Source organism: Micromonospora andamanensis (genome assembly GCF_016863495.1).
Lineage (GTDB): Bacteria > Actinomycetota > Actinomycetes > Mycobacteriales > Micromonosporaceae > Micromonospora > Micromonospora andamanensis.
The window spans coordinates 1-57,216 of the sequence record NZ_BOOZ01000033.1; the positions used below are offsets into that span (position 1 = coordinate 1).

Below are 57,216 nucleotides of genomic sequence, written 5' to 3' on the forward strand. Positions count from 1 at the left end.
GGGGACGCACCGGCGTGGCGGTCGACCACTATGCCCTTGCCTGCCTGCGGCTGGCCCTGTTCCTGCCGCTGACCCAGCTGGTGCGCCTCGTCCCGGCGAAGGCGGCACACCTGGCCGACATCATCGCCGACACCTTCCCGGTGCCGAGGGACTTCCTCGACGCGGCGGTAGCGGAGATCACCGGCCCGGACACCCGGCCCGGCGACCGCGTCCCATCCACCGCCGAGGTGCCAGCCGAAGACCGGGACGGGCTCGCCCGCGCCATTCTGGCCAGCGCCACACCCGCCCGCACCGACAGGTTGTTCCCCGGCGACATCGAACAGTTCCGCAGCGGCGGGTTCAACCTCGCCCACGGCGCCGCCGGCGTGCTCTACGCGCTGCACCGCAGCGGCGCCGGCCGATGGCCGGAACACGAGCAGTGGCTGGTCCGCCAGGCCACCGCACCCCCGGCGGGCACCCGGTGCGGCTTCTACGACGGCCTGCACGGCGTCGCGTACGCCCTGGAGGTGCTCGGTCGCCGGCAGGACGCGCTCGACGTGCTCGACATCTGCCTCCGCGAGTCGACCACCGGGCTGGACCACAGCCTGGCCGGCGGACTGGCGGGAATCGCCCTCAACCTGGCCGAGCTGGGTGGGCGTACCGGGGAACCAGCGCTGCGGGACGCGGCCTGGCAGGTCACCGGAGAGCTGGTGGACCGGCTCGCCGACGACCCCGACGGCGAGGTCAGCGGCGGCCGGCAAACGTACGCCGGGCTGCTGCGCGGCCGAACCGGAGCGGCGCTGCTGCTGGTGCGCCTGTACGAGCTGACCGGCGACCCGGGACTGCTCGACCACGCCGCCACCGCGCTGCGGCAGGATCTGCGCCGCTGCGTGGTACGCCCCGACGGCGCGCTGGAGGTCAACGAGGGCTGGCGGACCATGCCCTACCTCGGGCAGGGCAGCGTCGGTATCGGCCTCGTCCTCGACCAGTACCTGCGCCACCGGCACGACGAGCAGTTCGCCGAGGCGAGCGCCGGTGTGCGCCGCGCCGCCCGGTCACCGTTCTACGCGCAGTCCGGACTTTTCGCCGGGCGGGCCGGCATCATCGTCTACCTCGCCGCCCAGCCCGACGATCCGCAGCTACGCCACGAGCTGGACGGGCAGATCCGGCGGCTGGGCTGGCACGCGCTGCCGTACCGGGACGGCACGGCCTTCCCCGGCGAGCAGTTGCTGCGGATGTCCATGGACCTCGCCACCGGCACCGCGGGCGTCCTGCTGGCGCTGGCCACCGCCCAGCCCGACGGCCCGACCGCCCTGCCCTTCCTCGCGCCCCTCACCGGCGCACCAGACTCCCCCGCCACGGCGGGGGCGACCCTGACCCCGACGCCCGATAGGAGGTGAACGACATGGCGCTTCTCGACCTTCAGGGACTGGAGGCGGCTCCGGCCGACCGGACCGGCGGTGGTAGCCGGGCGAGCCTGCTGCTCTGCGGCGACAGCTCGCTGTCCGTCACGACCTGCAACTGACGGATCGCACCACGCGAGGCCCTGGACGGTGATCTGACCGTCCAGGGCCACGCCGTATGAGCGGGAGGACCGATGCGAACGCTTGCCGGCGAGGACCGCCTGCTGTTGCGGGTGGTTCGCGACGGTGGCGGCTGGACCGCGATGCTCGTGGTGGTGGCGCTGGCCGGGGCCGCCGCCGAGCTGGCGCTGCCGGCGGTGCTGGGGCTGGCGGTGGACGCCGCAGTCGGTGGGGACGCCTCCCCCCGGTGGCCGGTGGTCGCCTGCATCCTGGTCGTCACCCTGCTGGTCACCGACGTGCTCGGTGACCTCGCCAGCGGCTACGGTGCCGCCCGAGCCACCGCCCGGCTCCGCCGGCGGCTGCTGCGACACCTCTTCGCGCTGGACGTGCGGACCGTCCGCCGCTATCCGGTAGGTGACCTGGTCGGCCGGCTCGCCGGGCAGGCCGCCGACGCCGGGCAGGCCGGCACCGCCGTGGCGCTGGGTGGGATCGCGGTCCTGCCCCCGCTGGGCAGCGTGGGGGCTCTGCTCCTGCTGGAACCCGTCCTCGGGCTCACCCTCCTCACCGGTCTGGCCGTGCTGACCGTGCTCATGGCCACCTTCGTCACCGACGCCTCGGCCGCCGTCACCGGGTACCAGCGGGTGCTCGGGACGATCGCCGGGCGGCTCCAGGAGGCGCTCGGCGGGTCCCGCACCATCGCCGCGGCCGGCACCACCGACGCCGAGTGCGCCCGGGTGCTGGCGCCGCTGCCGCAGCTACGCGGCCACGGCCGGCTCGGCTGGCGGCTGCTGGCCCGGGCCAACGCCCGCGTCGCCGCCGTGGCGCCGCTGCTTCAGGTCGCTGTCGTCGCCGTCGGCGGATACGCGTTGACAGTCGGCTGGCTCACCCCCGGGCAACTCGTCGCCGCCGTCCAGTACGCCGCGCTCGGCGCCGGGCTGGGGGCGGTGCTGGCCACCCTCAACCGGCTGGTCCGCAGCCGGGCCGCGGCCCGCAGGATCGCCGAGCCGCTGTCGGCGAAGGCGCGGCCCGACGGCGTCGAACCGCTGCGGCCCGGCGTGGGCCACCTGCGGCTGCGCGGGGTCGGTGTCCGCGCCGACGACGACCGGCCGATCCTGGCCGCGATCGACCTGGACATCCCCGCCGGCAGCACGGTGGCCGTCGTCGGACGCTCCGGGGCCGGCAAGTCCGCCCTCGCCGCGGTGGCCGGCCGGTTGTACGACCCGGACACCGGTGAGGTGCTACTGGACGGGGTGCCACTGACCCGCCTCGACCCGGCCGCGATGCGTCGGGCGGTCGGGCACGCCTTCGACCGTCCGGTGCTTGTCGGCGAGACGGTGCACGACGCGATCGGCCTCGGCCTGCCCGAACGGTCGGCCCGGCCGCCGTCGACAGGCGCGCCGGCCACCGCGGCCGTGCTGGCCGCGGCCCGGGCCGCACAGGTCGACGGGGTCGTCAGCCGACTGCCCGACGGGTTCCGCACCCCGACCGTGGCGGCTCCGTTGTCCGGCGGAGAGGCGCAACGGATCGGGCTGGCCCGGGCGTTGCATGCCGAACGGCTGCTCATCCTCGACGACGCGATGTCCAGCCTGGACACCGCCACCGAACACCGGATCGCCCAGACGCTGACCAGCCCACAGGCGGGACGTACCCGCCTGGTGGTCACCCACCGGGTGGCCACGGCCGCCGCCGCCGACCTGGTCGCCTGGCTCGACGACGGTCGGCTGCGTGCGCTGGCACCGCACCGACGGCTCTGGGCGGACCCGGACTACCGGGCGGTGTTCGGCGGCGACGGGGTGCTCCGGTGAGTCGCCCCGACGTCGGCCGGACGACGTGGCGGGCGCTACGGGCCCGTCGCCGGGACGTCGGCCGGCTGTGCGCCTGGTCGCTCGTCGAGTCCCTGCCGGCGCTGCTCGCCGGGCTGGTCGTCGCCCGCGCTGTCGACCAGGGCTTCCTCGCCGGACGGTTCGCGGTTGGCCTGACCTGGCTGGCCGGACTCGCGGTGGCCGTCCTGGTCGGCGCGCTGGCCACCGGTCGGGTGTACCGGAGTCTGGGCGACCTGGTGGAACCGTTCCGCGACGAACTGGCCGGCCTGGTCGTCCACGGCGCGCTGCACGACGCCACCGGGGCCGGCGGTCGCCCGGACAGCGCCCCGGTGGCCCGCCTGACCCACCATGTGGAGATCGTCCGGGACACCTTCGGCGGCCTGGTCATGGTGGTGCGCGGCTTCCTGTTCACCGCCGGGGCGGCCCTGCTCGGCCTGCTGGCGCTGGACCCGACGGTAGCGGCGTTGGTTGCGGCTCCGCTGCTGGTGGGACTGGCCGTCTTCGCCGCCGCGCTCCCGGCGATGCTGACGCACCAGCGGGCCCAGGTGCGCGCCGGCGAGGCGCTCGGCCGGGCCACGGCGACCGCGCTCGCCGGTCACCGCGACGTGCTCGCCTGCGGCGCCGAGCAGCGTACGGTGGCCGGCGTCGACAGGCGGGTCAACGACCACGCCGCCGCCGAGCGGACGCTGGCCCGGATGTCCGCGCTGCGCAGCCTCAGCCTCGGGCTGGGCGGCTGGCTGCCGGTGGTGGTCCTGCTGCTCGCCGCGCCGTGGCTGGTGCGGCGCGGGCTGAGCACCGGCGCGGTGCTCGGCGCACTTGTCTACGTCACCACCAGCCTGCAACCCGCACTGCACGCTCTGGTGCAGGGGCTGGGTGGCGGAGGGCTCCGGTACGCCGTCACCCTGGAACGGATCCTGCGTACCTGCCGCCCCCCTTCGCACAGCGGCTCCGCGGCCAGGCCCACCCCGGAACCGGCCGGTGACTGCCCGGCGGTTCGGGTGGCCAACCTGACCTTCCGGTACGGCCCCCGCGCCCGACCGATCTTGGCCGACTTCTCGATGGAACTGCCCGAGGGGGAACACCTCGCGGTGGTGGGGCCCAGCGGCACCGGCAAGTCCACCCTGGCCGCGCTGGTCGCCGGCCTGGTCCAGCCGGAACACGGAACTGTCCACCTCGCCGGTCGGCCGGTGGCCGCTGTCGCCCCCGCCGACCGGGCCGCACTGCGGGTGCTCGTGCCGCAGGAGGCGTACGTCTTCAGTGGCTCCCTGGCCGACAATCTCCGCTACCTGTCTCCGGACGCCGACGGCCCGGCCATCGAGACCGCCCTGGCCGTGCTCGGCGCCGCCCCCCTCGCCCGGCGACTGGGTGGCCTGGCCGCCCCTGTCGACCCGGCCACGCTCTCCGCCGGGGAGCGGCAACTGATCGCCGCGGTACGCGCCTATCTGGCCCCCGCCCCCCTGGTCATCCTGGACGAGGCCACCTGTCACCTGGATCCGACCCTGGAGGCGACAGTCGAGTGGGCCTTCGCCCGGCGACCCGGCACCCTTGTCGTCATCGCCCACCGGATCAGCTCCGCCGTCCGGGCCCGCCGGGTGCTGGTGTTCGACGAGGACGGTCCGATGGTGGGCGGCCATCAGGAGCTGCTCTCCCGCTCGCCCGCCTACCGTGACCTGGTGGGACACTGGGACGGTGTCCCGGCGGCGTCGCCCGGCCACGTCGACGCCGACCGTACCGCCGCCGGAGTTCGGTCGGGCCACGGCTGACCCGGGCGCGGGAACGTGCGCCGCCGGTCAGATCCAGCCCGCGTCGCGGGCCACCTGCACCGCCTCCACTCTGGTTCGGGCACCCGCCTTGCGGATGATCCGGCCGAGATGGTTGCGGACGGTGCCGGGTGCCAGACCGAGCGTCCCGGCCACCTCCGCGACCGGCGCGCCGCCCGCCGTCAGGCCGAGAATCTGCGCCTCACGTGGGGTGAGGGGGCTGTCCCGGTGCAGCGCCGCCAGCACCAGTTCCGGATCGACCACCGGCTGCCCGCGAGACAGCCGGCGGATCCCGTCGACCACCCGCTGCGGCGGCACGTCGCTACCGAGGATGCCGACGGTCCGGGAGGGGGTGAGCATCGTGTGCAGGCTGCCGGCCCGGCGCGGCTCGGCGAGCACCAGCAGCGGACAGGTGCCCGCCACCGGCAGCCCCTCGACGAGGTCCAGGTCGACCACTGCCACGTCCGGACGGCGCGTGCGGATCGTCCAGGTGACCACGTCGCCGCGATCGACCTCCGCCACCACGCTGATGTCGTCCTCCGCGGCGAGCACGAGGGAAAGGGCGCCACGGACCAGGGCACCATCGATAGCGAGCAGGGTACGGATCACCGTGGGCTCCCCGAGCATCGTCGGCTGCATCACAGACCGTCAGCATTCAAACACGGCCCGGCCGGTTTCGCCCGTCGAGGCCGCCGGTGCCCGGGCCGCTTGTCGGCGGCCCCGGCCACCGTCACATCCAGCCGTCGCGGCGGGCGAGCAGCACCGCCTCCATCCGGTTGCGGGCACCGGTCTTACGCATGATCGCCGACAGGTGGTTACGCACCGTGCCGTGCGCCAGGAACAGCCGACGGGCGATCTCCTTGAGCGGCAGCCCTTCTGCGGCCATCCGCAGCACCTCGGCCTCCCGGGGCGTCAGCGGACCCGTGGCGGGACGCAACGCCGTAGCGGCGGCGGCCACGTCGATGACCCGCTCCCCCGCCGCGAGCGCCCGTACGGACCGGACCAGCTCGTGCAGCGGCTCGTCCTTGCCGATCAACCCCTTCGCTCCGGCCGTCAGGGCCTCCTCCACCAGGCCCCGACCCCACCTGTCGCACAACGCCAGGACCGCTGTCGCGGGTGCCGTCTCGGTGATCTCGGTGATCACCTTCACCGGCTCGGGAGCGCCCGACGCCAGATCCACAAGCACCACGTCCGGCAGGTGCCGACGCACCATCCCGGGCAACTCGCCGAGCCCCGTCACCTCGGCGACGACCTCGACGTCCTCCTCACCGGCCAGTGCCGCGCACAACGCGCTGCGCAGCAGACCCATACTCTCGCCAATCACAACGCGGATCACCACGTAGCTCCGATCTCAGGTACGCACCGCGGCCACCTGCCGGTCCCCTGAACGGGACTGCGCAGGTCGACCACGCGCGAACGGACTGGGCCCGGCCCGTGACACGTCGACTGCGACGGTCCCGGGCACCCGTACGACCACGCCTGGCGACCAGCCGGGGTACTCCGGTGGCGCGGGCGGGTCAGGGACGGGCTCAGCCGGGTCGGGTGGCCACTCCAGGGAGGCGGCTCGCATGTCCACGAGGCGCAGGGATGTCAGGCCGGGCACTGGCGGTCGCGGGCATCCCACACCCGTCGAGGGTCAGCCCGCGCAGCGGTCCGGGACCGCTGTCGGCACCCCTGACACCGTCCCCACCGGGTTTCGGATTCGCGGGCCGGTGCGGGCCGCCGGTCTGCTTCGGCGTCGACCCGGACCCCGCACCTGCCGGGCCGGTCGAGGGCCGGTGCCAGCCGGACACCGCCACCCCGGTCAGGGGCGCGGCAGGCGACACGCCCACAAGCGATACGGTGGGCGCTGATTTCCCGGGCGACGGCGCGGCGGCCGGCGGATCCGGTGCCAGGGATCGGCCTGGCCCTGTCCCGTCCGCGACGTCCGGGGTCGGGGCGGTCGTCGGCATCCGAAGGATCGGTCGCACCACTGTGGACGACCCCGTACCGGGGCAGCCCGACAAGACGGGCAGCGCGGGGGTCACCAGGTCCACCACTCGGACGACAGGCGTCACCACCACATCCACACCTGACGACACAGCCGTGACGACAGTGCTCAACACCGGCCGCGCGACTGTCGTCGTCTGCCCGACGACTGTGGTCAGCACCGGCTGGGTGAGGGTCCCTGTCTGCGCGATGACGGCGTCCGCACCGGCCAGCGGCGCCGGGCCCGTCGCGGCCCGGGTCACCGCCGGCAGAGGTGGCAGGGGCGGCGGGGCCTGGGCCACCGCCGGCAGGGCCGGTAGGGCCTGGGTCAACGCCGGCAGGGGTGGCAGGTCAGCTTGCCGGTCGGGGGCCGGCGCCCGGTCGCCGACGACCGGTACGGTCGGTCGGGTCGGCACCGTCGGGACACGCCGGCCAGAACCGAGGCCCTCCTCGCCACTGTCGATCGGTGCACGGTCGGCCGGCGGTTCGTCAGCCGACGGCGATCTCGCGGTACGAGCGGTCACCGGGGTCGCCGGCCGGTCCCGGTCCGGTCGGCCGCTGCGCGCCACGGTCTGCTCCGCACCGCGCTCGTCGTCCGGCCGGCCGATACCCGGGGAGCCGCGTCGCGGGGCCCGGCCCTGATCGGACCGCCGAGCCTGGTCGGGCTGCCGGGCCTGCGGGCCGTCGACGAGCCCGGCGATCAGATCGTCGACGGGCGCGGTGGGCCGGACGCGTTCCGAGGCCCGCTGGCCCACCGACGGCCCCTCGCCGACGTCCGTCAGAGCCGTCGGCAGGTCGGCGATGTCCGCGCTGGCCGGGTCGCTCGACAGAGCACCGATGAGGAACCCGACGCCCACGGTGGCGGCTCCCAGGAGCGCGCAGCGGGCGAGGGCGGCACCCCACCGTGCCGCCGATGCGTCGGGCCCCCGCCGGGCGGCGGATGGACGGCGGAACATCGGACGGCGCACGGAGCCCCTCTCTCGCCAAGCACGTCGACACATCGTATTCAGTCGCTTACCCCGTCGCAGAGCGTGCAGAACCCGGTGACGGATTGCCGACTGTCCTGCTGACGGCAGCCCTGACGACCGCTAGCGGTGTGGCCGTACCGTGGCCGCCCACCCGCGACGGCCCACCAAAGCGACGAGCCTTCCATCACTGGAAGGCTCGTCGCGCTTGTCGGCGGGGGTCGGGCCGCGTCAGGTTATGTCGTCGTAGCGGCGGTCGATCGGAGCCGGCGCGTCGACAGGTGCGGGAGCATCGATCGGCGCGCTCGCGTCAACCCGCTGCCCCGCTTCGACCGGCTCGCGGTCGAACTCCAACGGAGACACCTCGTCGTCGGCGATCCCGGCGTAGACCTCCTTGCCGCGCCCGCGCCGCTTGTCGTTGAGGAAGGCGACACCCACCGCGGCGAAGTAGAGCGCGCACAGGCACAACGCCAGCGCGGTCATGCCGAACGGATCCGGCGTGGGGGTGACCACCGCCGCGAAGGCGAAGAAGGCGAAGACAGCGACCCGCCACCAGCCGAGCAGCCGCTTCGCGCTGGCGATGCCGACGAAGTTGAGCATCAGCACGATCAACGGAAACTCGAACGCCACACCGAACATCAAAATCAGGTTGGTGATGAACGATATGTAGCGGGTGATGTCGAGGGTGGTGTTGATGTCGTCGCCGGAGACCTGCAGGAGGAACTCCAGGCCCTTCGAGGCCACGAAGTAGGCCAGCACCGCGCCGGCCGCGAACAACGGCGCCGCCAGGGCGGTGAAGATGTACGCGTACCGACGCTCGTGCCGGTGCAGGCCCGGTGCGATGAAGGCCCAGAGCTGGTAGAGCCAGACCGGCGCGGCGAGGATCAGACCGACCCAGAGACCGATCTTCAGGTTGAGCAGGAAGAGGTCCGCCGGACCGAGCTGGACGAAGTTGCATCGGCCGTCGGCGAGCTGGCTGCCGGGCAGCTGACAGTACGGCTGGGACAGCAGCTCGCGTACCGGCCCGGCCAGCCAGATGCCGACGCCGAAGCCGACCAGAATGGCCAGCGACGCCTTGAACAGGCGGTTACGCAACTCGCGGACGTGCTCGATGAGGGTCATCGAGCCGTCGGCGGCCCGCTCGAAGTTGCTCGGTCCGCGCTTGCGGAGTCCGAAGGCCACGGTTACCGGACCCGGGGATCAGTTCTCGCGGACGCGCTGCACCGGGTCGGCGACCGGCTGCTGCACCGTGCCCTGGTAGGGCTGCTGCTGCGGCGGCGCCGACTGCTGCGGCGGGTACGGCTGGTAGCCGGCCTGCGCGTCGGCCTTGCCGGCGAGGTCGCGGTCGTCGTCGGCCAGGCTCTTCGTCTCGGCCTTGATGATGCGCAGCGAGCGACCGAGGGACCGGGCGGCGTCGGGGAGCCGCTTCGCGCCGAAGAGCAGAATCAGCACGACCACGAGTACGGCGATGTGCCACGGCTTGAGGGCACCCATGTGAAGCTCCAGTCGCTTGTGCCAACGGGGGTGTTCCGCAGCCCATCGTACGTGCGACGACGGCCGTTGCCACCCGCCGGGGCGGTGGGGGTTCGTCCCGGCGGGTGAAGTCTCGGCCAACCGCGCGTGTCCCGTCAACCGGGTGGCTGGATCATTCTGCGCGAAGTCGGCCCGCCGCGTGCAGCAGCACACACCGTACGGGCAGGAACGAAGCACCGCGCAGAGTTGCTCAGCCGGTAGGTGACGCGGCTCAGTCGCCTCGACGGGACCTGATCAGGGTGAGCCGCTGCTGGGTCGCCTCCAGCCGGCTCTGCAACCCCTCTGCCCGCTGCTGGAGGCTCTCCGCCGCCTCGCGCAGCGCCGTCGCCTCGTCGGCACGCCGCTGCAATGCCAGCGCCGCCCGGCGCAGCCGGGGCAGTCGCGCCAGCACGGGTCGTACCGCCAGCGCGAGCAGAACCAGGGGCACCAGCACCAGCGCGAGCACGATCCACTTCAGCACGGGGGCCAGCCTACTGCCTGTCGCCGGCCGTCGCCGGGTCCGCGCCGGCCGGCACCGGCTGCGCGTACGCCTCCAGGGCCGCCACCGCCGACTCGTGGACCTGCCCGGCCAGCTCGGCCGGCGCGACGACCTCGACATCCGGGCCGAGGCCGAGCACGAACCGGCGGGCCCAGCCGAGGTCGGTGACGCGCAACGACACCACCCACCGTTCACCGTCGGACTCGACCCGTTCACACGGGTAGTACTCGGTGATCCACCGTTCCCCCCGACCGATCCGCAGCGTGATCAGCGGCAGGTCGGGCGACGGCCGGAACGCCCCCTCGCGCAGGTCGTGCGGTTGCGCCTGCGGCGGTACGACGGCGGGCTCGGCCAGCTCGGTGACGGCGTCGATGCGGTCGGCCCGGAACAGCCGTACCGCCTCGGCGCGGCGGCACCACGCCTCCACGTACGTCCGGCCGCCGACCATCAACACCCGCAGCGGGTCGATGACCCGCTCGGTGGTCTCGTCGCGGGCGGCCGTGTAGTAGGTGATGCGCAGCGCGCGACCACCCTCCACCGCGGCCCGCAGCTGCTCCACCCGCCCGGTGTCGCCGGGCAGGCGCACCTCCACCGGAGCGGCGACCAGGTCACCGCCCGCGTCCTCGATCTTCGCCAGGGCCCGCTCGACCGCCTCCCGGTTGGCCACCCCGGGTGTCTCGGCGAGCATCCGCAACGCCACCACGAGCGCCAGCGCCTCGTCGGGGGTGAGCCGTAGCGGCCGGTCGATGCCCGCGTCGTAGGTGATGGTCACCCGGTCGCCGTCGAACGCCATGTCGATCAGGTCACCCGGACCGTACCCGGGCAGCCCGCAGACCCAGAGCAGCTCCAGGTCCTCGCGCAGCTGCCGTTCGGTGACACCCAGGTCACCGGCCGCCTCGGCGATCTCGATGCCGGGCCGGGCGAGCAGGTACGGCACCAGATTCAGCAGCCGGGCCAGCCGGTCGGCGGAGGCCCGGGAACCCGCGCGGGCGGCCGGACGGGTCGTGCCGCTGATGGCATTACCTTCGTTCATCAGAGGTCCCCTTCCGGGAACGCTTTGGCCGCTTGTCCCTTGAGGACTGATATGAGACGGCGTCCCGGGAGGGTGGCCTTGGAGGCCCGACGCCCACAAGGGTGTCGTCCCGCGAGGACTGGTCCATCAGCACGGCGCCGCGCCTTCGGTCTGTACGCACAGTCACGATGTGAAGGGGTGGTGCGATGCTGGGGGTCGGTATCGATTGGGCGGAGGAGTTCCATCTGGTCGCGGTGGGCCGTCCGGGTGAGGGTGTGGTCGAGGTGGCCCGGGTGGAACACACTCCGGCTGCGGTGGCGGCGCTGGTGGCGCGGATCGCCGGGTTGGAGCCGGACCCGGCCGAGGTGCGGGTGGTCATCGAGACCCGCCACGGGCTGCTGGTCGAGGCCTTGGTCGACGCCGGGTACACGGTGTTGCCGGTCAACCCGGACCTGGTGGCCCGCCGGCGTGGGCCGGCGCGTAAGAAGGACGACGCCGAGGATGCGCGGATCGCCTGCCTGCTCGCGTTGGACCAGTACACCGATCTGCGGGCCTTGATCCCGCACGGGGAACTGGCCGGAGAACTGCGCGCTATCGCCCGCGACGACATCCGGGCCTGCCGTGACGAACGCAGGTTGCTCAACCGGCTGCGCGCCGACCTGGCCGCGGTGTTTCCGGCCGCGCTGGCCATCGCCGGTGACGATCTGGGGAGCCCGGTGGTGCTCAAGCTGCTGCAACGCTGGCCCACCGCCGACGAGTTGGCCGCCGCCAGCCACGACGAGGTCGAGGCCCTCGCCCGGGCGGCCAAGCATGGTTGGCCGCACCGGCTCGCCGATCGGGTCACCCAGGCCCTGACCGGTGATCACTTCCAGCCCCGCGACTACCTCATCCGCGCCAAGGCCGACACCATCCGGCTGGCCTGCGCCCAGTTGTTGCTGCTGCGCGAGCAACGCCGCAGCTGGGAACGACGCATGGGCGAACTGCTGCTGGGCGACCGGCGTCGAGGACGCGCCAAACAGCCCGGTGATGACCGGGGGCCGGCGGTTCCTGGCGGCGAGATCTACCTCAGCTTTCCAGGGCTCGGAGATCGACTCGCCACCAGGATCGCCGGTGAAATCGGCGACGCGATCGGACAGTTCGCCACACCGAACGCGCTGCAATGCTACGCCGGCAAGGCCCCGGTCACCCGCCGCTCCGGCAAGAGCGAGCTCGTCGTCGCGTCCCGGCTGGCCTGCAACCGCTACCTCGCCGACGCCGTACAGCAGTGGGCCTTCACCAGCCTGCGCACCTCCGGCTGGGCCCGGGAGTTCTACGACACCCAACGTAGTCGAGGAAGAAAGCACCACGCCGCACTGCGAGCCCTCGGTAACCGCTGGCTCGAGGTCCTGTGGCACTGCCTGACCAAGAACACCCCCTACGACGAGAACGTCCACGTCGCCAACCGCAACCGCGCCCTCGGCCGGGTCAACCAGCCCTCGAAACTCGCTGCTTGACCCGGGGGTTGACAAAGGGTGTCTCATGGGACCACCGCCAGGGTGTCGTGTCGGGCGGCGATCTCCTTGAGCCGCTGGATGACCGCCTCGCGGACCTCGGGCGGGTCGACCACCCGCACGTCGGGTCCGTAGCCGACCAGGTGACCGGCCAACGAGCAGGCGTCGCCGTACGGCAGGACCAGCCGGTCCGCTTCCGACCCGGCGGTGACCTCCACCGCCCAGCGACGCAACCCGGCAGCCCGCCCCGGGGCGACGAGCACTGTCGCCCGGCCGGGCCGCTCGACCGGGCCGGACCAGCGGGCCACGTGGCTGATCAGGTCGACACCTGTCGGTGGCTGGTAGGCGCCCGGCTCACCGGTGACCCGTACCGGACCCACCACCCGCGACAGCCGGAAGCAGCGGGTGGCGTCGCGGTCCAGGTCGTGACCGACCACGTACCACCGGCCGCGCCAGCAGACCACGCCCCACGGTTGCAGCCGGCGCCGGGCCGGCGCGTCACGGTCCGGCACCCGGTAGTCGAAGCGGACCTCCCGCCGGTCGCGGGCGGCCGCGGTCAGTGGCGCGAACGCCGGATCGACAGTGACCATCGGCTCCAGCCCCAGGGTGGCCTGCGGGTCCACGTCCACGCCGGCTGCCCGCAACTTCGCCAGCCCCGACGAGGCGGCGGCGGCCAGGCCGGCGTGCTGCCACAGGCGGGCGGCGATACCCACCGCGGCTGCCTCGTCCGGCTGGAGGGGGATGTCGGGCAGCGCGTACTCCCGGCGGGCGATCCGGTACCCGGGCTCCGCGTCGAAGGCGCTCGCCGTCCCGGTCTCCAGTGGTACGCCGAGTTCCCGCAACTCAGCCTTGTCCCGCTCGAACTTGCGTTGGAAAGCCTCGTGCTCACGGGCGTCGTCCGGATCGTGCTCATATCCGGGTACGGTCGCGGCGATCTGCGCGGCGGTCAGGAACCGCCGCGTGGACAGCAGGCAGATCACCAGGTTGACCAGGCGTTCGGTGCGGCTGCGCGACACCCCGTAGACGCTAGCAGCCTCCACCCCACCCACAGGCACCCCACGCCCGCCCCCTGCTCCCCCACCCAACCCTTCTCGTCGATCATGCAGTTGTGGCTGTTCAATTGCCCTGGTTCGCAGCTTTTGACTACTGCCCAAACTGCATGATCGGCGGAAGCTACCCCGGTGGGTGGGGGTGCGGCGGGGGGTGGGGGTTAGCGTGCGGGGGTGGTGCGGTGGCGGGCGGGTGTGGTGGCGGGGGTGCGTCGGCGGTGGGCCGGGGCGGTGGAGCTGGACGTCGAGGTCGATGGCGGCGGCTCGATGCGGGCGTTGGCCTATCCGGCGCTCGTGGGTGAGCCGGAGGCGGGCGACCGGGTGCTGCTCAACGCCGGTGCGCTGCTGATGGGGCTGGGCACCGGTGGCTACGCCCTGGTGGTGGCGCTGCCGGACCGGCTGCCGCCGGATCCGCCGCAGGCCCTCGACTCGCGTGACGCGGGACATCTGGTCAAGGCCCGCTACACCCCGTTGCAGCCGATCCTGCTCGGCGTCGACGAGGAGGCGTCACCGCACCGGGAGGTGCTGGCCGCCGCCGACGACCTCGCCGGCCTGCCGGTGGTCACCGCCGACCTGCACTCCGCGCTGCCGGCGATCCTCGCCGGGGTCCGCGCCGACGCGCCCGCTGCACGGGTGGCGTACCTGCTCACCGACGGTGGAGCGTTGCCCGCCTGGTTCTCCCGTACCCTCGCCGGGCTGCGGGACGACCTGGTCGGCACGATAAGCGTCGGGCAGGCGTTCGGCGGTGACCTGGAGGCGTCGACGCTGCACAGCGGGCTGCTCGCCGCCCGGCACGTGCTCGACGCCGACATCGCGGTGGTGGCGCAGGGCCCGGGCAACCTCGGCACCGGCACCCGCTGGGGCTTCTCCGGAGTGGCCGTCGGCGAGGCGGTCAACGCCGTAGCCACCCTCGGCGGACGCCCGGTCGGCTCGCTGCGGATCTCCGCCGCCGACCCGCGACCCCGGCACCGTGGCGTGTCGCACCACAGCCTCACCGCGTACGGCCGGGTGGCGCTGGCCCGCGCGGAACTGGTGGTGCCGACGGAGCTGGACCCGACGCTGGCCGCCGAGGTCGACGCCGCGCTGCGACCGCTCGCCGAGCGGCACACGCTGGTGCGGGTGGAGACCACCGGGCTGGACGCGGCGCTCCGGGGCAGCCCGGTGCCGCTGTCGACGATGGGGCGCGGACTGGACGCCGACCACGCCTACTTCCTGGCCGCCGCCGCAGCCGGCCGGCACGCCGCCCGCCTGGCGGCGCAGCCGCCCCCGGCGCCGGCCGAGCGTTGACCGGGCCTCGCGGCGGCCGAGCGTTGACCGGGCCTCCGCTGCAACGCAGGCGGTGACAAGTGGCCTTCCGGGCAGCTCAGGCGAAGATGATCAGAGCGACCCAGGCGCCCACGATCAGCGCCAGGGCCAGCGCCAGCACCCAGGTGGGCACGGTGTACTCGCCGCGACGGTTGCGTTCGATCTCGGCGCGGACCTTGTCGCGGCGGCGTTCGATCCAGCCTTGCCGCTGGGCGCCCGGGGTGGGAGGTTCAGGAGGATTCATGACCGGACCAGCCTACCCGGGGCCGGCCTGTGGAACCGGCCCCGGTCGACCCGTCACATGCTGGCGATCAGCCGTTCCACCCGCTCGTCGTACGCCCGGAACGGGTCTTTGCAGAGCACCGTCCGCTGCGCCTGGTCGTTGAGCTTCAGGTGCACCCAGTCGACGGTGAAGTCCCGTCGCTTCTCCTGGGCGTGCCGGATGAACTCGCCGCGCAGCCGGGCCCGGGTGGTCTGCGGGGGCGTTTCCTTCGCCTCGAAGATCTCCGGATCGGTGGCCACCCGGTCCACGTCGCCGCGCCGCTCCAGCAGCGCGTAGAGCCCGCGACCCCGGCGCAGGTCGTGGTACGCCAGGTCCATCTGCGCCACCCGGGGATGGGACAGCGGCAGGTCGTGCTTGCGCTGGTAACGCTCGATCAGCCGCAGCTTGGTCACCCAGTCGATCTCCCGGGAGACCGGCTCCAGGTCGCCGGTCTCCACCGCCCGCAACACCCGGCCCCACAGCTCGACCACCCGCTTGGCGGTCTGGTCACCGCCCCGGCGCTCGACGAACTCGGTCGCCTTGGCGAGGTACTCCTGCTGGATCTCCAGGGCGCTCACCTCCTTGCCCGAGGCCAGCCGCACCTTCCGCCGCCCGGTGATGTCGTGCGACACCTCCCGGATCGCCCGGATCGGGTTCTCCAGGGTGAGGTCGCGCATCACCACGCCACCCTCGATCATCCGCAGCACGATGTCGGCGGTGCCGACCTTCAGCAGCGTGGTGACCTCGTTCATGTTGGAGTCACCGACGATGACGTGCAGCCGGCGGTACCGTTCCGCGTCGGCGTGCGGCTCGTCCCGGGTGTTGATGATCGGGCGGCTGCGGGTGGTCGCCGAGGAGACGCCCTCCCAGATGTGCTCGGCGCGCTGGGACAGGCAGTAGACCGCCCCGCGCGGCGTCTGCAACACCTTGCCGGCGCCGCAGATCAGCTGCCGGGTGACCAGGAACGGGATCAGTACGTCGGCCAGCCGACCGAACTCACCGTGCCGGGAGACCAGGTAGTTCTCGTGGCAGCCGTAGGAGTTGCCGGCCGAGTCCGTGTTGTTCTTGAACAGGTAGATCTCACCGGCGATGCCCTCGTCGTGCAGCCGCTTCTCCGCGTCGATGAGCAGCCCTTCCAGGATCCGCTCGCCGGCACGGTCGTGGGCGACCAGGTCGACCACCGAGTCGCACTCCGGGGTGGCGTACTCGGGGTGCGAGCCGACATCCAGGTAGAGCCGTGCGCCGTTACGCAGGAAGACGTTGCTCGACCGGCCCCAGGACACCACCCGGCGGAAAAGGTAGCGGGCCACCTCGTCAGGGGACAGCCGCCGCTGTCCGCGGTAGGTACAGGTGACGCCGTACTCGGTCTCCAGACCGAAGATTCGCCGTTCCATGATGAGACATTAGCCGTACGGAGGCCCTGTTCGTCACTGTCGGGGCACGTGCCGGTCTCACTCGTCGGTGGGATCCGTCGTGGCCGCCAACGTCGCGACGTACCGCTGACACGCGTCGTACTCGGGGAGCAGCCCCGCCGCCCGGGCCTGCGCCAGGGTGGGCGCGGCGGCGTCGCGGGCGGACAGTTGCGGCACGCCGGCCGGCCAGTCGATGCCCAGTTCCTCGTCCAGCGGATGCACGGCGTGCTCCGCCGACGGGTTGTAGGTGGTCGAGCAGAGGTAGGTCAGGGTGGCGTCGTCGGTCAACGCGCAGAACCCGTGGCCGAGCCCCTCGGCCAGGTAGACCGCGCGCCTGTCGACGTCGTCCAGGCGCACCCCGTCCCACCTACCGAAGGTGGGCGAGCCGACCCGCAGGTCGACGACCACGTCGAGCACCGCCCCCCGGACGCAGGTGATGTACTTGGCCTGCCCCGGCGGTACGTCGGCGAAGTGGATCCCGCGCACCACGTTCCGGGCCGAGACGGACAGGTTGCCCTGCGCGAGCCTCAGCGGATGCCCGACCGCCTCGCCCAGGCGGTCGAAGCGGTACCACTCCAGGAACAGTCCACGCGGATCGCCGTGCTGCTGCGGGGTGATCTCCCAGGCGCCCTCGACGCTCAACGGCCGCAACTTCACCGGGCCGCCCCCGCCCCGCCGGACTCGCCTGTCGGCTCCTGCCGCCCACCGGCGAGCAGGTCGAGCAGGTAGTCGCCGTAGCCACTCCTGGTCAACGGCTCGGCCAGGGCGCGCAACTGTGCGTCGTCGATCAGGCCGGCCCGCCAGGCGGCCTCCTCCACGCAGCCGATCTTCATGCCCTGCCGTTCCTCGATCACCCGGACGAACTCGGCGGCCTGCATCAGCGAGGTGAAGGTGCCGGTGTCCAGCCAGGCGGTCCCCCGGTCCAGCACGGTGACCGACAACTCACCCCACTGCCGGTACGCCTCGTTCACCGCGGTGATCTCCAGCTCCCCCCGGGCGCTGGGGGTGAGCCCCCGGGCGATCTCCACCACCCGGTTGTCGTAGAAGTACAGGCCGGGCACCGCGTACCGCGACGTCGGCCGCTGCGGCTTCTCCTCGATCGCCAGCACCCGACCGTCGGCGTCGAAGTGCACCACGCCGTACGCCTGTGGGTTGGCCACCGGATAGGCGAAGATCCGCCCGCCCACCGGGTCACCTGCCGCAGCCAGCTGTCGACCGAGGCCCACCCCGTGGAAGATGTTGTCGCCGAGGATCAGCGCCACCGACTCGTCACCGATGAAGTCCGCGCCGAGCACGAACGCCTGCGCGATGCCCTCCGGGCGGGGCTGGGCGACGTACTCCAACCGGAGCCCGAACTGACCGCCGTCGCCGAGCAACCGCTGGAACTGCCCCTGCTCCTCCGGCGTGGTGATCACCAGGATCTCGTGTATCCCGGCCATCACCAGGGTGGAGAGGGGGTAGTAGATCATCGGCTTGTCGAAGACCGGCATCAGCTGCTTCGACACCGCCCGGGTGATCGGCCACAGCCGGGAACCGGTGCCACCGGCGAGCAGGATTCCACGCATCCGGAGGAGACTACCGGCAACAGCGCCTCGCCTACCCTGCGGAAGTGGCCGTTTCGCGTAGACTTCCGGACCCGTGAGGATTCTGGTCACCGGCGGCGCCGGCTTCATCGGTTCGGAGTACGTCCGGACGCTGCTCGGCGTCCCCGGCGGCAGCGCGGCGGGCGTACCGGCCCTGAACCCGGCCCAGGTCACAGTGCTCGACGCGCTCACCTACTCCGGCAACCTGGCCAATCTCGCACCGGTGGCCGACGACCCCCGGCTGCGGTTCGTGCAGGGTGACATCCGTCACCCCGACGTGGTCGACAAGGCCGTTGCGGGGCATGACGTGGTGGTGCACTTCGCCGCCGAGTCCCACGTCGACAGGTCGATCGCCGGTGCCGCGCCCTTCGTCACCACGAACGTCCTCGGCACCCAGAATCTGCTCGACGCCGCGCTCCGGCACCGCGTCGACAGGTTCGTGCACGTCTCCACCGACGAGGTCTACGGCTCCATCGCCGAAGGCTCCTGGACCGAGACCTGGCCGCTGGCGCCCAACTCGCCCTACTCGGCGTCGAAGGCCGGCTCCGACCTGCTCGCCCTGGCCTACCGCCGCACCCACGGCCTCGACGTGGTGGTGACCCGCTGCTCCAACAACTACGGGCCCTACCAGTACCCGGAGAAGGTCGTCCCGCTGTTCGTCACGAACCTCCTCGACGGACACACAGTCCCGCTATACGGCGACGGCGGCAACGTGCGTGACTGGCTGCACGTGCACGACCACTGCCGGGGCATCGCCCTCGTCCAGGACAAGGGCCGTCCCGGTGAGGTCTACCACATCGGTGGTGGCACCGAACTGACGAACAAGGAACTGACCGCCCGGCTCCTGGACGCCTGCGAAGCCGGCTGGGACCGGGTGACACCTGTCGCCGACCGCAAGGGACACGACCGCCGCTACTCGCTCGACATCAGCAAGATCAGCAAGGAGCTCGGGTACGCCCCCAGCATCACCCTCGACACCGGTCTCGCCGACACCGTCCGCTGGTACCGGGACAACCGCGCCTGGTGGGAACCGCTCAAGGCGGCCACCGCATGAGATTCCTGGTGACCGGAGCCGGCGGAATGCTCGGACGTGACCTCGTCGACGTGCTCGGCACCCGACCGGAACACCGGGTCACCCCCGCCACCCGCGCCGAGCTGGACATCACCGACGCCACCGCCGTACACGCCGCCGTCGACGGCCACGACGTGGTGGTCAACACCGCTGCCTGGACCGACGTCGACGGTGCCGAGGCACACGAGTCGGCCGCCACCGCCGTCAACGGCGACGCCGTCGTCCATCTCGCCACCGCGTGCGCCGCACACGGTGCCCGCCTGCTGCACCTGTCCACCGACTACGTCTTCGACGGCACCGCCACCGCCCCCTACCCCGAGGACGCGCCGACCGCCCCACTCAACGCGTACGGTCGCGGCAAGCTCGTCGGGGAACAGGCAGTGACCCGGCTGTTGCCCGACACCGGATACGTGGTGCGTACCGCCTGGCTCTACGGCCGCCACGGCCGCAACTTCGTCACCACGATGCTGGACCTGGCCGACCGCCGCGACACCCTCGACGTCGTCGACGACCAGCGGGGCCAGCCGACCTGGTCCCACGCCCTGGCCCGCCACCTGGTGATGCTCGCCGAGGCCGCCCACGCCGGACACGCCGCGCCCGGGATCTACCACGGCACCTGCTCCGGCGAGGCCACCTGGTACGACCTGGCCCGCGCGGTCTTCGCCCGACACGGGCTCGACCCGGAACGGATCCGGCCCACCACCAGTGCCCGGTTTGTGCGACCCGCCCGCAGGCCGACGTACAGTGTGCTAGGGCACGGCCGGTGGGCCCGGGCCGGGTTGCCGCCCCTGCCGGACTGGCACGCCACCCTGGCCGACGCGTTCGCCCCCGCCGCTCCACCCTCCCCGTGGAAGGTCGTATGAAGCTCACCCTGGTCACCGGCCTGACCGGTCTGGTCCTGCTGGCCACGATCGTCGAGCTGCTGCGCCGCCGGCAACTGCGCGAGAAGTACGGCATGCTCTGGCTCGGCCTGCTGTTCGTGGTGATCCCGCTGTCACTGTTCCCCCGGCTGCTCGACGGTGTCGCCGATCTGCTCGGCGTCGCCTCCGGCGTCAGCCTGGTGCTCTTCCTCGGCATCGTCTTCCTGCTGCTGGTCTGCATCCACCTCAGCTGGGAGGTGAGCGCGCTGGAGGAGGAGACCCGCACCCTCGCCGAGGAGTTCGCCCTGCTCCGCGCCGAAGTCGAAGCCGACCGGATGGAACGGGCGGAGTGGGCCCGGCACCCGGACCGGACGGAGATGGTGTCTCGCGATGGTTAACGGCAAACGACTGCTGATCATCATTCCGGCGCTCAACGAAGCCGCCTCCATCGGCGATGTGGTCGGCGAGATCCGCGGCGAACTGCCCGGGGTGGACGTGCTCGTCGTCGACGACGGCTCCACCGACCACACCGCCGCCGTCGCCGCCGCCGCCGGTGCCCGCGTCGCCCGACTGCCGTACAACCTCGGCGTCGGTGGGGCCATGCGGCTCGGCTACCGCTACGCCCACGACCACGACTACGACCTCGCGGTGCAGGTCGACGCCGACGGGCAGCACGACCCCCGGTACGTGCCGAAGCTTGTCGACCTGCTCGACGACTACGACCTGGTCATCGGCGCCCGCTTCGCCGGCGAGGGCGAATACACCGTACGCGGCCCCCGCCGCTGGGCGATGGGCATGCTGTCGGTGGTGCTGTCCGGCCTCGCCGGCGCCACGCTCACCGACACCACCTCAGGTTTCCGGGCCGCCAACCGACGGATGATCGACATGTTCGCCCGCTGGTACCCGGTCGAGTACCTCGGCGACACCGTCGAGACGCTCGTGCACGCCGCCCGCCGCGGCTACCGGATCCAGCAGGTCCCGGTCGCCATGCGCCGCCGGATGGCCGGCACACCCAGCCACTCCCCCGCCAAGGCGATGATCTACCTCGGCCGGGCCCTGGCCGTCCTCACCCTCGCCCTCATCCGCCGGTGACCGGCCGCCTGCTCCGCCTCGTACCGCCCGGCACCATCCCCGTCGGCATCGGCCTGGCCGTGGTCGGACTGGCCGCCTACGTCCACCTCGCCCTGGCCGGACACAACCTCGACGCCGCCGACTACTCCTCGCTGTCGGTGCTTTGGTCCGTCGTCTTCACCCTCGGCATCGGCGTGTTCTTCCCCGTCGAACAGGAGGTCGCCCGCCTCGTCGCGGCCCGGCGCACCCGCGGGCTGCCACCCGGGCCGGTACTGGCCCGCGGCGCCGCCGTCGCCGCCATCGTGCTCGGCCTGCTCCTCCTGCTCACCATCGGCACCGCCGACCTCCTCACCGACCGGCTCTTCGACGGCGACCCCACGATGGTGCCCGCCCTGGGCGGCGCGCTGGCCGCACTGGCCGTCGCACACACCACCCGTGGGGTGCTCTCCGGCCTGCGCCGCTTCGGCTGGTACGGCACCCAGCTCGGCCTCGACGGCGGGCTGCGCATCGGCCTGGTCGCCGCCCTCGCCGTCACCGGCGTCGACTCCCCCGTGGCCTACGCGCTGGTGCTCGTCGTGGCACCACTGGCGGCCGTGGCGCTGACCGCCGTACCCGTCGCCCGGACGATCGGCCGAGGACCGGCGGTCCCCTGGCCGCCCCTGATCCGCGGACTCACCCTGCTCACCATCTCCAGCCTGCTCGCCCAGGTGGTGGTGAACGTCGGCGTGATCAACGTACGGCTGCTCGACCCGACCGACGTCGCCACCGCCGGCGCGCTGCTCTCCGCGCTGGTGCTGGTCCGCATACCGCTGTTCGTCTTCGGCTCGATGCAGGCCGCGCTGCTGCCCGGCCTCTCCACCGCCGCCGCCACCGGCGACGAGCCAGCCTTCCGCGCCCTGCTACGCCGATCCCTGGCCGTCGTCACCGCCCTCGGGGCCCTCGGCGGCATCCTCGCCGCACTACTCGGCCCGTGGCTCGTGCGGGCCCTCTTCGACACCCCCGACGTACTCGGCCACGGCGACTTCGCCTGGCTCTCGGTGGCCACGCTGGCGTACCTGTGGGCGATGGTGCTCGGTCAGGCGCTGCTGGCCCGCGACCGGCACCACGCCCAGGCCCTGGCCTGGACCGTCGGCGTCGCCGCGCTCGCCGTCGCGACCCTGCCCCCACTGCCGGTCGCACTGCGCGTCGAACTCGGCTACACCGTCGGGTCGGTGGTGGCCGCAGCCGTCATGCTCGCCCTGCTGCGCCGCCGCCGGACGCCCCCGCCCGCCCCACCGGCCGCCGCCCCGATACCCGCCACCACAAGCGGAGGAGCCCCATGAGACCGCCAAGCGTCACCGCCGTGATGCTCGCCTACGGTGCCGAGCCCTGGCTTGTCGACGCCGCCCGGGCCGTACTGGCCAGCACCGGTGTCGACGTCGAACTGGTGGTGGTCGACAACGGCTGCACCGGCGACGGCATCGACGTGGTGAAGGGGCTGCCCGGCGTACGGGTCATCCGGCCGGAAGCGAACACCGGCTACTCCGGCGGCTGCAACCTCGGCGCCGCCGAGGCCACCGGCGACTGGCTGGCCTTCGTCAACTCCGACGCCATCGTGGCGCCCGACGCCCTCGACAAGGTCGTCGCGGTGGCCGCCGAGCCGGGCGTCGGCGCCGCCATGGCCTCCATCCGACTCGCCCACGACCCCGAGCTGATCAACACCTCGGGCAACCCGCTGCACTTCACCGGGCTGTCCTGGGCCGGCGGCAACGGCGAGCCGGCCAGCGCCCACGCCCGACGCACCGTGGTGCCGTCGCTGAGCGGCTGCTGCTTCGTCATCAGCCGCCGCCGCTGGGCGGAACTCGACGGCTTCCCCGACGAGTACTTCGCCTACCACGAGGACACCGAACTCAGCCTGCGGCTGTGGCAGCGTGGCCTCCGCCTGGAGTACGTGCCCGACGCCGTGGTCCTGCACCACTACGAGTTCTCCCGCAACGACCTCAAGCTCTACCTGGTCGAACGCAACCGCCTGATCACCCTGCTCACCGCGTACCAGGGCCGGACGCTGGCGTTGCTGGCCCCGATGCTGCTACTCACCGAGGCCGCCATGCTCGCCGCCGCGCTGGCCGGCGGCTGGGGACCCCAGAAGACCCGTGGCTGGGCCTGGCTGTGGCGGCACCGCGACTGGCTACGCGCCCGGCGACGACGCCTCCAGGCCGAACGCACAGTCGGCGACGGCACCCTGGCCGACCTGATGACCGCCCGGGTCGCCCCGTCGAACGTGGCCGCACCACCCGGGATGGGCGCATTCAACGCGGTCGCCGCTGCCTGGTGGGCACTCGCGCGGCCACTGCTCGCCCGCGACTGAGCCGCCCGAACCCGCACACCGTACGTCGGCCGTCGACAGCCGCGAGCCCAACGACGCGGCGCCCGGCCGGTCGAAACCGTCCGGGCGCCGCCCCTACCGGACCGCGGCCCGGAAACGTGACTCAGGTGTCGGACTTGTCGCCCGGCTTGTCCTCCAGGTCAGCGGAACCGGCCGAGGTGGTCGGCTTGTGCCCCTCCTCCGTCGGCGTGGTCGGGGTCTGCGCCCGGTCACCCTCCGCCGCCGACTCGCCGGCCGCGTCGCCGTCCAGCAGCGCCGTCAACGCCGCACCGGTGATCCGCCGGAAGGTACGGCCCACCCGGTGGCGATCCAGGACGGCGACCTCCAACTGGTTGGCGGCGATCGTACGGGCGGCACCGCCCTCGCCACCGACGCTGCCCAGCGCCTGCACCGCCACCTTCACCGCCTCGCCGAGTGACATGTCCGGCCGGTGGTTCGCCTTGAGCACCCCGGAGATCGCCTCGGCCTGACCACCCATCGCCATCCGGCCCGGCTCGTCGGTGACCGAACCGTCGTAGGTGTTCCGGTAGAGCGAATCGTCATCGGGGGTGGCGCCCACCTCGGCCACACAGATCTCCACCTCGAACGGCTTCGACTGCTCGGTGAAGATGGCGCCGAGGATCTGCGCGTACGAGTTGGCCAACGCCAGCCCGGTGACGTCCCGCCGGTCGTAGCTCAGACCGTTGAGGTCCGCCATCCGCACCCCGGCCCGGCGCAGGTTCTCGAACTCGTTGTACCTGCCGACGGCGGCGAACCCGATCCGGTCGTAGATCTCACTGACCTTGTGCAGCGCACTGGAAAGATTCTCGGCAACGAACAGCACCCCACCGGCGTAGCTCAGGACCACCGCGCTGCGCCCCCGGGCGATGCCCTTGCGGGCCAACTCGGAACGGTCGCGCATGATCTGTTCGGGCGAGGCGTAGAACTGCATGGCCACGGCGGCGGCTCTCCTTCGGGCGCGGTACTCGGGAAACGGGGATCAGCTGCGGGCGGGCGGCTCAGCCACCCGGATTCTCCATCCGGCCGGCGACCACACTCTCCGCGATCGTCGAGGTCTCCGCGTCGGTCAACCGGTGCGTGCCCTCCGCCGTCGCGGTCATCACCACCGGGTAGATCCGCCGCGTCAGGTCAGGACCGCCGGTCGCGGTGTCGTCGTCGGCGGCGTCGTAGAGCGCCTCCACCGCCAACCGCACCGCGTCGTCGACGGACAGCCCGGTCCGGTACCGCTTCTTCAGCGCCGACTTGGCGAACAGCGAACCCGAGCCGATCGCGTCGTAGCCGGTCTCCTCGTACGGGCCGCCGGTGACGTCGAAGCTGAAGATCCGGCCGGCCCGCGTCGGATCACTTGCCGCCAGGTCGAAGCCGGCGAAGAGCGGAACCACCGCCAGACCCTGCATCGCCGCACCCAGATTGCCGCGAATCATCGAGGCGAGCCGGTTCGCCTTGCCGTCGAGCGAGAGCATCGCGCCCTCGATCTTCTCGTAGTGCTCCAGCTCCACCTGGAACAGCCGCATCAGTTCGATGCCGACACCTGCGGTGCCGGCGATGCCCACAAGCGAGTACGCGTCGGCGGGGTGCACCTTCTCGATGTCCCGCTGGGCGATCAGATTGCCCATGGTGGCCCGCCGGTCACCGGCCATCACGACACCATCGGCGGCAGCGATGGCCACGATCGTGGTGGCGTGCGGGGCCAGATCGGCGGCCATGCCGGGGGGCAGCGCCCGTCGGCCCGGCAGCATCTCGGGGGCCGCCTTGCTCAGGAATGCCGTGAAGGAGGACGTCCCCGCGTTGGTGAACACATCTGGAAGACGCCCGGATGGATCAAAACCCGCTGCCACGTGGTTCCTCTCAGGTACGTGATGGCCCTGGCCAGCCTCGTCGGACTGTCACGGAACTGGCCAAGACCACCGTTGCAGTTGAAGCAGAGTATCCCGCGCACCCGTCCGGTGCGATGATCGTGGTCCACATGTTCCGGATCGGGGACACCGCAGACCGCGCAGACCCCACCCTGCTCGGCCAGCAGCTCGTCGAACTCCCGCTGCCCGATGCCGTACCGCCGCCGCAGGTGATACTCGCGGTTGCCGCCGTACAGCCGTTGGGCGGTCTCCTTACCCCGTGCGTTGTGGCAGGGCTTGCAGTAACTGTGCCGTCCGCTGGCCTTCCGAGTGGTGCTCGGGAAGTCGCCCAACGGCTTGATCTGCTCGCAGTCCGGGCACCACTTCAGACCCTGGCCCACAGGAGTTGCCGGCCTCCGTGCGGGGGCGATGCCACGCTTGCGGCGGCTGGCCTCCGAGCGGGCTGTCGCACACGCCTTGCAGTAGTAGGCGCGACCGTCGACCCGACGGCTGTTGCGGTGAAACTCTGTGAGGGGCAGCGTGCGTTGGCACTGTGGGCAAATCTTGTCCGACTCGGTAGGCAAATCGGACATATGCCTCATTGACCCCCTTTTTGGACATATCCCCTCACGAACTCCTCGGCGTTTTCTTCGAGGACGGAGTCGATCTCGTCGAGCAGGTCGTCGACGTCCTCGGTGATCTCGGCGTGCCGCTCGGCGACCTCCGGGTTCGCCTCGACTGTGACGTCCTCGACCTCTTCGCCCTGACGGGACTTGTCCGACTGCGACTGACCGCCGCTGTCACGAGTGGCCATCGTTGCCTCCTCCACGATCTCCCTGCGATGAACTTACCTCGCGGGAGCGACGAATCGTCCTCCGCGCGCCGGTACCGACCCGCGGAGGACGAACAGCTGACGGACGGGGACCTGTGGGTCAGCCGCCGGTCAGGGTCTCCAGCAGATCCTTGGCGCTGGCACAGCGGTCGAACAACTCTCCGACGTGCCGCCTGGTGCCACGTTCCGGCTCCATCATCGGCACCCGCACCAGCGACTCGCGGCCGACGTCGAAGATCACCGAATCCCAACTGGCGGCGACCACTTCGGAGGCGTACTGGGCCAGGCAGCGGCCCCGGAAGTAGGCCCGGGTGTCCTCCGGCGGCTCCGTCATCGCCGAGCGGCTCTCCTCGTCGCTGAGCAGCGTCTTCATCGACCCACGGGAGACCAACCGGTGGTAGAGGCCCTTCTCCGGGCGCACGTCGGAATACTGCAGGTCGACCAGCTGGAGCTTGTGCGATCCCCAGCCGAGCTTCTCCCGCTCCCGGTAGCCCTCCAGCAGCCGCAGCTTCGCCACCCAGTCCAGCTCGTCGGCGCAGAGCATCACGTCGCGCCCGAGCCGGTCGAGCACGTTCTCCCACCGGTCCAGCACGTCGGCGGTCTGCTCGTCGACGTCGTCGCCGTAGCGGTCGTCGACGAACGCCCGCACCCGCTCCAGGTAGGCCCACTGAACGTCCATGGCGGTCAGCCGGCGTCCGTCGCGCAGCCGCATCAGGTGTGACAGCGACGGGTCGTGGCTGACCGCGCGCAGTTCGCCGACGGGGTCGGCGATGCCGAGGTCCGGGCCGAGGGCCTTCTCCTCGATCATCGTGAGGATCAGCGCGGTGGTGCCCACCTTGAGGTATGTGGAGATCTCCGAGAGGTTCGCGTCGCCGATGATGACGTGCAGGCGGCGGTACTTGTCCGCGTCGGCGTGCGGTTCGTCACGGGTGTTGATGATCGGCCGTTTGAGGGTGGTCTCGAGACCGACCTCGACCTCGAAGAAGTCGGCGCGCTGGGAGATCTGGAAGCCGCTCTGGCCGCCGTCCTGGCCGATGCCGACGCGGCCGGCGCCGCAGACGATCTGCCGGGTCACGAAGAACGGCGTCAGGTACGCCACGATGTCGGCGAACGGCGTCTGCCGGCGCATGAGGTAGTTCTCGTGCGCGCCGTAGCTGGCTCCCTTGTTGTCGGTGTTGTTCTTGTAGAGGTGGATCGGTGCCGTGCCGGGGATCGTGGCGGCCCGCCGCGCCGCCTCCGCCATCACCCGCTCGCCCGCCTTGTCCCAGCGGACCACGTCGCGCGGGTTCGTCACCTCGGGGGTGGAGTACTCCGGGTGCGCGTGGTCGACGTAGAGCCGCGCCCCGTTGGTCAGGATCACGTTGGCCAGGCCGAGGTCCTCGTCGGCGAGCGCCTCGGCCGGGTCGTAGGCCGCGCCGGAGTAGGTGAAGCCGCGGGCGTCCCGCAGCGGTGACTCCTCCTCGTAGTCCCATCGCGCCCGGCCGCCGCGGTTCAGCTCCGGTCGGGCGCCGTAGGCGTTCACCACCTGCGAGGAGGTGACCATCGGGTTGGCGCCGGCCTGGCCGGGAACGGAGATGCCGTACTCGACCTCGGTGCCCATGATTCGTCTAACGCTCATCGACCTACCCGCTTCGTTTGCCCGACCGGTCCCCGTCATGTCGAGCGTAGTCGCCACTTCGCCAACCGGGGGCGTGGCGGTGGGGCGGGTCCGCCCCGGAGCCGAGGTGGCGTGCCCTGTGCGACGCGGTCCCGGCGTACGACGGGGCCCGCGACGCGTGGCGTCGCGGGCCCCGGTGGCGCGTACCGGTCAGAGGTACTGACCGGTGTTGCTCGCGGTCTCGATGGAGCGTCCGGCCTCGGCGCCCTTGCCGCCGGAGACGAGCGTACGGATGTAGACGATCCGCTCGCCCTTCTTGCCGGAGATGCGGGCCCAGTCGTCCGGGTTCGTGGTGTTGGGCAGGTCCTCGTTCTCGCGGAACTCGTCGACGCAGGCGTCGAGCAGGTGCTGCAGGCGCAGCCCCTTGCGACCGGAGGTGAGGAACTCCTTGATGGCCATCTTCTTGCCCCGGTCGACGATGTTCTGGATCATCGCGCCGGAGTTGAAGTCCTTGAAGTACAGGACTTCCTTGTCACCGTTGGCGTAGGTGACCTCGAGGAAGCGGTTCTCCTCCGTCTCCGAGTACATCCGTAGCACCACCGCGTCGATCATGGCGGCGACGGTGGCCTGCGGATCGCTGCCGTGTTCGGCCAGGTCGTCGGCGTGCAGCGGCAGGCCGGGGAGGATGTACTTGGAGAAGATGTCCTTGGCTGCCTCGGCGTCCGGACGCTCGATCTTGATCTTCACGTCGAGTCGTCCCGGGCGCAGGATCGCCGGGTCGATCATGTCTTCCCGGTTGGAGGCGCCGATGACGATGACGTTCTCCAGCCCCTCGACGCCGTCGATCTCGCTGAGCAGCTGCGGCACGATGGTGTTCTCCACGTCTGAGGAGACACCGGAGCCGCGGGTGCGGAAGACCGAGTCCATCTCGTCGAAGAAGACGATGACCGGCGTGCCTTCGCCGGCCTTCTCCCGGGCCCGCTGGAAGATCAGCCGGATGTGCCGCTCGGTCTCGCCGACGTACTTGTTGAGCAGCTCGGGGCCTTTGATGTTGAGGAAGAAGCTGGTGTGCCGCTCCTTGCCCTGCCGCTCGGCGATCTTCTTGGCGAGGGAGTTGGCGACCGCCTTGGCGATGAGCGTCTTACCGCAGCCCGGCGGGCCGTAGAGCAGGATGCCCTTCGGCGGGCGCAGCTGGTGCTCCCGGAACAGGTCTGCGTGCAGGAACGGCAGCTCCACCGCGTCGCGGATCTGCTCGATCTGGGAGTGCAGGCCGCCGATGTCGCTGTAGTCGACGTCCGGCACCTCCTCCAGCACGAGTTCCTCGACCTCGCTCTTGGGAATCCGCTCGTACGCGTACGCCGAGCGAGGTTCGATCATGAGCGAGTCGCCGGCCCGGATCGCACTGCCGATCAGGGTCTCGGCCAGGTGCACGATGCGTTCCTCGTCGGAGTGCGACACCACGAGCGCCCGGTCACCCGGTGCGCCTTCGGGGCCCGCGAGGATCTCCTTGAGCATGACCACCTCGCCGACCCGCTCGTAGCCGAACGCGTCGACGATGTTGAGCGCGTCGTTGAGCAGGACCTCCTGGCCGCGCTGCAGCTCACCCACGTCGAGCGAGGGTGAGACGGCGACGCGCAGTTTGCGACCGCCGGTGAAGACGTCGACAGTGCCGTCGTCGTGCCGGGCCAGGAAGACGCCGTAGCCACTTGGGGGTTGAGCGAGCCGGTCGATCTCCTCCTTGAGCGTCACGATCTGCGCGCGAGCTTCCTTGAGAGTGCTCACGAGCCGTTCGTTGTTCTCGGTCAGCCGCGCCAACTGCGCCTGGGTGGCGGCCAGCCGCTCTTCGAGCTGCCGGACGTGTCGGGGGCTCTCGGTCAACTTGCGCCGCACCAGAGCGAGTTCCTCTTGAAGGAACGCGACCTGCGTGGAGAGATCGTGGGCCTCCTTCTCCCACCGTGCGGCGCGCGAGTCCGCGTCGTCGCTGCGTGCCACGTCCCACCTCCCCGGGGGGCTTGAACGTTCTGACCTAACACTAGCCGCTATGAGCCCGATTCGGTCCTCCGCAACGCGCCTGTCACCGAAGCTTGATCGCCAAGGGTGGGTCGACGGGCGGGTACGGGCATTCGGGTACCGTCGAGGGGTGGGACGGGAGAACATGGGGGGTGCACCGGTGGCCGAGGTCGCGACCGACCAGCTGCAGGTCTGGGTCGACCAGGATCTGTGCACGGGCGACGGGCTGTGCGTGCAGTACGCGCCGGAGGTCTTCGAGTTCGACATCGACGGGTTGGCGTACGTCAAGGGCCCGGACGGTGAGCTGGTGCAGGCGCCGGGCGGCCGGGTGGACGTGCCGGAGCACCTGCGCCTTGAGGTGATCGACTCGGCGAAGGAGTGCCCCGGCGAGTGCATTCACGTCGTGCGCGGCAGCGACGGCGTCGAGGTCGCCGGCCCGGAGGCCGACGACTGATCCGGGAGCCCGGCTGATCCCGGGATGACCCGCCAGGCGGCCACTACAGCAACGGGCGGCCGACCACCGAGGCGACCAGCCGGGCGAACTCCTCCAACCGGGCGATCTGCCCGGCACCGCCGTCGTCGAGGGTCTTGCCGAAGCGCAGCGCGTCATGGCGCGGCCCGCCAGCGCTCTCCTCACTCGGCGGCGACTCGTCGAGCGAGGTCAACAGCAGGTAGACGTCGATGCTGTCGACCCGGATCTCGCCGTTGTCGTGGCGGAACAGCCGACGCCGGCAGCCGACCTCGGTGACCGAGGAGACCGGCACCACCCGCAGCGAGGAGGTCATCGAGCCCGGCGGCCCCTCCCCCGGCGGCACGTCCTCGCCGTGCCAGAGCACCAGGCGGCTGCCATCGCAGACGACGACCTCCTGCCACACGCCGTTGACCTCGTTGACGAAGCGTTCCAGGGTGAAGCCGAGCACCGACGCCCCGCGCAGGACGCCGCCGAGCGCCTCCAAGGCGACGTCGGGGTCGCGCAGGTAGGCCCGCGCCGCCGATTCGAGATCGGTGTACGGCGACCAGTCCGGAAAGACGGCCGGCAGGTCGCCACCGCCGAAGCCGGGACGGCTCATGCCGGCCCTCCGCTGCGCTGCAGGCCGACATGAGACACAAAGACGCTGAGTTGATGACTCGCTCGCTGACGCTCACTCATGCCGGCCCTCCGCTGCGCTGCGGACCGACATGAGACACAAAGGCGCTGAGTTGATGACTCGCTCGCTGACGCTCACTCATCGGATCACCTCCGCCGTCACGGCCTGTCCGTCTCCTGCGTCACCTCGGGTCGTGTCTGCTCGGCCGGCGCCTCGTGCGGCACCACTGTCGCCTGCCGGGCCGCCTCCGCCTCCCGGAGCGCCTGGCGGCGTTGCGCGTACGCCTCGGTGCCCTTGCTGGGCTTGCGCCGCCGTGGCGGGGCGGTGACTCCGGGGGCGAGCTTACGCGCGGAGACGAGGAACGCGGTGTGGGCGATCATCCGGTGGTCGGGGCGGACCGCCAGCCCTTCGGCGTGCCAGTCGCGGACAAGTGATTCCCAGGCTCGTGGCTCGGTCCAGCCGCCGCGCTCGCGCAGCGCCTCCACCAGCTCGGACAGCTGGGGGGTGGTGGCCACGTAGCCGATGAACACGCCGCCGGGCAGCAGCGCGCGTTCGACCATGTCGAGGTTCTCCCAGGGGGTGAGCATGTCCAGGATGATCCGGTCGAAACCGGTCTCGCGGCACCCGGCGACGTCACCGACGTGCAGGTGCCAGGCCGGGTGCGGGCCCTGGAAGAACGAGTCGACGTTGCGGCGGGCGATCTGGGCGAAGTCGTCGCGCAGCTCGTAGGAGTGCAGTTCACCTGTGGTGCCCACCGCGCGCAGCAGCGAGCAGCTCAACGCTCCGGAGCCGGCGCCGGCCTCGAGGACCTTGGCGCCGGGGAAGACGTCGCCCATCGCGACGATCTGCGCGGCGTCCTTGGGGTAGATCACCTGGGCGCCCCGGGGCATGGAGAGCACGTAGTCCGACAGCAGCGGGCGCAGCGCCAGGAACGCGGTGCCGCCACCGGAGGTGGTCACGACGCTGCCGTCGGGCAGGCCGATGAGTGTGTCGTGCGCCAGGATGCCGCGGTGGGTGTGGAACTCCTTGCCCGGCTCCAGGGTCACCGTGTGCATCCGCCCCTTGGGGTCGGTCAGCTGCACCCGGTCACCGGGCTGGAACGGCCCCCGCCGCACGGCGGGCGGCTCCACCTTCTCCTCGGGGAGGTCGCTGGCCGGGTGGGCGGAGTGGGTGACGGTCACGTGTTCATCTTCCGGTGAGGTTCGAGCAGTTGAGCCAGATCCGCGATGTGCAGAACGCCTACGACATCTTCGCCTGCCGTCACGACGTACTGTGCGCCCGGGTGGGCCTGCACGGTCTCCAGCACCTGTTCGCCGTCCGTGGTCACCGGGATGGCCGGCAGGTCGGCGAGGGTACGGGCGACCGCGTCCACGGCCAGCCAGGGCCGGCGGGCCTCGGGCACCGCCGCGGCGGCGGCCGGGTCGACCAGGGCCACCGGCCGGCCGGCGGTGTCGGTCACCAGCAGCGCGGCAACCTGGTGCGGCTCGGTGACCGGGTGGGCCTGTTCGGCGCGGCGCTGCGCCTCGGCCAGCGGGGTGCCGGTGGGTACCTGGTGCACCGGGCGGGCCAGGCTGGCCAGGTCGATGAGGGGGAGCCGCCGGCTGATCCGGGACATCCGGATCGACTGTCCGGCGCCGTGCCAGAGGGTGAGCGCGACAAGTGCGGTCAGCGGCAACGCCAGCAGGCTCAGCACGTCGATCGCGTAGAGCGCCGCCACCAGCAACGCGGTGCCGACGGCGAGGACTCTACCGGCCCACCCGGCCACCTCGGTGGCCCGGTGCCGGTCCCGGGTCAGTGCCCAGACCACCGCGCGCAACGCCCGCCCACCGTCGAGCGGTAGACCGGGCAGGATGTTGAACACCGCGACGATGACGTTGCTCGCCGCGAGCTGGAAGGCGAGCTGGTCGGCCACGGTGCGGTCGGGCAGGGCCAGCGTCGCGGCGACGGCGGCCGCGCCGAGCACCGCGGAGACGGCCGGTCCGGCCAGCGACACCAGCAGGTCCACCCGTGGGGAGGGGGCGTCGCGGTCCATCTCGGTGTACCCGCCGAGCAGTTCCAGGGTGATTCCGCGCACCCCGATGCCGAAGCGTCGGGCGGTGAGGGCGTGGCCGAGTTCGTGGGCGAGCACCGAGCCGAGCAGCGCGAGGACGAAGCCGGCGCCGACGAGGTAGCCGCCGAGCGGGGACAGTTGCAGCCGTTGGCCGGCCAGTTCGCCGTACAGGACCGTGATCAGCAGGGCGAGCAGGAGAATCGAGGCGTTCAGGTACAGCGGCACCCCGAGGATCCGGCCCACCCGCATGCCGGGACGCTGGCTGGCCCGTGGTCGCCTGCGCTGTTCCATCGGGCTGATGCTACGCGGCCGGAGATCACCTACCGGAATGGCGGCGGCCGGCCTGTCACACCGGTGGCCTAACCTTCCGGGGCATGACGGCGGATCCGGTGATCACTCAGCAGGCCCCGACCCCGACCGAGCTGCCGCCGACGGTGCGGGCCTCGCTGTCACCGTCGCGGGCGGCGGATTTCAAGACCTGTCCACTGCTCTACCGGTTCCGCAGCATCGACCGGCTGCCCGAGCGGCCCACCGTGGAGCAGGCGCGCGGCACGCTCGTGCACGCCGTGCTGGAGCGGCTGTTCGACCTGCCGTCGGCCGCCCGCACACCGGAGGCCGCAGGTGATCTCGTCGCCGGTCAGTGGGACCGCCTGGTCACCGAGCAGCCGGAGTTGGGCGGGCTGTTCCCCGAGGATGATCCCGCCGCCGCAGCGGAGTTCGTCCGCTCGGCGTCGGCCCTGCTCGGCGGCTACTTCGCGGTGGAGGATCCGCGCCGGCTGGAGCCGGCCGAGCGGGAGAGCCTGATCTCCGCCGTGGTCGACGACGAGCTGCTGATCCGTGGCTACCTCGACCGCCTCGACGTGGCTCCGGACGGCGCGCTGCGGGTGGTGGACTACAAGACCGGCGGCGCACCGCGGGAGGCGTTCGAGGCGCGGGCGTTGTTTCAGCTGAAGTTCTACGCGCTCGTGTTGTGGCGTACCCGTGGTGTGGTGCCCCGGGTGCTGCGTCTGCTCTATCTCAAGGACGCCGAGGTGTGTGACTACGCCCCGGACGCGGAGGAGCTGCTGCGGTTCGAGCGGACGGTGGTGGCGTTGTGGCGGGCGATCGAGCAGGCCACCGCCGCCCGGGATTTCCGGCCCCGGCCGAGCCGGCTCTGCGACTGGTGCAGCCATCAGGCGCGCTGCCCCAGCTTCGGCGGGACACCGCCGCCGTTTCCGGAGCCGGCGGCGGCGGCTGATCCGTTGCGGGACGCCCGGACCTCCCCGGTGCCACCGGGCGCGGACGAGTAGCCACTCTCCTTCCCGGGGATGAGGGCCGAGTCACCACACAAGACGATCTTTCGGCGGCGTGGGCGGCTAGCGTCGTGGCGTGGGTAATGCGCTGAGGGAGTGGCTGCGTCGCAATCCGCTGGCCGGTGACGCGCTGCTGGCCGTCGGCCTGATCCTGGGGGAGGTCGTGTTCACCCTGCTCACGCCCCGAGAGTTCTGGCCACGGCCGCTGCCGGCGGCGCTGGGGTGGAGCGTGTTGTGCGCGGCGCCTGTCGTGCTGCGCCGGGTGGCGCCGTGGCCGGCGCTGCTGGCCGCGTTGGCGACGCTGCTACTGCCCGTCCTCATGTCGGTGGCGCCGACCACCCAGAGCCTCACCTTCGTGGTGCTCACCTACACGATGGCCGCCTACCGTCCGGTGCGTCCGGCGGTGGTCGCGGCGGTGGGGTTGTGGCTTCCGGTGGCCGTGGCGAACACGCTGGTGCCGCCGGAGGGCATCCCTCAGGTCAGTACGGCGTTCCTGATCGCGAACAACATCCTGGTGGGGATCGTGTCGTTCTCGGTCGGCCGGACGGTGCACGCCCGGCGCTCGTCCACGGAGGCGTTGCGGGAACGGGCCCGGGTGGCCGAGGCGAATCAGCGGGCGCTTGCGGAGCAGGCGGTCGCGGACGAGCGGCGCCGGATCGCCCGGGAGTTGCACGACGTGGTGGCCCACCATGTCAGCGTGATGGGGGTGTTGGCGACCGGGGTACGGCGGGTGCTGCGCCGAGACCCGGACGGCGCCGACGAGGCGATGGCCACCATCGAGGAGACCAGCCGGGCGACCCTGCGGGAACTACGTCGGCTGCTCGACGTGCTGCGTACCGAGGCCGAGCCGGCTGTGGAGTTGGCGCCGCAACCGGGCATCTCCGGCATCGAGGCGCTCACCGACCAGGTCCGGGAGGCCGGGTTGCCTGTGACGTTGACGGTGACCGGTACACCGGGGCAGTTGGAGGAGGGGGTGGCGTTGACCGTGTACCGGATCGTGCAGGAGGCGCTGACCAACGCCCTCAAGCACGCCGGTACGGCGACCGCGCAGGTGCGGGTCGGTTTCGCTGGCGACGCGGTGGAGGTCGAGGTCACCGACACCGGTCGCGGGCCGTCACCGGACACCGATCGGATCGGACACGGCCTGGTCGGGATGCGGGAACGGGTCGGCCTCTACGGTGGGATCCTGCGCATCGGCGCGCGGACCGGCGGTGGTTACCGGGTGTACGCCCGGATTCCGGTCGAGCCCCTACCGGAAGCGAGCCGTCGGTGAGGCGGGCCTCCGGACGCGAGCGGTCGGTGAGGCGGGCGTGGTGAGCGGTACAGCCGACAGGGAGGACCAGATGGTCGATTCGACGGGCCGGGACCGGCCGGTGCGGATTCTGCTCGCCGACGACCAGCCGTTGCTGCGTACCGGCTTCCGAATGGTCCTCGGCGCGGAGGCCGATCTGGACATCGTGGCGGAGGCGGGCGACGGGGTGGAGGCGGTGGAACTGTCCCGTCGGTTGTTGCCGGACGTGGTGTTGATGGACATTCGGATGCCGCGGATGGACGGGGTGAGCGCCACCCGGGCGATCGTGGACGCCCGGTTGCCGGTGCGGGTGCTCATTCTGACCACCTTCGATCTGGACGAGTACGTCGTGGGGGCGCTGCGGGCCGGGGCGAGCGGCTTTCTGGCCAAGGACGTGCCGGCGGAGGATCTGGTCACCGCGATCCACACGGTGGCCGCCGGTGACGCGGTGGTGGCGCCGCGGATCCTGCGTCGGCTGCTGGACCGGTTCGCCGACGTGCTGCCGGACCCGGCCGCGACGCCGCCGAAGGCGCTGGGCGCGTTGACCGAACGGGAGCGGGAAGTGCTCGTGCAGGTCGCCCGCGGGTTGTCGAACGCTGAGATCGCCCGGGCGCTGTCGGTCAGCGAGACCACCATCAAGACGCACGTCGGACATGTGTTGACCAAGCTGGGGCTACGCGACCGGGTGCAGGCGGTGGTGTTGGCGTACGAATCGGGCCTGGTCCGACCTGGGGCGTAACGCGGGCGTTGCATCCGTCACCTACCGTGACGGCCTGCGGTGGAAATCGGTTGACCCTCACGCGGCGGCAACGTCCAGGATGACCGTGACCACCGGCTGCCGGATGACCACCGGTGCCGGGGTCGGGGACAACCCTGACTTCGGTTGGGGGGTACCCGCAGCCGGAAATCCGCTCCGCCTCCGCCCGGAGTCGGACGGATCGGCGGTGGGCAGCACAGATGATGGACTCGCACCGGACCAGCGGGGGCGGTGCGAGCAGACTCGACGGAGAGGTACGTGACGTGACCGCTACGACAGGCCAGCCGGCATCGGCCGCAGCCCGGGCGAGCGATGTGTGGAAGGTGTACGGCAGCGGCGAGGCTCAGGTCATCGCCCTGCGGGGGGTCAGCGCGGAGTTCGAGCGCGGACGGTTCACAGCGATCATGGGCCCGTCGGGTTCCGGCAAGTCGACGTTGATGCACTGCCTGGCCGGGTTGGACTCGGTGACCCGGGGGACGGTGGCGATCGGCGAGACCACAGTGACCGGGCTCGGTGACGCGGGTCTGACGAAGCTGCGCCGCGACAAGGTCGGCTTCATCTTCCAGCAGTTCAACCTGTTGCCGACGTTGACCGCCAAGGAGAACATCCTGCTCCCGCTGTCGATCGCCGGGCGCAAGCCGGACCCGGCCTGGTACGACGTGGTGATCGACACGGTGGGCCTGCGGGACCGCCTGGGCCACCGGCCGGCGCAGTTGTCCGGCGGTCAGCAGCAGCGGGTGGCGTGTGCTCGCGCCCTGGTCGCCCGCCCCGAGGTGATCTTCGCCGACGAGCCGACAGGTAACCTCGACTCGCGCTCCGGCGCGGAGGTGTTGAACTTCCTGCGCGACTCGGTACGCCAGCACGGGCAGACCATCGTCATGGTCACCCACGATCCGACGGCCGCCGCGTACGCCGACCGGGTGGTGTTCCTCGCCGACGGGCAGATCGTCTCGGAGTTGATCGAGCCGACCGCCGACACGGTGCTGGACACGATGAAGAAGCTGGACACGCCTGCCGAGGTGGCCGGCTGATGTTCCGGGCAACCCTGAAGAGTCTGCTGGCCCGCAAGGTCCGGCTGATCCTGTCCGGCCTGGCCGTGGTGCTCGGCGTCATGTTCGTCTCCGGTGCCTTCGTCCTCACCGACACCCTGGGCCGCTCCTTCGATTCGCTGTTCGCCGACGCGTACGCCGAGGTCGACGTGAACGTGGCCGCCAAGCCGAAGTTGGCACTCGGCGAGATGGAGGGCGAGCAGCTGGCCAGCCCGTTCCCGGCCGCCGCCCTGGAGCGGGTGCGCGCGGTGGACGGGGTGGCTGAGGCCACAGGTGTGGTCGTCGCCGACGGGGCCCGACTGATCGGCAGCAACGGCAAGGCCGTCACCTCGTTCGGGCCGCCGCAGTTGGGCGGGAACTGGACAGGTGAGAGCGACCTGGTGCGGCTGCGGGAGGGTCGGGAGCCGCAGGCCGACGACGAGATCGTGATCAACAAGGGGTTGGCGGACGCCGGCCGGGTGGCGCTCGGCGACCGGGTGGGCGTGCTCACCCTGGAGCCGCGCAAGGATTTCACCATCGTCGGCATCTTCGGCTACAGCGGCGACCGGGACTCCCTGGGCGGCACCAACGAGGTCATGTTCACCACCCCGGTGGCGCAGCAGCTGATGCTCGGTGAACAGGACACGTTCAGCAACATCGTGGTCACCGCCGCCGCCGGCGTCTCCGACGACACGTTGCGCGACTCGGTGGCCGCCGCGATGGGCGACGACTTCGTGGTCAAGACCGGCGAGCAGCTCTCCGCCGACGCCGCCGCCGGCCTGAAGGAGGGGCTGTCCTTCTTCAACCGGATCCTGCTCGGCTTCGCTGCGGTCGCCCTGCTGGTCGGCACGTTCCTGATCCTCAACACGTTCTCGATCATCGTGGCGCAGCGCACCCGGGAGCTGGCGTTGCTCCGGGCGGTCGGGGCCAGCGGCAAGCAGATCATCGGCTCGGTGGTGCTGGAGGCGGTTGCCGTCGGCTTGATCGCCTCGGTGTTCGGCCTGGCCGCCGGCATCGGCATCGGCGCGCTGCTGGCGTACCTGTTCGGCAACCTCGCCGGTGGTCTGGCCCTGGCCGGGGTGGCAGTGCCGGCGTCGGCGGTGATCGGCGCGTTCGGTGTCGGTCTGGTGATCACGGTGCTGGCGGCGCTGCTGCCGGCGCTGCGGGCCGCGCGGATTCCACCGATCGCGGCGATGCAGGACGTGGCGACGCCGGATCGGCCACTGACCAAGGTGACAGTCGGTGGTGCGCTGGTCACCGCGATCGGTGCCACCCTGCTCTTCCTCGGCCTGGGCGGGCATGCGGGTGACAGCACGCTGGCCACCATCCTCGGTGGCGTGCTGTTCTCGTTCATCGGTGTCGCGCTGTTGACGCCGCTGATCAGCCGACCGGTGGTGGCGGCGCTGGGCACTGTCTTCTCCGGCTGGGTGCCGGGCAAGCTGGGCCGGCTCAACTCCGGTCGCAACCCGCGCCGTACCGCGATCACCGCCGCCGCGCTGATGGTGGGCATCGCCCTGGTCACCGGCATCACGGTGATCCTGGATTCGGCCAAGAGCAGCATCAGCGGCCTGGCGCAGGACAGCATCAGCGCCGAGCTGGTGATCGCCGGGGCGCAGTCCGGTCCACGCCCGCCGACGTTCGACCCGGCGGTGCTGGACGAGGCGAAGGCCATTCCGGGGGTCCGCCTCGTCGACGGCGAGTACGGCGACATGGCGCTTGTCGGCGGTGAACGCACCTGGGTCGGTGCCAGCAGCGAACCGAGCGCGCTCACGCAGATGTTCGGTCTCACCGCCACGGCTGGCGACATCGACCGGCTGGGGCCGGGCCAGATGCTTGTCAGCTCCGACGCGGCGGAGTCGCGTGGCCTGTCGGTCGGCGCCACGGTGCCTGTGCAACTGGCCCGTGGTGAGGAACGCACCTACACGGTCACCGGCATCTACGAGAGCACCCCGCTGTTCGGTGGCGTGACGTTGCCGGCCGAGGCGGCGCGTGACTTCTCCATCCCGCAGCCCATCCAGGGCTACATCCAGTTGGAGTCGGGGGTCCGGGCGGCCGACGTGCTGCCCCGGGTGGAGGCGCTGCTGACGGACAGCCCTGAGGTGTCGGTGGCCGATCGGGACGCGTTCATCGAGCAGCAGGCCGGACAACTCGACGGGCTGCTCCAGATGATCCAGATCCTGCTGGCGCTGGCCATCGTGATCGCGGTGCTCGGCATCATCAACACCCTCGCCCTGTCGGTGCTGGAGCGGACCCGGGAGCTGGGTCTGCTGCGTGCCATCGGCCTGCGCCGGTCGCAGACCATGGGGATGATCACCGTGGAGGCGGTGGTGATCTCGGTGTTCGGTGCGCTGCTCGGCGTCGTGGTCGGTGCCGGCCTGGGTGCCGCGGTGGTGGAGGCCCTGCGCGACGAGGGCATCACCAAGCTGGTCCTGCCGTGGGGCCAGATGGGTGTCTTCCTCGGCCTGGCCGCGATCATCGGCGTGGTCGCGGCGGTGCTGCCGGCGATCCGGGCCGCCCGGATCAACGTGCTGGGCGCCATCGCCCACGACTGAGAACCGAACGAGGGGCCCCTGCCACCGTGCGGTGGCAGGGGCCCCTCGCTGTGCGTCGAGCGGGTCAGCCGGGGCGGACCGGGTGGCGGGCGGGGGCGGGGTCGGGCGGGGTGCGGGGCAGCAGCCCGGCCAGCAGCTCCAGGTCCGCCAGGAGCAGGCTCTCCAACTGGTGTACGCCGTCGGTGGGCGCGAGCGGCACCTCGGCCGGCACGGCCAGCACGGCGGCACCGGCGGCTACCGCACTGGCCACGCCGGTCGCCGAGTCCTCGATCGCCACGCACCTGTCGATCGGCACCCCGAGCAGCCGGGCGGCCGTCAGGTACGGCTCCGGGTGCGGCTTCGTCGAGTCGACCTCGTCACCGCAGACCACCACGTCGAAGCTGTCGCGACCGAGGGTGTCCAGCGCGATCTCGACAAGTGCCCGGCCGCTGGAGGTGACCAGGGCGGTCGGGATCTCCGCCTGCCGGACCGCGCCGAGCAGCGCCAGCGCCCCGGGCCGCCACTGCAACCCGGTGCGGAACAGCTCCAGAATCCGCGCGTTGATCCACTCCGCGCTGGTCAGCGGATCCCGGTGCGGCTGTCCCAGGTCGTCGTGCAGGATCCGCATCGAGTCGGCCATGCCCGTGCCGATGATCGCCCGACGGGCCTCGGTCGACAGGGTGCCGCCGTAGCGGTGCGCGAGTTCGGCCAACGCGACGTCCCACAACCGTTCGCTGTCGACCAGGGTGCCGTCCATGTCGAAGAGCACGGCGGCCGGACGGATGCTGCTCACCGGATCCTCCTCGGGCTCGGGTAACCGGTGAATCCTGCCAGCCGCCGGTGGTTCGGCGCTCGACGTAGTGACCTTTCTCAACCCAGGTCGCAGGCGTCCAGGGACCGCTCGTACCCGCGGAAGAACGCCTCGGACCGCTGCTCGGGGGTGCCGTGCGAGCCCTCGGCGAACCACGGTTGACCGGAGTCGTCGCCGACGGCCAGCAGCCCCTCGTTGAACTCGTCGAGGTCACCCTCCTCCAGGGTGAGCCGGCCGGCCCGCACCGAGTCGCCGAGGAACGCCCCGGCCATGCAGTCGGCCTGCAACTCCTGCTGGATGGTGAAGTTGTAGCGGATGCCCAGCCGGGTCTGGATGCCGTGCGCGTACTCGTGGCCGAGCAGGTAGAACACGAACGCGTCACCGATCTGCCGGAAGGCCCCGAAGGACCAGTTGATGTCGTACGCGATGTAGTCGCTGACGGTGCAGTAGACAGCGTTGTTGCGGGGCACCTCCTGGCCGCCGCAGGAGACCTCACCGTCGCGCTGGTACGGGATGACCCGCCGGACCGGCCGGAAGGTCTGTCCCGACGCCTCGAACTGGTCGGCCCAGTACAGCTCGGCCAGCCGCTGCGCGTCGGCCACGTCCTGCCGGAACTCCTCCACGGTGTCGGTGCCGTCGGCCCGGGTCACCTCGGCCGTCGGTTCGGCCGGTGCCCGCTGCCCGGTCGGGTCCGCCGGTCCGTCCACCGGCTCCACCATGCAGGCGGCTGCTGCCACCAACGCCACCGCCAGGCCGGCGAGCCTTCCCCGGCGTCGCCCTCGCCCACCTGCCGCCACCGTGCTCCTCCCGCCTCGACGTCGCCGATCCAGTACCCCGACGGTACGACCGTCACGCCCGTTGCCGTCAGGTACGCCTTACCGCCCCGTCCGGTTCAGTCGCCGGCCTTTCACGGCGTGTTCGAGGAGGCTCGCCCGGATGGGCGGAGTCCCGGCCGGCGTCCTGCGCACCGCGGCGCGGCCGGTGGCAGTACGGCGTGGCCTCCGCGAACACGTTCTAAGGTCGACACCGGGTGCGGTGGTCCGTGTCCGGAACGGACGTCCGGCTCCGACGTCCCTGATGAACCGGCACCGAGAGGGTGGCGGACGCGAGAGGGAGACACCCGTGAAATACATGATCATGTTGTACGGCTCGCAGCGGGACTACGACGCGATGGCCGGGCACAGCTCCGACCGGCCGGCGATGACCGCCGAGCAGGTGGCCGCGATGCACGCGCACATGGGCAAGGTGCACCAGGACCTCGCCGACGCCGGTGAACTGGTGGACGCGCAGGGTCTGACCGCGCCGGTGCACGCCCGCCGGGTCCAGCTCCGCGACGGCGCTCCCATGGTCACCGATGGGCCGTACCCGGAGACGCAGGAGGTTCTCGCCGGGTACACGGTGGTCGAGTGCGCCAGCTTCGACCGGGCCGCCGAGATCGCCGCCACCCTGGTCAACCCGGACAACCCCGGGGAGTACGTCGATGTCCGGCCGATCGCCGAGGGCATCGACGAACTCGCCTGATGGACGAACCGAGCGTCGAGGACCTGCTGCGCCGGCTGGTGCCGCAGGTTCTCGGCGCGCTGGTACGCCGTTACGGGCATTTCGACACCGCCGAGGACGCCACCCAGGAGGCGCTGATCGCGGCGGCCACCGGCTGGCCCCGTGACGGTGTACCGGCGAATCCCCGCGCCTGGTTGATCACGGTGGCGTCCCGACGGCTCACCGATCTGCTCCGCGCCGAGCAGGCCCGACGGCACCGGGAGGACGTCGTCGGGCGGCGGGTGCTGGCCGAGTGGCGGCTGCCACCGTCAGGTGACCGGGTGGCGGACTCCGACGACACGCTGATCCTGCTGTTCCTGTGCTGCCATCCGTCGCTGCCCCCGGCCACGCAGATCGCGCTGACCCTACGGGCGGTGGGCGGGTTGAGCACTGCCGAGGTGGCCCGGGCGTTCCTGGTGCCGGAGCAGACCATGACCCGGCGGATCACCCGGGGCAAGCAGCGGATCCGGGACAGTGGGCTGCCGTTCGCGATGCCCGCGCCGGCCGAGGTCCCGGCGCGCCTCACGGCCGTGCTCCGGGTGCTCTACCTGATCTTCAACGAGGGGTACGCGAGCACCTTCGGGCCGGGGCTGCTCCGCGCCGACCTGTGCGCCGAGGCGATCCGACTGACCCGGCTGCTGCGTCGGCTGCTGCCCGACGCCGAGGAGGTGACCGGACTGCTGGCGTTGCTGCTGCTCACCGACGCCCGCGCGCCGGCGCGCACCGGTCCGCACGGCGAACTGGTGCCGATGGCCGAACAGGACCGTGCCCGCTGGCGGGCCGACCAGATCACCGAGGGCACGGCGCTCGTGATCGAGGCGCTGCACCGGGGACGACCCGGCCCGTACCAGGTCCAGGCCGCCATCGCCGCCCTGCACGACGAGGCGCCCGGCCCGGACGAGACCGACTGGCCGCAGATCGTCGCGCTGTACGAGGTGCTGACGGCGATGGACGCCAACCCGCTTGTCGCGTTGAACCACGCCGTCGCGGTGGCCATGACTGACGGTCCGGACGCGGGACTGGCGCTTGTCGACAAGGTCGCCGCCGACGGGCGGCTGTCCCGGGATCCGAGGTTGGCCGCCGTACGCGCGCATCTGCTGGAACGGCGCGGCGAGGCCGCGGCGGCCCGGGTCGCGTACCGGACGGCCGCCGCGCAGGCCACCAACCTGGCGCAGCAGCGTTACCTCAACGCCCGCGCCGACCGCCTCCCCGGCGACTCACCGCCGGCAGCCACAACGTGACAGGTCAGGCGTCCGGCGGGCCGGCCGGAACCGCCACGGTGATCCGGATCTCGGTGGTCAGGCGCAGGCCGCCACCCGGTGCGCGCGCGGCGGCCAGCGCCTCGGCGGCGTCGGCCGTCGCCGCGGGCAGCCGGTCCTGCGGCAGGTGCCGCAGCAGGGCCCGTCCGCCGTGCGACCACATCCAGCGCATCCAGTGGTCGACGTCGTCGAACCGGCTCTCGACCCGGTGCTCGACGATCGAGGTGACGGCGAGGCCCGCGCCGTCCATGGTGGCGCTTATCGCCTGCTCGTCGTCGAACGGACCCGCCGGGCGGGTGGGTCGTGCCTGGTCCGCCGGCAGGTGTGCGGCCAGGGCGTCGGTGGCGGCGACGAAGGCCGGATCCTGGACCCCGAAGGTGCTGATCACCAGGCGACCCGACGGGCGCAGCAGCCGGGCGTACGCCCGCAGTGCCTGCCGGGGCTGCGGGAGCAGGAAGACGACGAGCCCGGCCAGGACGGCGTCGAAGCTGCCCGGCGGAAAGTCCGGCTGCTGCGCGTCGTCGACCCGGACGTCGACGTGGGTCAGGCCGGCGCGCGTGACGTCCTCGGCGGTGAGGGCGACCATGGCGGGCGCGAGGTCGATACCTGTGACGTGCCCGGTGGGCCCGGTGGCCTGCGCGGCCGGGAAGAGGACCGCGCCGCGGCCACACCCGACGTCCAGCACCCGCTCACCGGGCCGGATGTCGGCGCGTCGGACGAGCTCGGCGCCGAACGGGCCGAAGAAGGACACGCCGGTGCGGTCGTAGCTCGCCGCCGCCTGTTCGAACACCTCGGCGGCCCCGGTGGGCCGGGCGCTGCCGGTCATCGACGTCTCCCTTGAGCAGGTCGGAGACAAGAAGCCTAACGGGAGCGGGACGTCGTCGACGCCCCGCCCCCGTCACCGGTGCCGCGCTGACGGACGGGATCTCAGCAGGTGTTGAGCATGCTGCTCAGCGCCGACTTCTCCGCACTGTTGACGGTGAGGCCGTAGTACCACTTCACCTGGATCCAGGCGCGGGCGTAGGTGCAGTGGAACGCCGCGCGCGGAGGCTTCCAGGCGGCCGGGTCCTTGTCGCCCTTCGACGAGTTGACGGTGCCGGTGACCGCCCACAGTTCCGGCCCGCCCAGGTCGTTGGCGTAGGTCTGACGCCGCGCCGTGGTCCAGGACCAGGCTCCGGACCGCCACGCCTCGGCCAGCGGTACCACGTGGTCGATGGAGATCTCGGCCGGGTTCGTGCGGGTCACCCCGTCGTACGGGCTGTACCAGGACCCGGACGTGGGATAGCAACTGGAGTCGACGACGACGTTGCTGCCGTCGCGTTTGAGCACCTGCTCCCGGGTGTTGCAGGTGCCGGTGACCGTGATCCAGTGCGGGAACAGGTCACGGTTGTAGCTGGACTGGTGGGACTCGGCCGCGACGGTGAGCGAGTTCAGCCGGCTCACCGCCGTGCTGTACGAGGGGATGTTGGGCGGCGTCGCGTGAGCCGCGGGCGGGACGAGGACGACAGACAGGACGACGGCGACCATCGAGACGATGGCGGCCCTGCGTAGGTGAGCCACGGGGCGACTCCTGACTGTCACCTGCGACGGCGGGTGGGGGAACCCGGCTTGGGGGCGCGGCAGGCGACACCAGGCATTCTCGCAAACATCGCGATCAATACATGTCTTCGCGCCGGAAGCCCCGTGAACGCGGGGTGAAGACCGCCGGCAGCTCACTCGGGCAGGTACTCGTGCTCCAGGAAGTCCTTGAGGCAGGCCGCCGCGTGCCCGGCGGCGAGGAAGAGTTCGGCGGCCGAGCCGGAGCGGGCCACGTCCCCCGCGACCACCCCCCGGAAGACGGCCCAGAGTCGTCGCTCGTTCCAGAGGCCGAACTCGTACGATTCCGTGTCCAGCGCCGCCACCCGCCCGTCCTGGTCGCGTAGATCCGCCAGGGCCACCTCGGTCATCAGCTCCGGCGGGCCGCTGGCCACCGCGCCGTCGAAGTCGATCTCGGGGCGAAGAGTGGTCGGCAGGACCGGTAGGTCCTCGGCCCGGGCCGACTTGCGGAAGTCTGCCGCGAGATCCTGGAACCGGGTGTTGACCCGACGGTAGTAGGCCAACAGGGTTCGCACATAGTCGGGAATCCACAGCTCCGGCACCCGGGTCACCATCTCCCCGGACTCCAGCAGCTCGTAGTGGCCGAGCCAGCGCGGCACCACGACGTCACCCGGTCCGGCGCCCTCTCCCCTGGCCGTGCCGACCAGGAAGAACGCCGAGGGATTGAACCGCTCCGCGATCCTGCGGACAGTGGGTGCACGTCCGGGCAGCAGCCGCTCCGGTGACCGGGCGAGGTAGACCGAGAGCGGCCGACCGGCGCGCTCCGCCGACACCTCGATCCATCGGCCGGTCTCCAGCGCTCCGCTCGCCGACACCAGCTCCGGCACGAAGACCTGGAGGGCCGCGCGATACTCCGCCGGGTGCGAGGTCAGGACCGCCACATCGGCCCGTCTCGCCGACTCCACCGAGGCCGCTCCGGGTACGCCGCGACGCGTCGGCCGGGCGGTGGCACCGGTCGTGGCCTCCCGCACGGGCTGCTGGACCGGGGGCTGACCGGGTACCGGCGACGTGGTCGGATCCTGGTCACGTTCCTCGCCGAGCGTGGACTGCGGCGAGAACGCCTGCATGGCCTGCACCGAGAGTCGGGCATGCTCCGCTTCGGTCAGCAGCGGAGCCCTGGCACCGAAATCGAGCAGGAGCAGGTGGACCTGCTCCGGGGTCAGCCCACGTGGATCGCGGGCCCGCAGCACGAGATGATGCACGATCGCCTCGCAGGACCCACGGGCCGCCTCAGACTCGTCGACCCCGACGGTCTCCGCCGGCTTCGCCGCTGCTGCCCGGCGCAGGTCATCGGCCGGCTGGGATGTCTCGACGACCGTCGGCGTCGCCGACTGCGCCCTGGTGTCCCAGAGATACTCGTCGAGTGCGGTGGCGGCGAGGGTGAAGAACCAGCCACGGGCGTGGTCCTCGTCGGGCATCCGCAGGTCCCGGTCGGCGAAGAGCAGTGCGCAGCCGGCCAACGACAACAGGGTCTGGAGTCGCCACCGTTCACCGAAGCCCTGGATGGCGGCGATGGCCCGACCCGCCTCGTGGACGGCCGCACTGACCTCGTCATGCCCGAGCAGTTCGGGGCGGGGGCCGGTGCTCGATGCGGTACGCAGCAGGGCACGGATCAGGTCGGTGCCGGTCTCGCCCCCGATCCGGGTGGAGGTTCTCAGCCACTGCGCCGCCATGGAGAGCAGCAGGTGCATCGGATCGCGGGTCAACGGCCCGTCGCTGTGGTAGCCCCCGAGGTCGATCAACTGGTACCCGTTGCCGTCGAGGGTGGGCACCGTCGGCACCAGGATGTTGCCGATGTTCAGGTCGCCGTGGGTCCGGCCGGTCAGCAGCGACAGCTCCTCGTCACTTCGGGGAGCAGAGCCGGCGAGGAAGGCGAGCGGGTTGGACAGCTCCGACCGCCACCAGCCCAACTGGACCCGCGCCTGCCCGACGGGCACCCCCGCCCGCTCCGCCCAGGCCCGCAGGCGGGCACCAGGTGCCGCGCGACGCTCCGGCCGGCCGTCGAGTAGCTCGGTCAGGTAACCGCCGACCGTGGTGGTACGTTGCTGGCTCGACGGTGGTGGCTGGTTCCAGTCGTGCACCACCGACTGCACGATGGTCCGCAGGTGGACGGGAAAATCCGGCTGCGCCATCACCTCGGTCAGCGGCGGGCAGGCCAGCAGATCTCCGGCGGCGACGTCGAACACGGCGACCCAGCTGTCACCGAGCGACTCGAGCTGGGCGACGGGCAGATGGCGGCGTACGAACGTCGGGGGTGAGTCGACGTACGCCAGTTGTGCCCGCTCGATCTCGCGGGTCTGACCGCTGTAGAAACGCAGAAACCGTTGTCGGTCCCGCTGGCCCGGCTCCCGCCAGACCACCAGAGCGATGGGGGTGCCGCTGAAGCCGCCCTGCTGATAGCGCACGATCTCGACGGAGACCCGTTTGACCACGGCCCACCGTTCGAAGGCCGCCGCCTGCTCGGGCGGAACCCGGCTCCAGTCCCCGGTCAGCTCCGGCTCGTCCGGCATCAGCCGACTCCCCACTCGACGACCATCTGGACGACCGCGACCACGATCCCGGCAACGCTCAGCACCACGCCGAGCAGTTCCCAGGGCTTCTCCCTGATCAGAACTGCGGTCGACGGACGCCGGCCCAGCATGAGCCCGGGCGCCAGCCGGCCCAGCCCGCCCGGCAGCCCCGCGACGAGCCGCCGCAACCCGGTCGTGTTGACGCCGCTGCCCCTGATCAACCGCCCTTCGTCCAGCATGGCCCGTTCGGTGACCCACTGCCCGTCCGGTCCGGCCTTGAGGTCACGACGGGTGGACGTCAACTGCACGAAGTGCATCTGGTACCTGGTGACCGCACCGTAGGTGCGTGACTGCTGGACGACCTCGACCTCACCCAACTCGACCAGGCGGTCCCGCCGGGCGTCGAAGGTGAACCCGGGCAGTTCCTCCTCCAACTCCCGGACCGCAGCGGCCAGCGGGTCACGGTCGTCGGAGCGCAGGTGACCACCGGGCAGCTGGTACTGCCGGGCCGCCCGGTCGTAGATCATCAGGTAGCGCGGTCCGAGCAGCCGCAGGCGCGTCTTGATCAGCACCTGGACCACCCGTCCGGACCGCAGCGGCGAGGCCGACGGGTCGAGACGGAGCCGGCGGTGTTCGATCACGTACAGGAACTGCGCACCGGCCAGCACCTGCTGGGGCTGGTACGGCGGTTCCGCGGTACCCGGTCGTGCCCAGTTGTCGATGAGAGGTGTGCCGCTGCGCAGGTAGGCGGCGAGACTCTTGAGGAACAGGGCCGCCGCCGGGCTCGTCGCCTTCACCAGGTGCCGGCCGGTGGCCGGATCGTCGGTCAACACCACGGCCCCGGAGAGCCGCAGGAAGCCGGTGACCACGTCCGCCGCCGCTGACGCGCTCGCGCTGTCGAAACCGGCGACCGCGCAGAGCTGGCCGGTCGCGACCGCACCCTCGTCGTGCTCGGGTACGCTCTCGAGCACCCGAGCCAGCCGCTCCGTCAACTCGTCGGAGCTCATCGGCCACCGGCGGCATCGGCGACGTCCAGTTCGGACAGACGTGGTGACGGTATCTCGTAGAGCGGGCGGATGGGCACCTCCGGACCGCCGGCCAGCCGCAGCACCGAACCGGGATTGCGATTGATCACGGGTAGATAGGCGAGCGCCGTGATTCCGAAGCGGCGCAGAATCTTCAACATCGACAGCGCTGTCGTGTTCGAGCCGTTGAACTCGTCGATGATGGCCACGGCGTACGAGTCACGCTCGGCGAGCAGACTGAGCTGGCGGCCCCAGCCCACATCCGCCTGCCGGTCGATCTCCGAGAAGTCGTCCCGCTCCGCCGCCCAGAGGATCCTACGGGGAATCTTGACAGCGACGGGACGAGCGCCCCGGCGGGCCTTGAGCTGGTCGGTGAGCGTGTTCATGGCCGGTTCCGCCGGGCAGACGTAGACAGCCTCCTCGACGCCCGCACCGCCGACGCGGGTCGCCTCCAGCATCTCGTCAAGCTTGTAGGCGATCCAGTCGCCGTACTCCTCGAAGATGCGCTTGAAGTCGGGCACCCTGGAGAAGCGCGGCGGCCCCGGAGACGTCTGGTCCGGGTCACCGGGGCCGTACTTCTCCGGCACCCACTCGTGGGTCAGGAGCATCTCCCACATGTCGTAGGAACGGATGCCGGGCCGGTCGGTCAGCGGATCCGCCGGCTGGACACCCGCGAGACACTGCTCGCACCGGGTGCGTTCCGTCTTCCGTCGGGCGATCGGGCCGGCAACCCCACGGACCCGGTAGCTGCGCCGGTCGACGACCATCGGGAAGGAGTCCCTGGCCTGCCGCAACCGTTCCCGGTCGATGAAGACCGCGATGATCGTGGTTCGGACCGTGAGCCCACGGGTGGACAGTCCACCGATCAACGCCTCAGTTGTCCGTCCGGTGTTGACCACGTCCAACAGCAGCACCGCGTCACCGGACGTCGGCAGGTTCGCGAGATCGTCACCGGCGGACACCGGGAAGTGCCTGATTCCCAGGCGTTGCGCCACCTCCGCGCCCACCTCGACAAGCCACGGAGAGTGTGCCTGGTGAGAGACGATCATCAATGGTCCGGAGCTGCCGCTCTGTTCCTCCAGGACGATGTCCTTGGTCAGTTGGCTGACCTCCTGGATGGCGTACGACGCATCGAAGAAGTACCGGGTGCAGTATTTCTCGCTGGAGCCGAAGCGGTAGTGACCGAGTCGGCGGAGGATCTTGCCGCCCAGCCGGTCGTCGATCGGCTGGTTCAACCGTTGGAGCTGGTCGGTGTACTCAGGGTCGGGCGGCTGGATCGGTTCGTCCTCGGCCTGCCCGGCGGAGACCCTGACCCGCGAGCCGTCGCCGTACTGGATGATGACGTGTCCGGGATGGTCCGTCCCGACGATGTCGCGGAATGCCTGCTGTAGGCCGGTCCCCATCGCCGGCATCAGGACCAGCACCTCCAGGCCGGGGTTGGTCAGCAGCAGCGTACCGAGGGCCTTGCCGGTGTAGGCCGCGACCGTCTGGATGATGAGTTCGTGCGGGCTCAGGGTGAAGTCGACAAGGACCACAGTGCCCTCGACCGGGTCCTCGCTCGTCGGCACGTCGGCGATGATCCGGTCGTACACCTGCCACGCGGATCTCAACTGCTCGAAGCTGAGATAGATCGTCTGGCTCGGCTCCGCGCTGACCTGACCCTGGTGGATGTCGGCGACGAGGTTGCGGTAGAAGCGCAACCGCTCGTCGGGTACGTCCTCTGTGGTCGCGCTGCCGAGCCGGATGACCTTCGGGATGATTCGCCAGCGTTCAGCCATGAGTCGGCAGCCGGGCGACGACGAGGTTGCCACGGATCTTCGGGATACCCAGCCCTTCCCTGATCGTCACCAGGTACTGCGCCGACGAATCGGGCTCCTGCTCCGCCTCCACCGTCAACCGGATCGCGCCGACATAGATGTCGAGTGAACCCTGGAAGACGTCGATGACGTGGTGGTAGAGGAAGTAGAGCCCGCATCCGAGCAGACGGTCCCGTGACCGGGCGCCTCCGTCGTCCGCCTTGCTGGATATGCCCGGCAGCAGACTGGCCATGAGCAGGTCACGATCGTCGCTGGCGACGTCCGGCGTCCAGTCCGACGTACGCAGCTCGTCGGCCACCGGCGCGTTTGTGCCCTCCCGCCGGATCCGGAAGGTGTCCGTCGCCGGGGCCGCAGCGACCCGGACGTCGCCCCGGCCGACCAGGCCTCTGCGCAGGGTCTCGACGATGGAGTCGCCGTCGTCCCACACCGCGATGGTCAGCGCGGCCCGCGGTACGTCGTGTCGCGGCAGCACCATGTCGGAGGCCACCACGGCTGTCGACGCGTTCGGGTGCTCCTGGACGTTGGCCAGGATCTCGTGCACGACCACCCGAGCCACGTCCCATTCCGCCGTGCCCTTGAGATGTTGGCTGAACAGGGCCAGCGCGAGCGGATCGGACCAGCGCCCGAGTTCCTCCCGCATCATCGCCGTCCGGGCGTCGGCGTTGTCGAGGCGGTACAGCGACAGGCCGAACACGCGCTTCTTGCGTAGGTGCTGCACGATCTGGTCGCTCGGGTCGCCCGACGTCCAGGTGCCGGCGGCGGCCGGACCGTGGTCGTTCACCCGCTTGACGTCCTCCAGGTGCAGCAGCATCGGCAGGGGCGCCTGCGCGACCTGGCAGGCCGCCTCGAAGAAGCGGTCCCGCCGCAGCAGATCGAGGGCGGCGCTGACGACGGGGAGCCGGAAGCGGGTCAACCGGTCGCTGGTGATCCGGGTGCCCATCATCGCCAGCACCCAGAGCAGGGCGACCACGTCGAAGGTCCGGCTGCCACGAAAGTCGATGAGGGTGAGGGCGTCGTCGTCGGACCGGATGCCTCGCTGCCGGAACACGTCCTTGAGGTGTTGCAGATCGACGGATTCGCCGAGCGGAATCTCGCGTACGACTGTGGAATTGTCGACGCCGGCTTCCGACGGTTGCATGAACGCTCCGTGAGGTTGGACCGGAATGCATTCACATCGTTGTGGCGACGTCACGTTACGAAACGAGATGGATGATGACAAGCCCGGGCTGAGACGGATTCCGGACAGGCGGGGCGAGGCGCTAGCCGGGACGGTCCAGGCCGTTGCGGACGCGGTCGGTCTCGTACGCCCACATCGCGATCTCCACCCGGTTACGGGCGCCAACCTTGACCATCAGGCTGGCGATGTGGGTCTTCACGGTGCTGAGGCTGATGTGCAGCTCGGTGGCGATCTCGGTGTTGGTGCGACCACGCGCGACGGCGACGAGCACCTCCTCCTCCCGCAGCGTGAGCGCGTCGACAGGCTGCCGGGGCGGCGCGGCCGGACCGGCGGCGGCGAAGGCCCGGAGCAGCCGCGTGGTGATGTTCGGGGCGATGAGCGCGTCGCCCGCGGCAGCGGCCCGCACGGCCTGGGTGAGCAGGGCCGTACCGGCATCCTTGAGCAGGAACCCGCGTGCTCCGGCACGGAGCGCGGCGTAGACGTACTCGTCGAGGTCGAAGGTGGTGATGACGACCACCGCCACGGGGTCGGCGACGGTGGGGCCGGCGAGGCGGCGGGTGGCCTCGATGCCGTCCACGCCGGGCATCCGGATGTCGAACAGGCACACATCGGGACGTAGTCGCCGGGCGAGTTCGACGGCCCGGTGTCCGTCGCCCGCCTCCCCCACCACCTCGATGTCCGGCTGGGCGTTGAGGATCATCGTCAGTCCGGTACGGACGATCTCCTGGTCGTCGGCGACGATCACGCGGATGGCCACCCCACGATTGAACACGCCTGCGGGCCTGGCCCAAAGTACGGCCGGCTCCCCCGCCCATCGGCCGAGCCGACGCCGGCCCGCACTGCGATGAGTTTCGCCGGTCGCGTCGCCAGGATCGATGAAACAGGAGCGGCCGGTCCCTTTCCCGACTGACCCGCGCACCGCGTCCGGCCACTGTCGGGCGGGCAACGGGCCGTGGGCGGGGTGCTGGTCGCCGCGAGAAGGGATGCCACAGCTGTGACAGCCTCCGCCAGGTCGACCTGGCTCATCCCCGCCGGTCTGCTGGTGCTCAGCGCGGTACCGGTGGTGGCCGGCGGGCTCCGCCTGGCCGAACTGGCCGGCGGCGCCCAGGTGCTGCCCGACGGCGACCGGATCGCCTCACCGCCGCTACCGCTGGTGGCCCACATCGTCGCGGTGACCGTGTTCAGCGTCCTCGGCGCCTTCCAGTTCGCGCCCCGGTTGCGTCGGCTGCACCGTGGCTGGCACCGGATCGCCGGCCGGGTGCTGATTCCCTTCGGGCTGCTCACCGCGGCGAGTGGCCTGTGGCTGACAGTGGTCCCGGCCCGGGGGCCACTCGACAGTGACACGTTGGTCGCCGTCCGCGTGGTGGTGAGCCTCGCCATGGCCGGCTCGCTCGTCCTCGGCTTCGCGGCGGTCCGCCGACGCGACTTCACCCGCCACCGCGCCTGGATGATCCGTGGCTACGCCATCGGGCTGGGCGCGGGTACCCAGTTCTTCACCCAGATGGCCTGGCTCGCCGCCGTCGGCCCGCTCACGACAGCGGGCCGGACCGGCACCATGACCGCCGCCTGGCTGATCAACGTGGTACTCGCGGAATGGATCATCAGGCGGCGCGGCGGTGCCGCCGCGACCGGTCCGGCGGGGCGGGGCCACCGCGGGCGGGTCGACGCGGCTCCGGCTCGGGGCCGTCGGGCGGTGTCACGTTCGGCGGGTGGGCGGGGTCGAAGACCCGTACCCATCCGAACGGAGACGCCATGAACGACGCGCCGACGAACGCTCCTGTCCTGGTCACCGGCGGCACCGGCACGCTCGGCCGGCACGTCCTGCCCCGCCTGCGCGCGGCGGGCCGACAGCTGCGAGTGCTCAGCCGGACGATCCACCCGAGTGCCGACGGTGTCGAGTACGTCCTGGGTGACCTGCTCCGGGACGAGGGCGTCGCGCCGGCCCTCGACGGTGTCCACACGGTGCTGCACCTGGCGGGCGGCCCGAAAGGCGACGATCGTGCCGCCGTCAACCTGATGCGCACCGCCGCCCGGGCCGGGGTGCGGCACCTCGTCCACATCTCGGTCGTCGGCGCCGGCCGGGTCCCGATCGGCTACTTCGAGGCCAAACACGGCGCGGAGCGGGCGGTGAGCGAATCCGGCGTGCCATGGACGACACTGCGGGCGGCGCAGTTCCACGACCTGGTCTTCACCGTCGTGCAGAAGCTGGGTGCGCTGCCGATCGTGCCCGACCCGAAGGTGATCCGGTTCCAGCCTGTCGACTCCCGCGACGTCGCCGACAGACTCGTCGACCTGGTCCAGGGCGCCCCGTCCGGCCTCGTGCCGGAGATCGCGGGTCCACGGGTCTACACCATGGCCGACCTGGTTCGTAGCTACCTCGCCGCCCGGGGTCGCAGGCGGCCTTTCCTGCCGGTGCCGGTGCCCGGGGCGGCCGGCCGGGCGTACCGCGACGGTGACAATCTCAGCGTCGACGGCGCCACCGTCGGCACCCGGAGTTGGGAGGAGTTCCTCGCCGAGAAGCTCCGCTGATCGGGCACCGGACGGGGCCTACCGCTGTCCGGCCGGTTGGTGGGCAGGGACCTCCGCCTGGTCATCGTGCCGCGGACCGGTCGCCGTCGGGTCCACCCGCAGATCGACCCGGATCGCCTCCAGGATCACCCCGGACGCCTGCTCGACCACGATCGGCGACCGCGAGCGCTGCGGGTCACCGGTGCCGGCCCTGGCGAGCGGCAGCGGCACGAAGGTGCAGTCACGCACCACCACGTCCCGGTATTCGAGCACCCGGACCGTTTGGTCGATCTCGCTGCGCCCCCAGCCGGCGATCCGGACCGCGTACAACGGACCGTTCCAGCCCACGTGGGCGCCGGAGACGCGGATACGCGCGCCGACCGGGTTGTCGCCGCCGGAGTGGAACCGGTCGGTGTTGTCGCCCGGCAGCAGGCGGAACCCGATCTCGACATCGGACAGGTGGACCCGGTCCACCACCACGTCGTGCACGGAGCTGAGGTAGAACCCCTCGAAGGCGTCGGACACGCGCAGGTCGCGGATGCTGAGGTGGTGCGGATGGTAGGAGGGTCCGACGATCGAGTCGACTCCGTCGCCGACCGCACCCCAGTGCACGGCGACGCCTGTGCAACCGCCGACTATCGACACGTCGCTGATGGTGATGTCGCGTACCGCGCCCATGACGGCGACGCAGTTGGCGGCGCGCTCGTCGCGGCGCTCGACCTCGACGCGCCGGATCTGGACGTCCTCGATCCACTCCGTCTCGGCCGGGTAGAGGTAGTTGCCGATGGTGATGGCGGTGCCCCGGTCGCCGCCGTGCTCGCCCGGCGCGCACGGCGGTGGGAGGAAGCCGATGTCCTGGATCGTCACCCGGGAACCCAGCACATGGACGACGGGTTCACCGTCCGGTGAGGACGAGGTGAGCCACGTCGTCACCGGACCGTCCCCGTGCGCCGCCCCGCGCAGCGTCCAGCCCGAGCCGAGCACCACTCCCCGGTCCAGCGTGAAGGTGCCGGCCGGCAGCCGCAGCGTGCCGCCCGTCGCGGTCGTCAGGAGCTGTTCCAGCGCCTGCCGGTTGGCTGTCGGATCGTCGGTGAGCGTCAGGTCGTGGTCGGTCACCGTTGGCCCTCCAGCTCGATCACCTGGCAGACGGTCTCGGCGACCCGGCGCCGTACCAGCGGGGTGTCGCGCTCGCCGAGGCCGACCAGCACCGGACCGGGGGTCGTACGCTCGACCACCACGTCGAGGGTGTCCTCGGTCCGGGTGCTGGCGCTCACCCGGCAGGCGGTGCCGTCGACCAGGTGCACAGCCTGGACGACCAGCCGGTCCGGATGCGGCGGCCTGGTGAACGGCGACGCCTCGAACAGCGCGTATCCCGCTCCACGCTGGGCCACCCGGAACGCCTTGAGCACTGTCTGTCCCCGCTGGCGGCGCAGCCACTTCTGGCTCGGCTGGCGCACCGCGGCCGGTGGGGCCGTCGCGGCGGAGATCCGCAGTCGGCACCGCACGGTGCTGTCGCTGGCGTTGACCACGATGAACCTCGACCTGGCGTGGCCCTGGCCGCGACCGCGCGCCCCGACCAGCCCGCCGGCACTGACCAGACCGGCCAGCTGTGCGGCGGCACCGGCGAGGCGAGTGGCACCGGCGCGCTGTTCGACCTCCCCGATCGCGACGATCTCGACCTGATTGACCCGCACACCTGTCGCCGCCAGCGGGCTGAGCGCCGTTGCCGCCCAGGGCGGCAACGCGCCGTCCACCACCTCGATGATCAGGAGGCCGTCGTCGCCCACCTCGTCGGCCCGCAGGTCGAACTCCACCCAGGCGTGGGCCTCCACCATCCGCAACCGCCCTCGCTGGCGGCTGAGCAGGGCGGCGGCCCGGTCCGAGCCCTGGGCCCGGACCATCACCAGGCGCGGCAGTTCGCGCATCCCCCGGGCCGGTGCCGCCGCCCGCGACCAGGCGTTCTGGGAGGCACCGTCGATGTGCAGGTTGACCCGGACGCGGACCGGCCGGCCGTCGGTGCGCACCTTGAGCACGACCGCCCCGGACGTGCCCTGGACCCGACCCAGGATCGCGACGCCCCGGGCCATCTGGTCGGCGAGCAGCACCTCGGGGTCACCACCGGAGGAGAACATCGCGGGCAGTTCCCGGGCCGGTACCGGCTCGTCGAACTCGGTGGCGAACCACGTGCCGATCGCCACTACCGGACACCTCCCGGCACCTGGAGGTCGGTGCGGGTCAGCACCGGCTCCCGCCGGGTCCACATGCGCTCGACGGCCTCGAAGACCGGGTCGGCGTCGCTCTCGATGTGCCGGAACGAGGTCCGCACCGCGCGCAGCAGGTAGTCGGCCGGCCAGACCTCCCAGTGCGGCACCTGGGGGGTAAACAGGTCCGTGGCGCTGCGGTAGAACCACAACCACAGTCGGGCGCGCTCGACCTGCTCGGCCGAGATGATCTCCTCACCGTTCAGCATGGCGCTGATCGCGGCGTCGAGGGCCTTCCAGTATGTCTCCGGATCGTTGACCACAGTGGACAGGCCGCATTCGCTCCACTCCGACCAGCCGGCCTGGATCACCGGGATGCCGTACGCCGGCAGTTCGTTGCTGACGCTGCCGCGAACGGTCACGCCCAGGTCGACGAGGCTCCACAGCCCGTTCTTGCTCAGATCCTTGCTGGGCTGGAACACCATGTGCCGGTGTCGGGCGTACCGCCGGGCGACCGAGTCGAAGAAGTCGGTGCTGTCGTAGCGGAACTGGCTCGGATGGTCCTGGAACAGCCACTGCACCTCGCTGGCGGTGCTGGCGAACCGGGCGGTCTCCTCGAACCAGTCGGCAAGCGTGGGGAAGGACTGGTGGTTCGTGCCCGGCGCGTCGGACACGGCGTGGTTGAACACCGCCACCACCGGCCGAGCCGGGTCGAACCCCAGGCGGGCCGCGAAGTGCGTACGCAGCCGGGCTCGCTCCCCGCTGTTGGTGATGTCGACGGAGGCGCTGGCACCACCCCGCCACCAGCTGGGCCGACCCAGGTTGACCTTCGACCGCCAGGCGACGAGTTCGGCGTTGCGTCGCACCTCGTTGCGCCGGGACCACACCCGCTGGTCGAAGAACGCGCCGATCTGGTGGGTGAGTTCGCCACGGAAGGTGTGTTCACCTGTGT

At 71.5% G+C, this 57,216-nt stretch carries 55 protein-coding genes (1 of these 55 only partly in view); 22 read left to right on the plus strand and 33 right to left on the minus strand.

Annotation, left to right across the window (positions count from 1 at the left end):
• From Van01_RS23315 to Van01_RS23330, 4 genes are all read left to right on the plus strand, one after another.
• Positions 1-1,379 (plus strand): lanthionine synthetase LanC family protein (locus Van01_RS23315; protein WP_204011500.1); only part of this gene is annotated, 1,379 nt, incomplete at its 5' end.
• A 5-nt stretch (positions 1,380-1,384) separates the two neighbouring features.
• Positions 1,385-1,504 carry a SapB/AmfS family lanthipeptide gene (locus Van01_RS23320; protein WP_093405935.1) on the plus strand — a complete coding sequence of 40 codons (120 nt, stop codon included), beginning with the start codon at positions 1,385-1,387 and terminating at the stop codon, positions 1,502-1,504.
• Positions 1,505-1,576: 72 nt separating this feature from the next.
• Positions 1,577-3,307, plus strand: coding sequence for an ATP-binding cassette domain-containing protein (locus Van01_RS23325; protein WP_204011502.1), 1,731 nt, complete (start codon positions 1,577-1,579; stop codon positions 3,305-3,307).
• Entirely contained in the window at positions 3,304-5,088 is a 1,785-nt protein-coding gene (locus tag Van01_RS23330) for an ATP-binding cassette domain-containing protein (RefSeq protein WP_204011505.1), read from the plus strand. Before Van01_RS23325 ends, Van01_RS23330 begins: the two co-directional genes overlap by 4 nt.
• Positions 5,089-5,115: 27 nt before the next feature.
• Here the strand turns inward: Van01_RS23330 and Van01_RS23335 are convergent, their stop codons facing one another.
• From Van01_RS23335 to Van01_RS23365, 7 genes are all read right to left on the minus strand, one after another.
• On the minus strand, positions 5,116-5,712 hold the full coding sequence (locus tag Van01_RS23335) for a response regulator transcription factor (protein WP_239099246.1): 597 nt from the start codon (positions 5,710-5,712) through the stop codon (positions 5,116-5,118).
• Positions 5,713-5,815: 103 nt separating this feature from the next.
• Positions 5,816-6,421 (minus strand): response regulator transcription factor, encoded by a 606-nt coding sequence (locus Van01_RS23340; RefSeq protein WP_239099247.1) that lies wholly within the window; start codon positions 6,419-6,421, stop codon positions 5,816-5,818.
• A 193-nt stretch (positions 6,422-6,614) separates the two neighbouring features.
• A complete protein-coding gene (locus tag Van01_RS23345) occupies positions 6,615-7,910 on the minus strand; it encodes a hypothetical protein (protein WP_204011508.1) in 1,296 nt (431 codons plus the stop codon).
• Positions 7,911-8,249: 339 nt separating this feature from the next.
• The gene (gene tatC, locus Van01_RS23350; RefSeq protein ID WP_204011511.1) at positions 8,250-9,200 is read right to left on the minus strand and encodes a twin-arginine translocase subunit TatC; all 951 of its coding nucleotides are present in this window, start codon (positions 9,198-9,200) and stop codon (positions 8,250-8,252) included.
• An 18-nt stretch (positions 9,201-9,218) separates the two neighbouring features.
• On the minus strand, positions 9,219-9,512 hold the full coding sequence (tatA, locus tag Van01_RS23355; RefSeq protein ID WP_204011513.1) for a Sec-independent protein translocase subunit TatA: 294 nt from the start codon (positions 9,510-9,512) through the stop codon (positions 9,219-9,221).
• Between the two features lie 250 nt (positions 9,513-9,762).
• The gene (locus Van01_RS23360; protein ID WP_204011523.1) at positions 9,763-10,011 is read right to left on the minus strand and encodes a hypothetical protein; all 249 of its coding nucleotides are present in this window, start codon (positions 10,009-10,011) and stop codon (positions 9,763-9,765) included.
• Positions 10,012-10,021: 10 nt separating this feature from the next.
• Positions 10,022-11,062 (minus strand): helix-turn-helix transcriptional regulator, encoded by a 1,041-nt coding sequence (locus Van01_RS23365; RefSeq protein ID WP_204011524.1) that lies wholly within the window; start codon positions 11,060-11,062, stop codon positions 10,022-10,024.
• Positions 11,063-11,247: 185 nt separating this feature from the next.
• On the opposite strand from Van01_RS23365, the gene Van01_RS23370 reads away from it, so the two are divergent.
• Positions 11,248-12,534 (plus strand): IS110 family transposase, encoded by a 1,287-nt coding sequence (locus tag Van01_RS23370; RefSeq protein ID WP_204011528.1) that lies wholly within the window; start codon positions 11,248-11,250, stop codon positions 12,532-12,534.
• A 23-nt stretch (positions 12,535-12,557) separates the two neighbouring features.
• Here the strand turns inward: Van01_RS23370 and Van01_RS23375 are convergent, their stop codons facing one another.
• Entirely contained in the window at positions 12,558-13,547 is a 990-nt protein-coding gene (locus Van01_RS23375) for a helix-turn-helix transcriptional regulator (RefSeq protein ID WP_204011534.1), read from the minus strand.
• Positions 13,548-13,754: 207 nt separating this feature from the next.
• Between Van01_RS23375 and Van01_RS23380 the strand changes: the two genes are divergently transcribed.
• Entirely contained in the window at positions 13,755-14,867 is a 1,113-nt protein-coding gene (locus Van01_RS23380; RefSeq protein ID WP_204011536.1) for a DUF3866 family protein, read from the plus strand.
• A gap of 76 nt (positions 14,868-14,943) precedes the next feature.
• On the opposite strand, the gene Van01_RS23385 is transcribed toward Van01_RS23380, so the two are convergent.
• The 4 genes from Van01_RS23385 to rfbA are packed head-to-tail and all read right to left on the minus strand — an operon-like array spanning position 14,944 to position 18,124.
• Positions 14,944-15,129, minus strand: a complete 186-nt coding sequence (locus tag Van01_RS23385; protein ID WP_204011538.1) for a hypothetical protein — start codon at positions 15,127-15,129, stop codon at positions 14,944-14,946.
• A gap of 53 nt (positions 15,130-15,182) precedes the next feature.
• Positions 15,183-16,541: a Pup--protein ligase gene (gene pafA, locus Van01_RS23390; protein WP_204011541.1), complete on the minus strand. Its 1,359-nt coding sequence runs from the start codon at positions 16,539-16,541 to the stop codon at positions 15,183-15,185.
• A gap of 57 nt (positions 16,542-16,598) precedes the next feature.
• Positions 16,599-17,216, minus strand: a complete 618-nt coding sequence (locus Van01_RS23395; RefSeq protein WP_204011544.1) for a dTDP-4-dehydrorhamnose 3,5-epimerase family protein — start codon at positions 17,214-17,216, stop codon at positions 16,599-16,601.
• The gene (gene rfbA / locus Van01_RS23400; protein ID WP_204011547.1) at positions 17,213-18,124 is read right to left on the minus strand and encodes a glucose-1-phosphate thymidylyltransferase RfbA; all 912 of its coding nucleotides are present in this window, start codon (positions 18,122-18,124) and stop codon (positions 17,213-17,215) included. Before rfbA ends, Van01_RS23395 begins: the two co-directional genes overlap by 4 nt.
• 73 nt (positions 18,125-18,197) lie before the next feature.
• On the opposite strand from rfbA, the gene rfbB reads away from it, so the two are divergent.
• The 6 genes from rfbB to Van01_RS23430 are packed head-to-tail and all read left to right on the plus strand — an operon-like array spanning position 18,198 to position 23,492.
• Positions 18,198-19,196 carry a dTDP-glucose 4,6-dehydratase gene (rfbB, locus tag Van01_RS23405; RefSeq protein WP_204011550.1) on the plus strand — a complete coding sequence of 333 codons (999 nt, stop codon included), beginning with the start codon at positions 18,198-18,200 and terminating at the stop codon, positions 19,194-19,196.
• Positions 19,193-20,077 carry a dTDP-4-dehydrorhamnose reductase gene (gene rfbD, locus Van01_RS23410; RefSeq protein ID WP_204011553.1) on the plus strand — a complete coding sequence of 295 codons (885 nt, stop codon included), beginning with the start codon at positions 19,193-19,195 and terminating at the stop codon, positions 20,075-20,077. The genes rfbB and rfbD overlap by 4 nt, the downstream gene beginning before the upstream one ends.
• Positions 20,074-20,472 (plus strand): DUF2304 domain-containing protein, encoded by a 399-nt coding sequence (locus tag Van01_RS23415; RefSeq protein ID WP_204011556.1) that lies wholly within the window; start codon positions 20,074-20,076, stop codon positions 20,470-20,472. The genes rfbD and Van01_RS23415 overlap by 4 nt, the downstream gene beginning before the upstream one ends.
• Positions 20,465-21,166, plus strand: a complete 702-nt coding sequence (locus tag Van01_RS23420; protein ID WP_204011559.1) for a glycosyltransferase family 2 protein — start codon at positions 20,465-20,467, stop codon at positions 21,164-21,166. The genes Van01_RS23415 and Van01_RS23420 overlap by 8 nt, the downstream gene beginning before the upstream one ends.
• Positions 21,163-22,467, plus strand: a complete 1,305-nt coding sequence (locus Van01_RS23425) for a lipopolysaccharide biosynthesis protein (RefSeq protein ID WP_204011561.1) — start codon at positions 21,163-21,165, stop codon at positions 22,465-22,467. Before Van01_RS23420 ends, Van01_RS23425 begins: the two co-directional genes overlap by 4 nt.
• Positions 22,464-23,492, plus strand: a complete 1,029-nt coding sequence (locus Van01_RS23430) for a glycosyltransferase family 2 protein (protein WP_204011563.1) — start codon at positions 22,464-22,466, stop codon at positions 23,490-23,492. Before Van01_RS23425 ends, Van01_RS23430 begins: the two co-directional genes overlap by 4 nt.
• Before the next feature lie 121 nt (positions 23,493-23,613).
• Here the strand turns inward: Van01_RS23430 and prcA are convergent, their stop codons facing one another.
• The 6 genes from prcA to arc all read right to left on the minus strand — a co-directional run bounded on the left by prcA (position 23,614) and on the right by arc (position 29,766).
• Positions 23,614-24,447: a proteasome subunit alpha gene (gene prcA / locus Van01_RS23435; protein ID WP_204011568.1), complete on the minus strand. Its 834-nt coding sequence runs from the start codon at positions 24,445-24,447 to the stop codon at positions 23,614-23,616.
• A 61-nt stretch (positions 24,448-24,508) separates the two neighbouring features.
• The gene (gene prcB, locus Van01_RS23440) at positions 24,509-25,348 is read right to left on the minus strand and encodes a proteasome subunit beta (RefSeq protein WP_204011572.1); all 840 of its coding nucleotides are present in this window, start codon (positions 25,346-25,348) and stop codon (positions 24,509-24,511) included.
• Positions 25,267-25,746 (minus strand): endonuclease VII domain-containing protein, encoded by a 480-nt coding sequence (locus tag Van01_RS23445; protein ID WP_239099248.1) that lies wholly within the window; start codon positions 25,744-25,746, stop codon positions 25,267-25,269. The genes prcB and Van01_RS23445 overlap by 82 nt, the downstream gene beginning before the upstream one ends.
• A 197-nt stretch (positions 25,747-25,943) precedes the next feature.
• Positions 25,944-26,159, minus strand: coding sequence for a ubiquitin-like protein Pup (locus Van01_RS23450; RefSeq protein WP_204011578.1), 216 nt, complete (start codon positions 26,157-26,159; stop codon positions 25,944-25,946).
• Positions 26,160-26,277: 118 nt separating this feature from the next.
• Positions 26,278-27,795, minus strand: coding sequence for a depupylase/deamidase Dop (gene dop / locus Van01_RS23455; RefSeq protein WP_373306287.1), 1,518 nt, complete (start codon positions 27,793-27,795; stop codon positions 26,278-26,280).
• 189 nt (positions 27,796-27,984) lie between these two features.
• Positions 27,985-29,766 (minus strand): proteasome ATPase, encoded by a 1,782-nt coding sequence (gene arc / locus Van01_RS23460; RefSeq protein WP_099845579.1) that lies wholly within the window; start codon positions 29,764-29,766, stop codon positions 27,985-27,987.
• A 178-nt stretch (positions 29,767-29,944) separates the two neighbouring features.
• Between arc and Van01_RS23465 the strand changes: the two genes are divergently transcribed.
• Positions 29,945-30,238: a ferredoxin gene (locus Van01_RS23465; protein WP_204011669.1), complete on the plus strand. Its 294-nt coding sequence runs from the start codon at positions 29,945-29,947 to the stop codon at positions 30,236-30,238.
• Between the two features lie 43 nt (positions 30,239-30,281).
• Here the strand turns inward: Van01_RS23465 and Van01_RS23470 are convergent, their stop codons facing one another.
• The 3 genes from Van01_RS23470 to Van01_RS23480 all read right to left on the minus strand — a co-directional run bounded on the left by Van01_RS23470 (position 30,282) and on the right by Van01_RS23480 (position 33,213).
• Positions 30,282-30,854: a hypothetical protein gene (locus Van01_RS23470; protein ID WP_099845578.1), complete on the minus strand. Its 573-nt coding sequence runs from the start codon at positions 30,852-30,854 to the stop codon at positions 30,282-30,284.
• A gap of 176 nt (positions 30,855-31,030) precedes the next feature.
• A complete protein-coding gene (locus Van01_RS23475; RefSeq protein WP_239099255.1) occupies positions 31,031-32,002 on the minus strand; it encodes a tRNA (adenine-N1)-methyltransferase in 972 nt (323 codons plus the stop codon).
• A 47-nt stretch (positions 32,003-32,049) separates the two neighbouring features.
• Positions 32,050-33,213, minus strand: a complete 1,164-nt coding sequence (locus Van01_RS23480) for a M50 family metallopeptidase (RefSeq protein ID WP_204011584.1) — start codon at positions 33,211-33,213, stop codon at positions 32,050-32,052.
• Between the two features lie 83 nt (positions 33,214-33,296).
• Between Van01_RS23480 and Van01_RS23485 the strand changes: the two genes are divergently transcribed.
• From Van01_RS23485 to Van01_RS23505, 5 genes are all read left to right on the plus strand, one after another.
• Positions 33,297-34,211 carry a RecB family exonuclease gene (locus Van01_RS23485; protein ID WP_204011587.1) on the plus strand — a complete coding sequence of 305 codons (915 nt, stop codon included), beginning with the start codon at positions 33,297-33,299 and terminating at the stop codon, positions 34,209-34,211.
• Positions 34,212-34,290: 79 nt separating this feature from the next.
• Positions 34,291-35,487, plus strand: a complete 1,197-nt coding sequence (locus tag Van01_RS23490) for a sensor histidine kinase (protein ID WP_204011589.1) — start codon at positions 34,291-34,293, stop codon at positions 35,485-35,487.
• Positions 35,488-35,557: 70 nt separating this feature from the next.
• A complete protein-coding gene (locus tag Van01_RS23495) occupies positions 35,558-36,244 on the plus strand; it encodes a response regulator (RefSeq protein ID WP_204011591.1) in 687 nt (228 codons plus the stop codon).
• Between the two features lie 281 nt (positions 36,245-36,525).
• The gene (locus tag Van01_RS23500) at positions 36,526-37,293 is read left to right on the plus strand and encodes an ABC transporter ATP-binding protein (RefSeq protein WP_204011592.1); all 768 of its coding nucleotides are present in this window, start codon (positions 36,526-36,528) and stop codon (positions 37,291-37,293) included.
• Entirely contained in the window at positions 37,293-39,842 is a 2,550-nt protein-coding gene (locus Van01_RS23505; RefSeq protein WP_204011593.1) for an ABC transporter permease, read from the plus strand. Before Van01_RS23500 ends, Van01_RS23505 begins: the two co-directional genes overlap by 1 nt.
• 64 nt (positions 39,843-39,906) lie before the next feature.
• On the opposite strand, the gene Van01_RS23510 is transcribed toward Van01_RS23505, so the two are convergent.
• Positions 39,907-40,590 carry an HAD family hydrolase gene (locus Van01_RS23510; protein WP_204011671.1) on the minus strand — a complete coding sequence of 228 codons (684 nt, stop codon included), beginning with the start codon at positions 40,588-40,590 and terminating at the stop codon, positions 39,907-39,909.
• 101 nt (positions 40,591-40,691) lie between these two features.
• Positions 40,692-41,462: a neutral zinc metallopeptidase gene (locus Van01_RS23515; protein WP_204011672.1), complete on the minus strand. Its 771-nt coding sequence runs from the start codon at positions 41,460-41,462 to the stop codon at positions 40,692-40,694.
• 301 nt (positions 41,463-41,763) lie between these two features.
• On the opposite strand from Van01_RS23515, the gene Van01_RS23520 reads away from it, so the two are divergent.
• On the plus strand, positions 41,764-42,153 hold the full coding sequence (locus Van01_RS23520) for a YciI family protein (protein ID WP_239093854.1): 390 nt from the start codon (positions 41,764-41,766) through the stop codon (positions 42,151-42,153).
• Positions 42,153-43,412, plus strand: a complete 1,260-nt coding sequence (locus tag Van01_RS23525) for an RNA polymerase sigma factor (protein WP_204011595.1) — start codon at positions 42,153-42,155, stop codon at positions 43,410-43,412. Before Van01_RS23520 ends, Van01_RS23525 begins: the two co-directional genes overlap by 1 nt.
• Positions 43,413-43,416: 4 nt before the next feature.
• Here the strand turns inward: Van01_RS23525 and Van01_RS23530 are convergent, their stop codons facing one another.
• From Van01_RS23530 to Van01_RS23560, 7 genes are all read right to left on the minus strand, one after another.
• The gene (locus Van01_RS23530) at positions 43,417-44,256 is read right to left on the minus strand and encodes a class I SAM-dependent methyltransferase (RefSeq protein WP_204011596.1); all 840 of its coding nucleotides are present in this window, start codon (positions 44,254-44,256) and stop codon (positions 43,417-43,419) included.
• Between the two features lie 101 nt (positions 44,257-44,357).
• Positions 44,358-44,990, minus strand: a complete 633-nt coding sequence (locus Van01_RS23535) for an HNH endonuclease family protein (RefSeq protein ID WP_239099250.1) — start codon at positions 44,988-44,990, stop codon at positions 44,358-44,360.
• A gap of 152 nt (positions 44,991-45,142) precedes the next feature.
• Complete coding sequence (locus tag Van01_RS23540; protein WP_204011598.1) at positions 45,143-47,536, minus strand: hypothetical protein; 2,394 nt, start codon at positions 47,534-47,536, stop codon at positions 45,143-45,145.
• Positions 47,536-48,543 (minus strand): NUDIX domain-containing protein, encoded by a 1,008-nt coding sequence (locus Van01_RS23545; RefSeq protein ID WP_204011600.1) that lies wholly within the window; start codon positions 48,541-48,543, stop codon positions 47,536-47,538. Before Van01_RS23545 ends, Van01_RS23540 begins: the two co-directional genes overlap by 1 nt.
• Complete coding sequence (locus tag Van01_RS23550) at positions 48,540-50,339, minus strand: hypothetical protein (protein WP_204011603.1); 1,800 nt, start codon at positions 50,337-50,339, stop codon at positions 48,540-48,542. Before Van01_RS23550 ends, Van01_RS23545 begins: the two co-directional genes overlap by 4 nt.
• Positions 50,332-51,516, minus strand: a complete 1,185-nt coding sequence (locus Van01_RS23555) for a hypothetical protein (protein WP_204011605.1) — start codon at positions 51,514-51,516, stop codon at positions 50,332-50,334. Before Van01_RS23555 ends, Van01_RS23550 begins: the two co-directional genes overlap by 8 nt.
• 121 nt (positions 51,517-51,637) lie before the next feature.
• On the minus strand, positions 51,638-52,312 hold the full coding sequence (locus tag Van01_RS23560) for a response regulator transcription factor (RefSeq protein WP_204011606.1): 675 nt from the start codon (positions 52,310-52,312) through the stop codon (positions 51,638-51,640).
• A 237-nt stretch (positions 52,313-52,549) separates the two neighbouring features.
• On the opposite strand from Van01_RS23560, the gene Van01_RS23565 reads away from it, so the two are divergent.
• Both Van01_RS23565 and Van01_RS23570 read left to right on the plus strand, forming a co-directional pair.
• The gene (locus Van01_RS23565; protein WP_204011607.1) at positions 52,550-53,311 is read left to right on the plus strand and encodes a DUF2306 domain-containing protein; all 762 of its coding nucleotides are present in this window, start codon (positions 52,550-52,552) and stop codon (positions 53,309-53,311) included.
• Positions 53,308-54,084, plus strand: a complete 777-nt coding sequence (locus Van01_RS23570) for an SDR family oxidoreductase (protein ID WP_204011614.1) — start codon at positions 53,308-53,310, stop codon at positions 54,082-54,084. The genes Van01_RS23565 and Van01_RS23570 overlap by 4 nt, the downstream gene beginning before the upstream one ends.
• A gap of 18 nt (positions 54,085-54,102) precedes the next feature.
• Here Van01_RS23570 and Van01_RS23575 read toward each other — a convergent pair whose 3' ends face one another.
• The 3 genes in view from Van01_RS23575 to Van01_RS23585 are tightly spaced (each overlapping or abutting the next) and all read right to left on the minus strand, a layout consistent with a single transcriptional unit that may run on beyond the window.
• Positions 54,103-55,179: a pectate lyase family protein gene (locus tag Van01_RS23575; RefSeq protein WP_239099251.1), complete on the minus strand. Its 1,077-nt coding sequence runs from the start codon at positions 55,177-55,179 to the stop codon at positions 54,103-54,105.
• On the minus strand, positions 55,176-56,261 hold the full coding sequence (locus Van01_RS23580; protein ID WP_204011617.1) for a hypothetical protein: 1,086 nt from the start codon (positions 56,259-56,261) through the stop codon (positions 55,176-55,178). The genes Van01_RS23575 and Van01_RS23580 overlap by 4 nt, the downstream gene beginning before the upstream one ends.
• Positions 56,261-57,216, minus strand: partial view of a hypothetical protein gene (locus Van01_RS23585; RefSeq protein WP_204011619.1) — the 3' portion only. 700 nt of this gene lie beyond the right edge of the window; the window shows 956 of its 1,656 coding nt (coding positions 701-1,656); its start codon lies off the right edge, out of view; the stop codon is at positions 56,261-56,263. Before Van01_RS23585 ends, Van01_RS23580 begins: the two co-directional genes overlap by 1 nt.

Coding starts and splice junctions, on each gene's coding strand:
- Van01_RS23495 (WP_204011591.1), top strand. CDS start 35,558: ATGGTCGATTCGACGGGCCGGGACCGGCCGGTGCGGATTCTGCTCGCC.
- Van01_RS23365 (WP_204011524.1), bottom strand. CDS start 11,062: ATGAACGAAGGTAATGCCATCAGCGGCACGACCCGTCCGGCCGCCCGC.
- pafA (WP_204011541.1), bottom strand. CDS start 16,541: ATGGAACGGCGAATCTTCGGTCTGGAGACCGAGTACGGCGTCACCTGT.
- tatA (WP_204011513.1), bottom strand. CDS start 9,512: ATGGGTGCCCTCAAGCCGTGGCACATCGCCGTACTCGTGGTCGTGCTG.
- Van01_RS23540 (WP_204011598.1), bottom strand. CDS start 47,536: ATGCCGGACGAGCCGGAGCTGACCGGGGACTGGAGCCGGGTTCCGCCC.
- Van01_RS23320 (WP_093405935.1), top strand. CDS start 1,385: ATGGCGCTTCTCGACCTTCAGGGACTGGAGGCGGCTCCGGCCGACCGG.
- Van01_RS23485 (WP_204011587.1), top strand. CDS start 33,297: ATGACGGCGGATCCGGTGATCACTCAGCAGGCCCCGACCCCGACCGAG.
- Van01_RS23430 (WP_204011563.1), top strand. CDS start 22,464: ATGAGACCGCCAAGCGTCACCGCCGTGATGCTCGCCTACGGTGCCGAG.
- Van01_RS23335 (WP_239099246.1), bottom strand. CDS start 5,712: ATGCTCGGGGAGCCCACGGTGATCCGTACCCTGCTCGCTATCGATGGT.
- Van01_RS23385 (WP_204011538.1), bottom strand. CDS start 15,129: ATGAATCCTCCTGAACCTCCCACCCCGGGCGCCCAGCGGCAAGGCTGG.
- Van01_RS23530 (WP_204011596.1), bottom strand. CDS start 44,256: ATGACCGGCAGCGCCCGGCCCACCGGGGCCGCCGAGGTGTTCGAACAG.
- Van01_RS23525 (WP_204011595.1), top strand. CDS start 42,153: ATGGACGAACCGAGCGTCGAGGACCTGCTGCGCCGGCTGGTGCCGCAG.
- Van01_RS23325 (WP_204011502.1), top strand. CDS start 1,577: ATGCGAACGCTTGCCGGCGAGGACCGCCTGCTGTTGCGGGTGGTTCGC.
- Van01_RS23520 (WP_239093854.1), top strand. CDS start 41,764: ATGATCATGTTGTACGGCTCGCAGCGGGACTACGACGCGATGGCCGGG.
- Van01_RS23370 (WP_204011528.1), top strand. CDS start 11,248: ATGCTGGGGGTCGGTATCGATTGGGCGGAGGAGTTCCATCTGGTCGCG.
- Van01_RS23545 (WP_204011600.1), bottom strand. CDS start 48,543: ATGAGCTCCGACGAGTTGACGGAGCGGCTGGCTCGGGTGCTCGAGAGC.
- Van01_RS23505 (WP_204011593.1), top strand. CDS start 37,293: ATGTTCCGGGCAACCCTGAAGAGTCTGCTGGCCCGCAAGGTCCGGCTG.
- Van01_RS23420 (WP_204011559.1), top strand. CDS start 20,465: ATGGTTAACGGCAAACGACTGCTGATCATCATTCCGGCGCTCAACGAA.
- dop (WP_373306287.1), bottom strand. CDS start 27,795: ATGAGCGTTAGACGAATCATGGGCACCGAGGTCGAGTACGGCATCTCC.
- Van01_RS23415 (WP_204011556.1), top strand. CDS start 20,074: ATGAAGCTCACCCTGGTCACCGGCCTGACCGGTCTGGTCCTGCTGGCC.
- rfbA (WP_204011547.1), bottom strand. CDS start 18,124: ATGCGTGGAATCCTGCTCGCCGGTGGCACCGGTTCCCGGCTGTGGCCG.
- Van01_RS23570 (WP_204011614.1), top strand. CDS start 53,308: ATGAACGACGCGCCGACGAACGCTCCTGTCCTGGTCACCGGCGGCACC.
- Van01_RS23555 (WP_204011605.1), bottom strand. CDS start 51,516: ATGCAACCGTCGGAAGCCGGCGTCGACAATTCCACAGTCGTACGCGAG.
- Van01_RS23470 (WP_099845578.1), bottom strand. CDS start 30,854: ATGAGCCGTCCCGGCTTCGGCGGTGGCGACCTGCCGGCCGTCTTTCCG.
- rfbD (WP_204011553.1), top strand. CDS start 19,193: ATGAGATTCCTGGTGACCGGAGCCGGCGGAATGCTCGGACGTGACCTC.
- Van01_RS23550 (WP_204011603.1), bottom strand. CDS start 50,339: ATGGCTGAACGCTGGCGAATCATCCCGAAGGTCATCCGGCTCGGCAGC.
- Van01_RS23450 (WP_204011578.1), bottom strand. CDS start 26,159: ATGGCCACTCGTGACAGCGGCGGTCAGTCGCAGTCGGACAAGTCCCGT.
- Van01_RS23480 (WP_204011584.1), bottom strand. CDS start 33,213: ATGGAACAGCGCAGGCGACCACGGGCCAGCCAGCGTCCCGGCATGCGG.